Origin of the sequence: Aliidiomarina sp., from assembly GCF_022565475.1 — a bacterium.
Lineage (GTDB): Bacteria > Pseudomonadota > Gammaproteobacteria > Enterobacterales > Alteromonadaceae > Aliidiomarina.
The window spans coordinates 1-57,671 of sequence record NZ_JAIUMR010000014.1 but is presented as its reverse complement, the minus strand read 5'-3'; the positions used below and the strand labels follow the sequence as shown (position 1 = coordinate 57,671).

Genomic DNA, 57,671 nt, shown 5'->3' with positions numbered 1-57,671 from the left:
CAAAAATCATTAACATTATGTCAATGGTTGTGAACTTTAATTTTAATAACTCTAACGAATTGTTGTTCACACCGTTTAATTTTCTCCACCAATCACCAACGGTTTGATTATATTTTATACTATTATGGCGATTTGATGGCGCTTCTCCCTAGATGTCATTTTCAGACTTCCTAAATGTAGCATTAAACAACAACAATGCAACACGCACACTATATCCTTTACAATAAGGTTTTGTATAGCATTTGTTTACTCTTCAGCGATTTTTATTGTCGTTAAACCCTGAGAAATGGTATGGCGAATATGATCCCACTCATTCAGATCCTCGATAATTCGAGGCGTAATGAAGATCACAAGTTCAGTTTTCTCGCGTTGGCGACTTTCACCTTCGAATAAACGACCGAACAAAGGTACCCGCTGCACCCATGGAACCGACGACGTATTCTCGGAGTTATTCTCAGAAATAAGCCCCCCAAGGAGAATGGTTTGACCGCTGCGTGCAATCACTTCAGTTTGCACCGTGCGCTCAAAAATACTCGGTGAGCCTGCAAGCGTTGGACCACTCGACGACGTATTCGATATTTGTTGGTTGATCTGCATCACCACCAGACCTTGCGCGTTCACCGTCGGCGTCACGGTTAAGTTCACGCCGGTGCGACGATAGACGATATTCGTCGTCTGGCTTTCAAAGTTAGGGTTGGTTGTGGTCGATCCTACCGTCGGAATATCGTTACCCACGTTAATACTGGCGGAAACTCCATCACGTACGACTAAAGTAGGATTCGACAAGACGTTCACCAAGCTCGATGTTGCTGAAAGTCGCGCTAATAAATTAGAGATGCCGTCTGTCCAATTTAACCGCAAGCCCCCCATTTCAGAGACGCCTAAAGCATTGGTGGTACCACCTGTTAAACGACCACTACGAAATGCGAACTCAAAACCTTGAGCGAACTCGTCGGTCATAGTGACTTCAGCAATGGTCGCATCGAGCATAATTTGCTTCGGCATCACATCGAGCCGGCGGATAATGGGAAGTAACGACTGAAAGGTTTCGCCCTGAGTGTAAAAGAGAATACTATTGGAGCGCTCGTCGACGGTCATTCGTATTCCTTCCGCTTCACTACTAATGACTGCACTGCGCTGTTGCCCGCCTTGCGCACTTTGCGTGTCACGTGTGCTATCGCCACCCTGCTGACCAGCAAATGAGCTCCCTCCAATCAAGGGTGCAATCGACTGGCCAAGATCCTGGGCGCGGGCATAGCGTGGATGATAAATATAGTAGCGCATTTCCGCGCCGCGAGAAGGTCGGTCGATCTGCTGGGCCCAATATTCCGCGCGGTCAAGCACGAACTCGTCACCCGCAAAAATAGCAACCGCGCCAATCTGAGGAATCGGTACCATAATTAGTGCAGCGCCAGTTGCGCCGCGCGAACCAGACTGAATCCCTTCGGCCTCTAATAGCTCCTGCATCTTCGTCATATACTCTTCAGGGCTGATATAAACGAGTTCTTGCAGGCCAATAAATCGACCACGGGTTGACGGCACATCGAGGATGTTGACTAGGTCAATAACCCGCAAGATTTGCGTACGGGAGCCGCGCACAAAAATAACATTTTGTTGAATATCAAAGTTTAGCTCAGCAGTCGAAAGACTATTGAGCGTGCGCTCTAAGCTGATATTGATACCGTGCCGCAAGGGCACAACCTGCAGAACTTGCTGCACTGTGTCAGGCACATCGGCATACTGACGACCAATACCAATCGCGGTCATTTGTTCGCTTGCAGAGTCAACGCCATGGATATAAAAAGTACCTTCACGCTCCACTACTCCTAACCGCCGTTCGGCTAACAGACTTTCGGTCAAGCGAAAAAGACGTCGTGATGAGACCGGCTCGGAAATGTTCAGAGTCACCGGTGACACTTGCGGCAGATCATCAGCAAGGAGGTAATTCACTCCCAATTGTTCACCAAAGACCAACTGTACAAATTCAGGGATACTCAGGTTATTCGCGGCAACTTGTTGTCGATCAGAATCCGGAAAGCGTTGCGCTAACTGTTCACCATGTCGCAGTTCAGCGCGACTTCTTGAAAGCGGTGTCAAGCGCTGCATACGGAACTCTTCGACTCCGGAGACTTGCACATCGGCGTCATCCTCGGCGTACACTCGCTCATCAGTCATTAACCGATGCGGATTAACTTCGAGTTGCTTGGGTGACTGTGCACACCCGCTAATTACGAGTGTCATCACTACCACCGACGCTAGCTGCGCCACCGATTTTGTCGTCATGACTTTTGCCTTACTGTGATTAAAATTTAGATTCATCAAATTCACCTGGGTCTAACTGTCGCGGTTGTTGCCGGTTGGGCGCAAGTGCCTCCGGCTGCCATGCGAAGACAGAAATTTCATAAGAGTTCTCACTGTCGTCCGTAAGCCGAACACGCGCGGCTTCAACGTCAGTAACCACAAATTCATTCAGTGCATCACCGACCACCACTCGCTTCAAGCTCGGTTCAGCGTCACCGTCGACCAATACTTCAATCAATGCGACCCGGACTTGCCGTTCGGCACTCAAAAACGTGCCGCGCACCCGCACCTGCATGGCGCCAAGTCGCTCGGCACCATAGAGTTGAGGCATTTCCTGTTCGGCCGGATCCTCCTCGTTAACAACTTCATCACTGCGACGCTGAGCCTGTAGCCAAGCGTCAATAGTTGTCGTACCAACGGATCGCGGCACCGGGTCAAAAGCGGCCACCGAACTGTCGCGTAAATTCGTATCATGCTCGATAGAAATATACACACGTTGCCAGAAATCGACGAGACACCAAAGCACCGCAAGCGCACACGTCAGCGCAACGGCAGGATGCTTCAACATCATCAAATAACGCTTCACAATGCCTCCGCTATCAAAATGTTTGCTCGCAAGGCAAGGGTTAGTCGATAATTTTGCTGACCTGGCCGACCACCCGATGTCGTCTGCATCTCAAAATTCTCAATCGACACAAACAACAAACGTTCTTGCATGCTACGCTGAAACGCAGCGAGTTGTGATAATGAACCTTGAATCACGACGCGGGCATGTAACTCACTTAATTGACCGTCAACTAGATTTCGCTGCTGCGTCCAGTCAAAAAGGCTGATTTGAGTGCTATTTTCTCGTGCCAACCCTTCGATGGTTTGCTGCAATTGCACACGCGCAGTCGATCGGTCACGCATCACAGGCAAGAATGACCCCACTTCTTGATTAATGGCTTGTACCCGTTCCAGTTCAGCAGTCAAAGCGTCGGCGTTGTCGAGTAATACTTCCGCTCGCCCTAACTGATCCGAGACCATGCGTAACTGCACTTGTTTATCTGCTTGCCCTTCAAAGACAGGAATCAACACGAACCGAACGATCGCTAAAATCGCAATGAGAGCCAACAAGGTCGTTTTATTCTTCAGCATTGAATCGCTCTCCATCAAGCTGAATATCAAGAGTGAATCGCTCGGCCCGTTGTGGCGACTGCCTTACTGGCGCCGAGAATTCGGCTTGACGCACAAAAGGTAACGCTTGCAGCGCAACCAAAACTTGCGTCGCCGACTGTGCATCAGCAACGATGCTAACCCGCTGTTCACGCCCACGTAACGACTGTACTCGCGCACCCGCTTTTTCAAGCTCAATGACCAAAAGCCAATAGAACTGCGACTCACGTTGGTCTGGCACACTTGCGCGGATGGCATGATGTAACTCCACCTCACGGTCAAGCATCTGACGCACAGAGAGAACATGTTGGAGCTCGTTTGACTGCGTATTAAGTTGTGCTTGGCGACTCTTTGTCGCTGCGTCAAGGTACCAAGAACTGGTCAACGCATACACGGTAATCAACGCAATCAGCACACTCACCATCGGTAGCCAAGGAAGCGATTTACCACCTTCTGTTTGCACCGGTTTCCACGCCGCGACGACATCATTAAACGTCAATGATTGAACGGCAGCCAGCAATCGCGCTGGAAAAGTCGCCGAGTCAATTTCACGAGTCGCTGCAGCAACGGCACCGCCCATTGACAGCAACGCTATTTGCGCATCGCGGACAACAGCCGACCGACGAACACTAACCCACTCGCCTTGCGGACGAGGCAATAAATAATAGACACCATCAGGACTATGAATCACGTCCATTGTCGTTTCGTCACTCGCCGCACGGGCAAACAACAACGACTCAGGTACGACCCACCAAGCTTTGGCAATTAACGGATTGAGACTTGCTGCGATGCGAATGGTTAATACACGCCGATGCCCTTGATGAAAAGGACCAATGAAATGCAACTGTAACTGCTCACTCGGACGATTACGCAAGATCTTTTTCAAAGCCCGCTCGCTTTGAATTGGAAACTGCTCCCATTGTTCTTGATAACAGGATCGCGAAAGCACCAAAATCGGCATTCGACTCGGCGTTGTGTTTACTTCGCGCCACGTAAACCGCCCCTGTTCAGCTTGTTGCAACGACAAAACCTTGCCAGATTTTTGCACATAGCTCAGGCCGCGGCTCAGATAGCGCGAAAACCAAGCTGACGGTATTTTATTCTGCTGATGTTCATTCATACAACACGAACACCCTCTGTAGCTGTAGGCTGAATGCCTGCATTATTGTTCTAGTCATTCACGATTCTTCGCAGTGGTTGCCGATTATGTGGGCGAATCTCGACCAGCCGATGAAGATGCACATCGCCCTGCTCGAGGCTAATACTCTGAACTCGCCGTGGCACTTGATCAAGCGCAACTTGTCCGATGCCATCAATCGGCCCAGTCCGTTGCTGTTCTCGCCATGCTGCGACTATATCAGCTTGTGTCGCTGGTAACAAAGCATTCACAATGAGTTCGGGGGCATGCGCAACATTCATGTCCTGACCATGAAATGTGACAAAAGGACGTAAACGCAACATGTCATCCTCAGTCCAGCCCGGCACACTGGTTAATTCCGACCAGTGTGTGAGTTCAGCAAATGCACTTTGCCTCGCCTGTACACGCGAGCGATTAGCCGAGGTATAACGCAATTGCCACAGTTGCAAGGAACGATGTAAGGCGCTCACACGATCCTCTGCGATACCCGCTGCGACCGCAATTCGGCGGAAGTTATGTTCATCCGGGTTACGCAAGTCCAGTAAACTTCGTTGATTCTGTATGGTCACCCAAGCTTCGGAGTCGATCGCAGTGAACACTCGGCGTTCCGGCAGTGAAATCAGCTGCGGTTGCCCATGAAAATTGATTTGCCAACGCTGGGCCACTGAATTTTGGCCACTCCAAGGTTGGGTTGCGAGTTCAAATTCAATCAGATTCATCGCTGAATAAAGTCCCAACTGCTTATTCACCGAATTTTGCAGGTCATCGCTTTGCTGCGTTGCACGCAACGCATATTGCATGACGAGAATCATCAAAATACTAATGATACTGACCATAATGAGCACCTGAAAAAGCGCGAAGCCGTTTTCCCGCTGCTGCAACATTAGCGAAACTCCCAGCGCGCCCGTTGCGCACTAACTGAATCTTGCAAAGGCCACACAATGGTTTCCTCGTCCATGCGCAAGCGCAAGCGAAACGGATGTTCGCCGGATTCAAGGCCGTCAAATTGATTGAACCAACGTGGCATCCCCTCGCGCTGAGCAGACGAGTCAACGCTGATCAATTGACTACGCTGCCGCTGGCTAAAGCTAGGATAGGCGAAATAGTCAAACTCTATCTGCGCTAAACCTTGGCGCAAGACCCGCCGGAGGTTAAAGGGTAACTCAACGCTAGCATACGATAACCCAACGTTTGCCAACGGCGCTTCTTCGTAAACAAGTTGCCAAAGCTCCGGCTCGTCCGGATCGGGTTCTCGGAAAAGACGAAAAACTGAAGGTTGTTCTGGATCTTGCAAGCTCATATAAGAAACACCGGTAAATCCGTTGTCACGACCGAGAAAATAAAAGCCGTAAGGTGGCACTGATTGTGCGCCAAAATACTGAAACGGATCCTCGGCGTACACCATTCGCGGATAGGTATTGCGCACGACACGGCTCATTTGTCGCCAGTCCATGTGCGCATTGACTGCATTTTGATAGGCCGTTTGCTGACGCTGCCAATTCTGGTTCACATAATCGTAGACAAGGCCTGCCGTTAGGATCAACAACATCAACAAAGCCATTGCCAACAAGACTTCGATTAAGGTAAAGCCTAACTGCGAGCGCGATTTCGCCATACCAACTCCAAATACTCGAAATCTCGCTGGGCGCGATCTTGGGTGAGCGTTAATTCAATACGGTATAAGATAAACTCGCGCTGCGCATTGACCCGTTCAGACTCTAACGTGGCGGTAGCTTCGCTGGGATAGCGACGCGCATCGACAGTAGCCCGCCATTGATAATCTACCGCAAGGACACGCCCATCGCCGCTCAGTTCGTCAGCGGCGTTGTGCAGAACTTGCTCCTGCAATTCACCACGGATATGCGCAATAATATCGTCCACTGGCGTCAACAGTGTCACTGCGCGTGCAGCGCGCTCAGTACTGTGCATACTATTTTGAAACGCCAACATGCTCGTCGCTACCGCTGCGAACAATATGGTCATCGCAATAAGGATTTCGATCAAGGTAAAGCCGCGTTGTTGTGTGATCATCCACCAACCTCGCGACGATTTGCAGAAGAGGATTCAAGTTCGGCATCTGCAGCAACTGAACGAAGCCGTTGCGAACGCTCTTGATTGGCTTCTTGCCATAAAACGGTCTCATGACTCCAATAGCCATGGACGTTTACCGTGATCTGCTGTTCCGGGAAGCTTAAACGCTCAAACTCAATCGTGCGTTCGGGAGTTTGCCGTTGGCCGCGCCAAATGACGATTTCACGGTCGCGCAGCGCGAATGTAAGTGGCTGTTTCTTATTGAATGCATCAAAGCGCGCTGCTTCCAATAGGCGATAAAGTTGTTCACGTTCTTCAATCGCGCGGACACGCTCATACTGTTGAAAACCGACGGGGCCGACTAAACTCGCAAGCAGGCCGACGATGGCGAGGACCACTAAGAGTTCGATCAGAGTGAAGCCTCGCCCGCCGGTCATAGCGCAATGTCCGTACCTGCTGAAATGCTCAGCATCATGATGACAACAACACTACCGACGATACCACCCATGACCAGAATCAGCAGCGGCTCAAGTAGACTGGTAAATTTCGTCACCCATGCATAAAAAGTTCGTCGTGAACGCTCAGCCATTTCACCGAAGACCTGTGCCAATTCACCACTCTCTTCGCCAATAGCTAATAGCGCCGCGTAATAGTCCGGATATAATCGGGTTTCACTGAGGCTTAACGCTAATCCCTGACCTCGTTTGACGTTCTCGGTCGCCAACCTTACCTCATTGCGCAGCGACGCTGTGCGCAGCGTATTCAAAGCCAGTTTGAGTGCGCGATCGATCGCGATGCCCGATGCTAACATGGTGGCGAGTCCGGCATTAAAGCGAATGCGCTCAACGAGTAGGTTCGCCCTTTTAACAATCGGCAAGGACTCGCGCATCCAGCTAAAACTTTCAACAATGCTGGGATGATTACGTAACTGATAAATTGCAATCGCGCCAGCGACGATGCCGAAGAACAAATACCATTGCCATTGCAACATAAAGTGACTTACGCCCATCAACGCCCGTGTGTAGGCTGGTAAGTCGTCTTGACCGGCAAATAAATCAGCAAGATTGGGCACGACAAAATTAAAAATAAAAATCAATGCACCCAAGCATACGGTTAGAATAACGGCCGGGTACACTAAAGCTTGGCGGATCTTGTCACGTAAATCGAGTTGATATTTAATTTCACTTGAAAGACGACTAAACACGCCGGTTAAGTCACCCGTTTCTTCGCCAATTTTTACTAAGCCGATATACAGCTCACTAAACGCGGGATGTTCAGCCAACGCCGAGGAAAGTGTTTCCCCTTGCTTGAGCTGGTTAAGGACTTTTTGTAAAAACTCACGCAGTGCTGGCTTACTGACATTTTTAATTAAAATTGCCAAGCCTTTGTCGACTTTCAAACCTGCCGTCAGCAACAGGGCAAGTTCCGAGGTAATAAACTCAATATCACTTAAGTTTAACTGGCTGCTATTGAACAAACTGAGCGTCTGTCCCTCAACCGCGTCCGTCAATTCTTCTAATAATAAACCGTCATCAAGGAGCCGTTGCCGTGCCTGTTGTTCGCTTTCGGCCTCAAGCACACCGTCTTGACGCACACCACTTTGGTTATAGGCTTTGTAACGAAATCGAGCCATTAGCCAGCCACCCGCATCACTTCTGCAACTGACGTTTCACCACGCATGGCTTTGAGCATGCCATCTTCGAGCAAGGAGCGCGAGCCACGTTGGCGATTAAGTTTTGCTGCTGCCTGCAGGAAATCGGGTTTACCCAACAATGCCGTGAGTTCATCATCACATTTTAAATACTCAATAATCGCCACCCGGCCGAGATAGCCTGTGTGTCCGCAGTGCTCGCAGCCGACCGCTTTATGGTAGCTGGGCGACACATGAAAGGTGTCACAGAGCCACTGTAAATTAAGTTTTGCTGCAGTTTTTGCCGCGTCGGTGTCAGGTACTTTACAGTGCGGACATAATTTTCGTGCTAAGCGTTGAGCCAACACAACTTTGACCGCTGCACTCAACAGGAACTCTTCCACACCTAAGTCGAGCAAACGCGTGTAAGCGCTTGCCGCATCATTGGTATGAAGTGTGCTAAAAACTAAATGACCGGTCAGTGCGGACTGTAACGCAATACTTGCCGTTTCTTGGTCACGAATTTCACCGACCATGATGATGTCAGGATCTTGACGAACAACGGTTCGCAACGCTTTCGCAAACGTATAGCCAATATCAGCTTGCACCTGCACCTGATTAATACCATCGAGTTGATATTCCACCGGATCTTCAATAGTAATAATCTTGACACCGGGTTCATTGCGGCGGGTTAAAAACGAATACAAACTCGTTGTTTTACCCGAGCCAGTAGGACCCGTCATCAGCACCACACCGGATGTTGACTGAATATCATCCATTAATTTGGCTTCAATGTCCGGCTCAATCCCCAGCGCGCCAACATCATAGGACAATGAATCTTGCAACAGAAAACGCATAACGACGCTTTCGCCTTCACCAACTGGCATCGCTGATACTCGAATATCCACGTTACGGCCATCAACACGAATATCAATTTTGCCATCTTGCGGTCGGCGCTTTTCCGCAATATCCATATTGGCGAGCAATTTTAACCGGGTCACTACGGGTAACAGCATCCGCGCTGGAATTAAGTCCGCATCATGCAAAACCCCATCCACGCGGTAGCGCACTCGGCCCTTCCCCTTCCAGGGCTCGAGGTGCATATCCGAAGCCCGTCGACGCAACCCTTTGGCAATCAGATTGTTGAGCAAATTAACGGTCGGTGCTTCACTTGCAAGCTCCCGTAAACGGTCTTCTTCAAGCAAGCTTAAATCAACACCCGAGTCGTGATTGACTTCCGATTTACTCGCTTGCTCGACCAGCGCCATCTGCTCTTCCGTACAGATCCGCAATTCAACCGTCCGTTCGTCGTAGCTGGCGAGGACATCCATTGCAGCGATATCTGTCGGATTTAGGCAAGCCAAGATCAGGTTGGCATCGGCGGACGCCCGGAGTTGATGCGGATTAATCGGATACAAGCCAACGCGCTGCCATGATTGCCGCAGGTGTTCAGGCACGGCTTCCTGCAAGACTTGGACAAAGTCATCGCGTTCGGTCACGACCGCCAGTTCGTCTGCACTAATCAGTGGCACCGAGAATACTTGGGTGTAATATTGCGGCAGTAATTCGGAAGACAAAGCACCCATGCGCACTAATATTTGCTCAAGGCGACCGCCATGGCGCTGTTGATACAACGACGCTTTTTGCACTTCTTCAGGTGACACATGTAATTCTTGTGTCAGTAACGTCTCAACATCGACCATGAATGCGTATTCCTGCTTCCGTCTTACAAATGAATTAAATTCGAACTAGTTCAACACAATTTCTGCGTCAATCCCTTCGCCACCAGGCTGCCCGTTGCGACCTAACGACTTTAAAATATAAGGTTTTCCGTCCGGCCCCGGACGCTCATAAACATAAGAATTGCCCCACGGATCTAATGGAATTTCCTGCGGAAAATAGGGCCCATCCCAACCGCGCCGATCACTTTGGCGTAGCTCTTGAAGATTCTGTGGAAAGTCACCTACGTCAAGGCGGAAGGTATTTATCGAAGTCTGCAACATGCGCATTTGCGCTTCTGCGGTACGCACTTGCGACGAATCGACTTTGCCGAACATTTGCGGACCAATAATCGATGCCAATAGACCAACAATGACAATGACAATAAGTAGCTCAACTAACGTAAAACCGCGGACAGCGTGACGCTTCATTAGCCGAAATTGACGCTGTGAGCGTTGCACTTTTGAAATACCTTGCATGTTGTTTTCCTACTTCGTTAGTAACTCGTTGATATTATCAGTCCGCCGAATCCGACACAACACAGTTTCAGAACCGTTTTAACCGCTGCACGTAGCGTCGGATCTGAGTCTGTAGCGACTGCCGCCATCGCTGAGTCGTGCTGCGTTGTTGCCACGCCTGCCGCGCATCAACTAACTCCAGCAAAACCTGTTCCACCGTCGTAAAATAACCGGTTCGACGACTAAGATAAGTCGGATAGAGTAATAAAGTGCCAGCCACTAATTCGGCCAGTGTCAATCGCCGCTGCCTTCGCGTCGGCGGAATCATATCCGTCGTCAAACCCCAGCCTGCATAAAACGGCTGACCATAACAAACCACACTAACCCCGCGCAGTAACGCCTCGAATCCACTCAGTGAGGTCAAGGTATGCACGGCATCGACCTGCTCCAAAAGGTGGGCAATATCCTGATCAACGACGACTTCATCAACATACTCGAGTGCGCGTTGCTCAGCGCTGCCCTGTACCCGTAAACCAGCTCTCACATCGGGGTGGGGTTTATACAGCAAATATGCATCCGGGTGCGCCTGACGAACCTGCTGAATTAACGCTAAATTTGTTTTGTACGTAGGCGAGCCTAACTGTATTGAGGCATCCGACTCAACTTGTCCTGGTATTAAAATGACCGGCTGTTGTGTCTGCGGTCGTCGCCAACTGGCTTCACCGACATTGTATTTACTCACCCTCGTCGCGACTAATTGCGCTTGTACCTGCGTTGCTCGCTGGATTTCTTCTTGACTAAATGTGTGGGTCAAGAGCAAACGTTCCAAATCCGATGGGCGCGTGGCATCGTAATACATGCCAAGACAATCAAACACCCAAGACTGCGGTGCAATCAAATCAGCGCCAAGCCCAACGGAACGAATAAAGCCGTCTTCAACGCGGATATCCGTCGTTGCTGACGCACTCCATCCAACACTCGGTAACCGCTCTTGATTGACAGCACCGTCGGCTGCAAAGCACAACTCACTACCGCGCATAAAACGTTCGAGAATCGGCTTCTTCCAGCGCGGCCAGCGGCCTGCCCACAGTCGCGGCGGAAAGCGTTCTTGTTGTTGTCGTTGCAAGGCAAACCAAGGTAAAAGTTCTTCAATCTGACACCCTTGTTGACGGTCAGGGTGAACATAACACGGATATTCAATCAGCGCAGCGTACACCAGCTTAGCCAACGTTGGTTTTCCCTGTCGACGTGCCGGCGCACTCAGTGCATCGTCAGTCAGCCCCCAACCTGCATAAAATGGCATACCAAAGGTATAAACCGGCTTACCCCACAACAGTGCTTCAAAGCCCATTTGCGAGGTGACACAAAACACCGCATCAGCGCGTTCAAGCAACGCCGGTGGGTGAATATTATCCGCTAAGAAATCGCAGTCAGGGTGACGATCTGGGGAAAAATGGGCGCGTTTACTGCCAGCCAATACGTCAGGATGAGTCTTGACGACAACTCGATGATGCGGAAATTGCGTTTGGGCCGCAAGCAGCATCTGCTGAAATCGTTCCGCATCGGCCAATCCATAGGTAATCGACGCATCGCCATAAGTTTGATCGACCACTAAAACAAAGGGCGACTCCGTCAACCAATCCGGCAGGCATTCTCGTGCTGAATTGTATTTCGATACTCGAGCTTGACGCCAATGTTGAATCAAGGTTTGCGCACGTGCTTCATTTTCCGTGGCTTCAGCAGAATCCCATGGGGTTGTGATCAACTGTTCCAGTCGCGACGGCTGGCGAGCATCATAATAAATACCGAGATCGTCGATAACGACACTCAAAGGTGCCGACAGATGGCCGAGCTCAACGGAACGCAAAAAACCATCTTCACAGCGCCAAAGCTTAAGAGCATGCGTGCGGGCAAAGTGCTCGGCGGCTTCCGCGGTCGCTTTTCGTCCCCACGCGATAACAACCAGTTCGTTATACTGGGCTTGTAACTGGCGCAAACGCCGAGACGTGCGGCAAAATTCAACCGGTGCACCAAGCAAACGCGGTAAGTCGGTGATCGCAGCAATACCTTTCGAGGTGGTTAGAAAACAATCGGGACGTGCGAGTGGTTGCAACTTGTTCTTTCCTTTCGTTAAAGATCCCTTACAATGAGACGTAGATTCCGACCCAATATGCAGCTAAGAATAACAAGGAGCATCGGTTGAGCTTTCGCATCGCATTCGTTGCCCATACCAATCACCCAGAAAAATTCTTGCAGGACCCCGCATTTATCTATCGTTGTGAGAATCCCGCACTTGCGTTACGAGAACTGGGGCATCAGGTTGATTTGCTGCACTATACACAATTCCCGAGTATTTTTCATAATCAACGAGCACGGCAAAAACGCTATGACTTCGTTGTTTTTCACCGCCCTCGCTGGCGCTTCGGCTTTAACTGGCTTATCAAAGGCTTACAACGTCAAGGCTGTATTTGCGTGGCTGATTTTGATGATCTCGTTTTCGATACCGATTATGCCCAATTTAGCCCCGGCGTCGTCAATCAACTCGTGACGCTGAAACAAACGACGAAAAACTTCTTGCGTCATCAACGCGCGCTATTGTGTTTTCAAACCAATGGTTGTGCCGTTTCCGTATCAACCGAGCCTTTACTTGCTAAGGTTTCAGCGCTATTTCGTAAACATCAACGCCAAACTCCGCCACTCCACCTAATCTATAACAGTGTTCACCGGTATTGGCATCAAACAGCTATTACGAGTAAACCACAGCCACCACGCTTAACCTATTTCCCCGGCACTCGAAGCCACGACCGAGACTTCAGTCTGATACTACCGGCGATAGCCCAAATTCTTGCCGATTTTCCAGATTGGCAATTGCATATTACTGGTGTCCTCCATCCGGACACCACCGCCGAACTACTGCGTCAGTTGCACCAATTTGGTGCAAACACCGAGCAACTGCAAACCTCAAATAAAGTCCCCTTCCAGCAGTATCGTAAACACGTAGCCGCCAGTTCAGTGAATCTAGCACCATTGGAAGATCAGCCATTTAACCATCATAAATCAGCATTAAAAGCGATTGAAGCTGCACATTTTGGCGCCATCACAGTCGCCACAGCGATTCCTGATATGCAACGGCTTGAAGGCGCGACACTCAAGCTGATCCCTTTGCACCAAAATGAATCGGTAACCATTTGGTATGACACAATAAAAGCTGCTATTCTAGAATCATTGCAAGGAACAAAAACAGCAAAGCATCAAGCTGCGTTTCAAGTCGAGCAGCATGCAGAACAATTACTGACGATTGCAACTCAAGGACATCGTGCATGAAGTCATTTCGACGCGAACTTAAATTAGCCATGCGCGCAGGTGATTATCGGCCTGAGCTGCTGCGTGACTGGCGTCGACTCTATGCTCACAGTAAACTGCCGTTAGATTATCTGCACACCGTGAGTTTCCAGCGCGCCTTGGGTATTCCACCATCCTCGCGTCAACAGCAGAAGCTTGCAAAATTACGCCAACTGCCCTTCTTATATCGCACCTGTATTGGTTTGCACCGTTATCAAGTGCGCCAAATCGATAATTTACTCGAGCACCGGCAGAGCCACACAGAGCCAGCGGTTGAGCCGCAATATCGCAATCAAATCCGCCAATGGCGAAACCACCAATCCGACTGGTTTCAGGCATTCATCGAGCAAATCGAACGAGCGCAAAGCATCGCTGTCGTCGGCAATAGCCCCGACCTCAGAGCGAGTAAGTTGGGGGCATCGATCGACGCCGCTGACATTGTTATCCGGTTTAATCACTTCGCCAGCGAGCATACACGTCGAGAAGACATAGGCCAAAAGACCAATGTTTGGGTGGTTGCTCCCGGTTATGATGGTCCATTCCCAGAATATTTTGACAGTATCCTGCTCAGTGGTCCCGATATGCTCTGGTGGCAACAGAATTGGGCACATCTCGGACATTTACTGTTAGACGAATCGAACCGTCATGTTGAGCCCCAACAGCAAACGCCCGTTATCAGCATCCCGTTACACTACTGGCAATCCTTGGTTCGCAGCTTATCGGCGCCTCCGAGCGCAGGTTTATTAGTACTGGAGTTAATCCGACAACTTCTTAGTCAGGACGACAACGTAAATAATTTAAAAAAACTGAAAATTTACGGATTCAACTTTGCTTCTCAGCACGGCAATCAGTATCATCACGCGGACCCACAACACCGTGCAGTGAGTCGGCATAATTGGGCAGCAGAATCTCAATATTTAAGGACACACTTTTCCCCCTATGCTTAAAAGCATGATTCGAATTAATCTGAAAGGTTGGCGCTGGCGACAAGAGTACACGCAACCCGAGCGGATAAAATTAAGCGCCAAAGCACCGGCCTCGCCCGGCTGGTACTGCGTGAAACTGCGGGCGAAAAATGCCGCGGCCATAGAGTTTATTCGTCGCAAACAAATCGTCCGCATCACCCAAAATAGTAACCACCATGGCGCCGACTTATTAATCGAAAATGATCGTACCTTGTCCTTGGTTTTTTTCCGCCATACTCCGCTACGCCACGTCAGTTTGCATTTTACCAACGGTAGCAATAAGCAACTTGAGTTTTCGGTGTCGCTTGGTTCGATCAGCGCACCGCGTGCATGGCAAAAAATGTTAGCAACCGTCTCCCGTCGTGACCGTGCGAACCAACAGCCTTGGGATTATATTTATCGGTTAACCCGAGCTCGTTATAAACGTGCAGGCCGAGAAACTGCGCTGGCAAAATTGATTGCCACCTATCAGCCGCTGTTAAGTTATCAAACAGTAAGCAGCGACCCTTATGAATATTGGTGCGATCAGCAAGAACAGGTCATTTTCAGCAAACAGCTAAGTCCCAGCACAGTCCCTCAAGCTGCGACTCTTCGTGTGGTGATCAAGGACAGCAAGGTAACCAACGGGCAAAGTCGAACAGAGCGAAGCATCAAACAGCTCAAACAAAGCTATCCCGACGTTGAATTTATGCCATGGCAACGTTTTATTGAAAGCGACGCTAATGTCGATTCGCAGCATTGGTATCTGTTTGTTGAAGCGGGGGACATTTTGTCAGCCCGTGCCGGAGAGTTGCTCGCGCAAACCATACAACAGAATCCTAAAGCCCGTGCGATCTACAGCGACCACGACAAAATTGCCGACGGCAAATTCCGCATTGCACCAAAATTCAAGCCGCAATGGAACACAGACTTTCTCTTTAATCAAAACTATTTCGGTCGGGCACTCTGGTTGCACGGCAGTGTCGTCAACGAACTCAAAAACAATAAGTTGCTGCACCAGCTTGACCACGTCCGCAACTTGAATGCAATCAGTTCATTACTCGCGGACTTCCGGCTGCGTTCGCAAGCACCGGCGCACGAGCTTGACTCCATCGTGCATATTCCTTTGATTTTGCTGCATCAGCACGATCAATCTAAAATTCGCTACAGCGAGAGTGAAAAATGCGTCATTGAAGCCGCAGTACAACGCTATGCCGAACAGACTGATGATCAGGTAGACACGATTCAATGGCGCTCAAGCAAACTACTGAAAGTTAATTTTAAGCTGCCAGAAGAGCCGCCACTCGTCAGTTTAATTATTCCAACGCGCGATGCGTTAGCGATCACGAAGCTGTGCGTGAATAGCATTCTCGAGCGTACCAGTTATCCAAACTACGAAATCATCATTGTCGACAACCAGAGTCGACAGCCAGAAACATTGGCATGGTTTAAAGTACTCTCGCATAACCCACGAATTCGTGTCGTAACGTACGACGAGCCGTTTAATTACTCCTCCATCAATAATTTCGCCGTCACCCAAGCACGTGGTGAAATCATCGGCCTAGTTAACAACGACACAGAAGTGATTAATCGCGACTGGCTGACTGAAATGGTGCGACATAGTGTGCGCAAAGATGTGGGTTGTGTTGGCGCTAAGCTCTATTATTTCGATAACACAGTGCAACATGCCGGTGTAATTCTCGGCATTTGGGGTTTAGCAGGACATAGTCATAAGCACTATCATCGCAACGAACCGGGTCACCAGCAGCGTCTACGAACCGTGCAAAACCTAAGCGCAGTCACCGCCGCTTGTCTACTTGTACGTAAATCAATTTATCAAGAAGTCGGTGGGCTTGAAGAAGACCTCCAAGTTGCCTTCAACGATGTCGATTTTTGCTTGAAAGTTTTGCAACGCGGCTATCGCAATGTCTTCACCCCTGACGCTGAACTGTATCATTACGAGTCGAAGTCACGCGGCAAAGAAGACACGCCAAGCAAAAAAGCGCGCGAGCAACGTGAAATTCAATATATGCGACAAAAGTGGCCCGCAATTATCGCCCAAGATCCATGTTACAACCCAAATTTGAGTCGGTTACGTGAAGACTTCAGTTTGGATATTGACGAAGCGCTGCCTTAAACATCAGCGCCTCGCTGGATGTGATAGTTATTGAGATACCAACGCCGCTAGGTACGCGGCGACAGAGTCGGCCGCGGCATATTCATCAATCAACGTTCGGCGTTCTGCTTGCTCAGTGATGGACAACTCCCCCCACTTTATCGCCACATCATTCGCCAAATCATAGTCACAACGCGGTGCCACGACGGTAAAGCGACCATTCGTTTGCGCCACACAGACATCCGGCGCTAAGGCTTTCAAGATCTGCGGGTCAATGTTTCCCGCGCTATGGATAAGTGTCACCCGAGCGAAAACTCGACCAATATAATCGAGCATGGTATAGGCTGACGACGAGCCAAAAATCAGTATGTGCTGGTGAACGATGGCGTCCATATTCACCAGCGTAAGGCAACGCCCGAAGTTTTGCAGACCATTATCAAAACGAAGCCATTCCTGATATCGCCGACCGACTAAAAACAACTCGCGATGCTTTTCCACCGGATAGAGTTTATTCCCAAGATCACCGCCTACTTCACGTTCACGATATTCATCTTTAGCAAATGTCTCTGTAGCCGGTGCTACGGCTACATTCAATTGACGGAGCAGCGCCAAGGTGGCGAGCATCGCACCATACTGAGTCCAATGCGTATCTTTTCGGCGAAAGGTGGGATATTCAGCTGATTGCGCAAGCTCTGCGGTTGGATAGACCAGCGGGAATTGTTCTGGTGCTAACGACTGCAATTGCTCCACAATGGTAATTGGGCTGCGCGGCAAAGGATGATACTGTGCGTAGACCGCCTCTTTAGCCGGGGCAACTAACAAACTAAACTCACACTCTTGCGCTTGCGCCAATGTAGCAAAATCAACAAAGTAATGTTGCCACTGTGCCTGTTGCTCTTCAGCCATGAGCAGGTCACCAGTATGTTGTGCGACACTTTTATTAGTATCATTGTCGAGGAATAACCAGCCGTCTTCACCCCGCAAAATCGCAAAGGGACCTTTCACATGATAGCGGGTTAAATCGAAAATTCGGCCGTCAAGCGCCACTCCAACCACAAAACTTTCGTGTGCAATAGGCACGGTGTGGCGAAAGCCACAGCGCAAAAAGCCTTCATCCAATGTAAATGTCTTCACCACGTCCGGTCGGCGAATATTTAATGGCAAGCGCTGTCGCTGCTCTCCTTGCTGAACGACAATCTCCACACGCGACATGGCGTCTAGGTCGGCAAGGAGAACCCATCCATGCAGGCTGATACCTTGTTCAAGCTCAACTGCCGAAATGGTCTTTTCGTCCTCTGGAAAATCCACACACCAACGGTGAATGATCTCGGCGCAAACCGGATCCTGACGAAAATTGATATTATTTTTATGCAGGGTATAAGACGACACTTAAAATTATCCAATCCAACTGGTAATACTACGTTGTAAGTTCGTTTGCAGATGTTCGTAACGATAGGCTTGTGCACGTGTCCGCGCTTGAATAGCTTTCTGAGTATAAGACGCCGAATCGAGACAGCTGAGCACCGCTGTACGCAATTGCTCACAAACTCGGTACGGTACAAGAACACCGCAGCTTTCATCGACCAAATCCGCCAAGGCACCAAAATTGTAACACACGACCGGGCGGCCCGCGGCCATCGCTTCGAGCACGCTTCGACCAAAGCTCTCGGCGAAATGAGAGAGATTCACCACCAAATCAAGCTGCCCCATAACAGCCCAGGTGCGCTCGACATACCCAGTCAATTTCAAGTTGCTTGGAAGTTCGCCATAACGTCGCTGCCACGCCTCGATTGCAGCCATTAAATCACTCGACTTCGGGCCAACTAACCAACAATCAACCTCATCAGCAGTAAGTTCTGCGGCCATTTCAATAAAGTCGGCAACTCCCTTTTTCGCTAAGTTACTACTGAACATACCGATACGACGACGGCGTTTAGCGCGGCCAACTTCGTTCATATTTGCATAGGGGATTTGGAACCATGATGCATCAACACTGTTCGGTAATAACGTGGTGCGAGCAGGTACATCAATATAACGAGCGACCATCGGCGAGTTGGCAACAAAGTAATCGGTCGCAGTGATAATATGTTCACGAATCCCTGCCGGCGTTGCACCTAATGCAGCGCACAATCCATCGTCTTCTGCGGGAAGCTCGCGCACATGCATGGCGCTTGGAATCCCCCTCGAGCGTGCAGCCAAAAGCGGTTGCCACAATGTCAGTGTATTGACATAAACAAGTTGTGGCTTTACCACCTCAAATAACTGACTAAATGCTTGTACGCCTTTACGCACAACCTCGTCGCTTAAACGTTGTGCGCCGTGCCACCACTGATAAGGAAAAACCACTACGTGCGTAGCAAGCTGCTGAACTTTAACAAGATAATCGGGATGAGCAGGACTTGGCAGGACAACGAGGACTCGCCAGTTTGGCATCATCATTTTGAGTACATCAAGCAAGCTGCGTTCGGCACCAAACAGCTCAGCGCTCGCAGCATGACCAACGAGGACTATGTCGCAAGCAGGAAGTTCGCTATGTATCGCATAACTCAATCGCTGGTGACTCACTACCCCAGTGCGAACGGCTAGTTCACCCGCTCGCGAAAACATAGGACCCGGTTCGCGCCCTTCATGACGACCATGATCGTAATAGTGCTGCGCTGCGTTAACGCCGCTGCTGGCAACATCGGGATAGCGTGCAAAATACCAGTCAGAATCAAACCAACCACTTGCCAGCAATTCGTCAATACCTTGCTGCCGCGCTAACTCTTCATGACCACGAATCATCAATGTGGGTGCTTTGAACATTCGTTCAGTTGGCTGCGCAGGCATGTAAAGACGGTCAGTCGTGGCGTGCCACGCCCGTGCTGCGTCCATATAATCTCGACGCACACCAACAAACTGTGTACGCAAATGCGTTGCTTGAGTTTGAGTCAGCGACTCCACACGCTCGCGACCAAGTGCCAACACGACACCAGGCTGCACATCGATGATCGCGTCTTTGCCATAAGCACGTTCTAGCCGATACATATATTCCGTATCGGCATTACAGTTCACCAAGTCCCAATAGCCAATTTGCTCGACCACGCCACGACGACACATCAGCGAGGAAATATTGCGATAGATCCATGACGCCTCCACACGCCAGCGCGAGAACTCCAGTTGATCGGATGTCCGCACCCAATGCGAAAGACTCGCTTGTGCCTTCGGTGCCGCAAGTAAAGCCCGAAGTTGCCGTTCAATTTTTTCCGGATGTGACCAATCGTCGGCGTCGTGGCAGGTGAAAAAAGCGCCTCGAGCGACCTGCAAGCCGCGATTACGTGCAGCATACGCACCACGATTGACTGGCGACGTGAATAAGCGAATTCGCTTATCTCGTTTTTGCCAGTGTTTAACCACAGCTACCGTTTGATCGGTCGATGCATCGTCCACCACAATCACTTCGAGCGCCGCCCATGTTTGTGTTAATAAGCTGCGTAACGCCGTGGCTATCGTCGCTTCGGCATTAAAGCAAGGAACAATAACCGAGACCAAATTGCGCTTATTAAAACGAGCACGCAGACGAGTTGGCAATAGCTTAGATAACATTGAGCGGGGAACATCTGCGTGTAAGCGGTCAAGTTTAAAGGCTGCCTGCTGCGGCGATAACGCATGGCGCAAACTCAATGAAGTGTCAGCAGGCATAGCTCCCACTGGGAGGCCTTTACTCAGCATTGCGTGAGCAAGCTCGCGATCATTCTCGAACGCTTTCTGACTGTCTGTCGCCAACTGCTGCCAAACGACGTCCTGATACAAAGCCTCCGCTTGATCCTTGCGCTGCAACTGCCCACAACGGACAAGCTGCCACAAGGCACTAAATCGGAGTAACCAAGCTCCAGGATGACGAAGTAAATTCGCAAACAACTGTCGAAACGAGACCTCACGCCGAGCAAGAAAGTCGGTATAAAAAATAACCTGTTCAGCATATTCAGCCAAACCAAAACTTGCGTACCAGCGTCCTAATACCCAACCCGCACACGCAGCATTAAGTTGCTCAGCGAGATGCGTCGAACTTGATTGATATTGACTTTCCAACGCGTGCAAGGTGTCTTGCAAACGCGTTTGCAGCGAATCCGCTAAAACCCCAGCAGTAACGGGACGGACAACGCCATCACTGAGTTCGGGCGCACGTGCTGGAATCTCCCATAACGCAGTCTCTAAACGTAAAGCAGGCAACGAGCAAGGCCAGCGCTGTTCCGTGTAGCCATGATGAATAAAGTGATGCCAAGGATCCACCTTGGCATCAGCAACATCCGGGTATTCCCGTAAATACCATACGGGATCAAAAATCTGTTGGAGGGCGTGGCGTTGGTTTTCACCCATGAATAAACACGTTCCTTAGCGCTGTCGCCTGTTGATCTGCCTCGGAGCTCAGCAATGACTTAACCTGACCGACACGTTCAAAATTAGGCAGTGCATCAAGCGGCGCGCGGACATGGGCTTTATTGATAACCAAAATTTGTTCCACCGCGACCGGATCACCAAAGACAACGGGAACAACCTCTTCATGATAGACCGCAGCACAATACTCATCGCGTGGCTCAGCACTTTCCGCACCAAACGTGGGCCAGTGGAACACCCCAACACGTTCCCCTTGTGCTGACAGCACTTTTGCTTTCGCTAATAAAATACGCGTATGTTTGGCGTCAGCAAAGTCACCAACTAACAGGGTGTCGAGCGTTAGCGTCGCTCCAGAACGATCGACCATACTTACCGGTGCCGCAAATGGTCGCTCATCGGCAACGTGCAATTGTTCGTGCGTACGATGCCACCACCGACCGACAGCGCGATAAATATGCCGAAGGCCAAAATAAACGGTACGCACGTGTGTCGCTTTGGTTCGTGTTAAGGAGCCTTCATCATCAAGGGCAAAGGCAAATGGAATTTCCGGATGCAACTTGGCAACCGCATCTTTACCATAACGCGCTTCAACGCGCCAAATGAACTCAGTGTCACCACCAATCCGTACTTCATCCCACTGGCCAATATCCTTCACGACCTGCTTCCGGAACATAAACGAGGACTGGCTCCAGTGAATGAGCTCTTTATTCGGACGCCAATTCTGCGTGAAAATCATCTGCTCGGTCGCGCGCACCCAGTGTAGCGCAACGCCCATCAACTCCGGATTCGCTTGCAAGGCCAACACTTGCGTTTCGAGCTTTTGCGGATGCGACCAATCATCACTGTCATGTGTGGTGATGTAATCCCCGGTCGCCACCTGCAACCCTCGGTTGCGAGCTCGATAGGCACCACCGTTTTGTTCTTGTGCAACAGGGACAACACGGGGATCTCGCTCTGCAACAGTTCGCACAATCTCAAGCGTGCGATCGTCGGAGCAATCATCCACGACAATAATTTCAATATTTCGCCATGTCTGATTCAGCAGCGAATTCAATACCACTTCAATGCGACTTTCCGCATTAAAAGCAGGAATGATAATACTCACTTTTTCTACTTGGAATGGAATCTCTGCAATGGACTGTTCACCATGAAGATTATGCAGAGTCAACGGCGCATCGTGAGTCCATTTACTCAAAGTGTGCAAATCATAATGACGATACAAATCATTAATCAGCTGTAATCGTTCACTATCGGTTGACGCCGTGTTGGCGCGCACTAATTGAATATCAGGATCAAATCCGTAACTCGCGGAATAATCGTCAATCAAGGGGACTCCAGCTTCGACCTGACCAAGAAGCTGATAGCAACATGCAACCAGTAACACTCGCTCTTTGCGCAGGCGCCGCGACGGATCAACAGCATCCATCTGTAACGCTAACTCAAGTGCTGCCTGATGATCACCGTCAAAAAACGCCCAGCGGGCCAAGTGCCACAACGCATTCCAGCGCTCACCTGGGCTGTAAATACGCTCAGCGTTCACCATTTTTTGTAAATGCTCAATTGCAGTCTTCGAATGGCCTTGCCATAACGCTTCAATCCACGACTGAAAACCGTTTGGCCGCGCATCGCGCCCTTCATTTTGACCATAGAGAACCCAGTGCACCAATGGGTTAAGACCACTTTTGGCGACATCTGGGTAAGCTTTCAAATAATGGCTAGTCGAAAATCGTTTACAAGGATCTCGCCCCAAACGAGCGCCAATCCGTAAATAGTGTTCTATCGGATCCATGCCTAACAAGGCGACATCAGGATATTGTTCAAGGTACCACTTACCATTGACCCATTTTGATTCTTTTAAGATGCCATAGTCGTCCATTATCTATCCTTAGATCTAAAAAACTAAATGCTGCGTTCACGCGCAGAAAACAAAAGCCGCACACTGGCTAGGACAAGTTCTTGATCGTGAGGCTGCAGATCGAGTACCGCACAATCACCGAGCTGATGGACTTGAGGGAGTCCATCAGGAATCAATTTAAGTAATTGATGTTCTGCGATCACAACATCCGCCTTGGCAAGTTTAAGCCCAACATGGGCGAAGGACAAATGGTGATTCTGCATAAACGCGAACACATCATCGGCAATGGGTTCTAACGCCGCTTCTGGCGTTAAAGGCCAATGCAATAACGCTGGTCGGCGACCAAGGTTCAAATACTTTGCCTTCAGTAACTGTAACTGTGCTTTCAGCCGCGGGTTTTGCGCGGTCGCGTCAAAAGCAAAAATCGACTCCGGTTCGTCATCGACTGATTTTAAAACCCCCAGAGGCGCAGGGAAAGCGCGTTGTCCTTGCCCTACCTGTACGGCCATGCCCTGTTCCACTTGTCGATGCCACCAGTCCGAGGCTTCGCGGTATAGGCGGCGCGCACCAAAATAAATGGTCCGAACGTGAGTGGCCCCCTGTTGCGTTAACGATTCTTGGTGCACCAACGAAAACGAAAGCGGAACATCGACGTCAATATGTTGCACTGCGGCTTCGCCAAAATGACGCTGCAAACGCCACAAGAACTCGGAGTCGGCTGACACGCGCACTTCATCCCAAAGCCCGACATCTGGCAACACTGAACGCCGAATCAACGCGGAGGAGTGATTGCGCTCAACAAAACGTCCACCCACCATCCATAAACCTAAAAAGTTAACCGTCGGGCTAACTCGAACCCAGCTACTCACGGTGGCTGCGAGATTCGTGTCGGCTAAGAGCACCTGTATCTGGCGTTCGATTTTTTGCGGATGCGACCAATCATCGGCGTCATGCACAGTGACAAAGTCCCCAGAGGCATGCGCCATGCCCAAGTTGCGTGTTGGATACGCCCCTTGATTGCGCTCACTGCATACCACAGTTACACACGGATGCACTTTTGCTAGCTCATGGGCGACCGCCACCGTCGCATCTTGGCTAGCATCATCAACGAGCAGAATCTCGACATTTGGCCACGTTTGCTGCACTAAACTGCGTACCACCGGTGGCAAATAGCTTTCGACGTTGAAACAAGGGACAATCACCGAAACAAGAGGTAAATCTGGACGGTTGATTAAATCGCGTGGCTGATCCGCCGAAGTTACTTCTTTACCTTCCAAGTTCTGCAAAGACAACGGCTGCTCTGAATCACGCAGCTTAACCTCCATCAGGTCAAACTCACGAAACATGGTGTTAATAATCCGCAATCGCTCGTCTTTTTGACGTTCATCATCGCCAAAACTATTGGCCTTCAGCATCGCTAGCTCATGTCGCGGTAGGGTCGCAAAACGGTTGTTGGCAAGGAGGGAATGAATCACTTGCGGACGCCCCAACGCTTGCTCACAAAGGGCGATAGCAACTAAAACTTTCGCTTCTGGATAGCGTTCAATTCGAGTGATTTCATAAAAGAAATCGAGCGCTAATTGAAATTGGCCTTGGCTCGCATACCAACGGCCCAGTACCCAGTTCGCGCGGCGACGAATGTTATCAATCGACGACAAGCGCAGTTGCAGTAAAACCGCAATCGCTTGCTCCGACAAGCCTCTCCACAGCGCGTCATGCCAAAGGTTAATGGCGTCAGTTTGCACGCCTTCCGGCGCTTGATGCAATTCTCTAGCCATGACTTACTCCACCAACCTGTACCCATGCACCAAGTTCAAGAGGTTCACCTAACTCGACCGCTCGTCCTTCCCGCACGGAGCCACTATATAAGTCGAGCTCGCGAATCGCACCATACAATGCGGACGAGCCATCTTCACGCGCAAACACAGTGATAGGTGCCGTTGTCATCGCCGGCTCGAATTGACGTTTAAACTCACCTTCGGCAATGATTGTGCCGTCGGCATAAATATGTGATCGTCCGTCCATACGGCGAATAAAAATCAACTCATGCCAGTGGCCGAGCGTCAAATACTCACCCGGGTTCCATTTGATCGCATTAAACTCACCCGAGCCATCGCCATACCCCCAGCGCCCCTCATCACTGCCCTTAATTCGAACCAAAAATTCATGCGACAAATGCGACTGAAATTTCGCACAAAGATAAGCCCAATCATCAGGCCAAGCGTCAATCCTAACGTTCATTCGAATCGCCATATCCCCGTTCAACCAAAAACGGGGCTGCGAAGGGAGCAACAAAAAGCCAGGCGATTGCGCTGAGAATTCAACATACTCAGCCATGTTCCTGCTCCTGCTCTGGCTTCGGCAAACAACCTTGTTTTTCGCCATCTAACAGATAATGAATGAGCGGATTCGCACCGGAACGTTTAACATCCGGATATTGCAATAAATACCAACCCGAGTCGAAATGTGGACTCGGTTGTCGACTTTCAAAGCCACCATGACGCAAATAATGCTCGGCAGGATCGACACCCGCTTTCGCGACATCCGGATACGTTTGCTTATACCATTGGGCATCAAATAGTGAACTCTGCTGCAGTAGCTTTAGATCTTCTTTTAACTTTAACGAGCCATTCGCTGGCCGCTCTTTTGACCCCGCCAGACTCGCCCCAGCAAGACGCTGCTCTGCAGATAACAACCAACGCGTTAATTTAGCAATCTCAACGGCTTGTTGATCACGTTGCTCGCGTATTTGACTTTGTTCTTGCAGTGCACTCGATTGACTATCCCGTAAACGTTGCAAATGTTCTTCAAATTGCTGTTTCTCGGCAAGCAATTGCTCACGTTCTTGAATGACCTGTTCGACCATTCGTGTTAAACCTTCAGCTTGCTCTCGTTTCGTTAATGAATCGCTGGTTACTTCTGCAAGTTCAACTTTTAATGCGCTAAACTCCTCGCTTCGTTGCTTAAATTCACGTAGTAGCGTGTCATGCTCGTGCGTCAGTAAACGAAAGGCTTCACTCGAACGCGCGTACGACTCTTGCAATTGGCTGAGCTCACGCAATAGTTCGTCACTGTACTCAGCTTTCTGCGCCGCCTTTTCACTACGTAACCGCGCTTCATTGAGCTCCTTGCTGAGTTGTTCTGACGCTCGCTGAATGCTTTCCAGCTCTTCGCGCTGACGCATCGTTAATTCAATTTGACGCGCAAGTTGTTGTACAAGAGCTTCGTTGGATTCTGCCGTTGTTTTCATAGTCATCAATAGTTACCTAATCTCATCCGGAGCCACAGAATGATAAGTTTCGTGTAATCCGCGCCAGGCCTTCCTCAGCTCTTCGAAAATTTTTGATTCCAGTTCAGATTTGGCATTTTTTTTGTAATAAAAGTAACGCTTAGCCATCCGATCATAGCCATTTGCACCATTATTTGCAGCAACGTCAGCGTAACGACGATAAATCCGATCAGAGATCATTGGCAACGCCTGTACCTGCTCAAGCGACATATCCCATAACAATGTTTGCAAGGGATAGTGCTTTAAATCAGCCGGTAACGCGTCGGCATTTCCACTCGCTAAACGCTGCTCAGCGTTCAAGAAAAGCTGATCCATCGCCGATACAAAAGGACGTTTAAGCCGAAACATCCGTTTGTGCATATCGCCCGGAGAAAACGTGTACTCTCCAAACGCGGGACCTTTGTCGGTATCATACATGTCAATGCGGACAAAAGGCGCGTCCGTCTTCAACGACAACGCGCGTGCCCACCACAGATGTTCAAGAATATGCTTCGGTAAAATATGATTACCTTGTTGCACATTTGGGCTTGGACATAGGTAATCTTGATCAACCATGAAGGGCTGCAAATTACCATCATAGATGGCAATACGCGGTGGCGACGCGTTCCTATCCACGGAAATAATAAACCCGATAATGCCTTGGAACGTATAAATTTTATAGTCGTAAGGAATTTCTGCGTTGGACAACGCACCGCGATGAAATTCCTCAATCAACCAATATGGATTCTCATGTTTATAATACTTAAGCACTTGTTCTTGGGCTTTACGAAGCCCATCGAGCGTAAAGACTTGCAGGCTTTTTTGGTCAAGATAGCGGCCCTTACCAACCCGCTCGAGTAAATACACGCCTTTAGCCGACCAACCCTTTCCATATTTAAACGCACTGCGTTCACCGAGGAGCTCTTCGCTTAACTCATTTAAATCGCGGATTAAATGCTTCCGGCGCGCACTGCGTAATCCCCAGCCGGAGACTAAGGCGGGAGCATTTGCTTTATCCGACATCAGACGTCGAAGCTCACTGCCACGCTTATAGAATTCCTCAGAAACAAAATTCAAAAAGGGGGATTCAGCATTGTCTTTATCAAATTCCATGGTGCTTCCAAGTTCTTACGGCATGCGTCTCAATTCAGTGATTAATATAACAAGTTCACCCTCAGTATGTCACTGTGACATGCAAGAAAACAAACCCTTCACTAAAAAAAGCGGGAGCTCGACAGCTCCCGCTTTTGACCAACCATGTTGGTTCAATTACTGATTTTGTTCATCATTGGCAATGATCATGATAATCAATGAACGACGGCGATTACCGTCATTAAACGTCACCCGCAGTGAACAGTCTTCCAGCAATGGACCGGTCGTGTACGTACCGTTGGACCATTCCCCTGCAGGACACGTACCACCAACAAACGAGCCGAGTTTAGCACCCGCATCTGGTGTTGCGCTAAAGCTGACGCGCTGCCCCCACGCAACTACTTGAGTTTGTGGCGTGTCGATGCTGCCATTGCCTACGATATTGATCGTGACCGTTACATCAGTGTTTAGATCCGGGTCAACCAAATCGAATTGTGCAGTCGCAACCATGTCTTCGGTGACATTGTTAATGTCGCGGTCCCAACCGGTGAACTCGTATGCTGGGTTCACTAAGAACGACGGCGGTACAGCGGCTTCGCCACGTGTAACGCGCTGCTGCAACTCACCACTTTGATAAACGGCCAAGTTCGTCAAATTAAAGGTGACGTCAAATGACTCCAAACGGAATCCAGCAATCACGTTACAACTACCCGTTAGCGGCGCAGTCGTATAAACATTACCAGCCAAAGAGCCACCACAACCGGTCACATTACCAACTTCCCAACCAGAGCTTGGCGTTAAAGTGAAGCTCACTTGCTCGCCATGCAGCGCTTGCTGAGTTTCCGGGTTGACCGAACCACCCTCAGTGACTAACGCATTGACCGTGTACGTGTTTAAGTCAAACGTAGCACTGACGGTACAAGCGCTGGTGATTTCACCAGTGGTATACACATTGCCCGCCAACTCACCTTCACAACCATCAATGGCGGTCAAGTGATAGCCTGTTTCCGCGCTCACTTCAAACGAAGCGGTGGAGCCATGGGCGACATCTTTAAATTCAGGTGAGAAACTGCCGCCAACGGACGCAACCGTGTCCACACGATAGGTGTTAATCGCAAATACCGCGGTAACTTGCGTCAATTCATCAACCGTCACCACACAGCTACCGGTACCAGAACATGCACCCTGCCATTCAGCTAAATGCCAATTGTCCGCGGCTTGCGCAACAAGCTCAACCACTTGACCTTGTGTAAATGAAGCCTTACACACTGCATCTGGACAATCAATCGCTGCCGGTGAGCTAGTGACTGCACCCTCACCCGTCACAGTAACTTCCAGACCACGGCGGGGTGAACCCGTCCATTGCACATCATCTAACCATGCGGTGCCTTGGACACCGTTCAGTGAACGGAAGTAGCGCCAAGTCAGCACATGCTCACCTTCACCAACTTCATAGCTTGAAGAATCAATGGTGCGACCTGTAGACCAGATCCGGCGCTCATCACCGATGCGGAATTCAAAGTAACCCGCTAAATCTTCAGTGATAATTTCCCAGTCAAAGCTGATTACACCCGGGCCGACTACCGTCGTCGAAATCCATGAGTCTTGCCCCTGACCAACCGTGCCGGCGCGAGCCGCTGACCCATTCACTGCTCCCGAACGTAAACGTCCCGTCCAGTCATCGATGCCACCGGTGGTAAAATACAAATCAGCGTTATCAAGCGCTTCAGAGAAACCAATCACAGCAGTTGTTGTGACCACGACCGCGTCAGAGTAATCACTATTGAGCTCAACCTTCGAGCCTTTTGCCGCAACCCGAGCAAAGTACTCAGTGTCCACATTCAAACCAGTGACCAGTAATGCGGTTTCACCTTCAACGGTCTTATCTGCATAACCGGAAACTAACTGAGTAAACGCTTCGTCACGAGCAACTTGGACGATGTAGTCATCAGCGCCAGCGACCGCTGACCAGCTTAGCTTAAAGCTAGCACCACCGACGTCACTCGCTTGCACACCCGCTGGAGTGGGTAACATTGAGTTTTCAATCAGTAAGTCAACCGCTGCCGCACAGTCTAAACGAGGCTTGACTACGCCATTACGCGGGTCGGTAACTTCCACGCCAGAATTCCGTAGCGCAGACTCAATGAGAGAAACTGGCGCCGAGGGCACCACTTCACGCATAATCGCAACACACGCAGATACATGTGGAGCAGCCATCGACGTACCATTAACGGTCACAGTCGTGTTATTCGGCCCAAAGGTTGAAATGGCATGACCAGGTGCCCACATGTCGAGGAACGATGCTGAGTTTGAGAAACAGCTGACAGAGTCAGTTGTATCACCGTTACCACAACTGCCATTGTTGGTATCTTTGGCGAGGGTACTACCAACACTAAAGACCGAGCTAATACATGCTGGTGCCGCTAGTGCATCGGTGTAACCATCATTACCTGCGGCAGCAATCGTCATAACGCCTTGACCGCGCAGTGTATCAATAGCGGTTTTACGGGCATTAAAGGTGGTATCACAAGCAGAAACCGTCGGGTTGTAACCCCCACCAAGACTCAAGTTCACCGCAGTTGTTTTTAAGCTACTTTGATTTTCAATCAGATACTCAAACGCGCGCAGTTGGTCACTGGTAAACGAGCGTAAACAGGTCTCCGCACCACCACAAATGGTACTGTCTTCGATACGGACAAAGACTTGAATCGAAGTAATATTCACGTCCGGTGCTACACCTGACCGGTTATCGTTCCAGCCACCAATAATCCCGGCGACATAGGTGCCATGACCACAATCTGGACCAGAACAGTAGCCACTTGCTCCAGCACCAGTTGCCGAACCAGCATTATCTTCACACAAGGAGAAAATCCCGCTTGCAGGATCGTGTGTTGAGAAACACGCTTCGGCATTGACACGACCGCCAAAAAAGGACTCATTCGCATTCAAACCAGAATCGATTACGGCAACAGATTGTCCTTGACCCGTGTAGCCGGAATCCCAGAGTGAATCAGCACCAATCAATTGTGTGCTATCGGCTAACAGAGGCTCACTCAGATAGTCTAACTCAATCGATGCGACCAACGGGTGCGCTGCTAACTCGCCTAACTCGCGCGCATCCACTTTCGTTGCCACAAACGGTAAAACCGCATAACTATATGCAGCTTGCGCCCGCAGCGGACTCAATATAGATAACACTTCAGATTGTGCTTGGACTAACTCAACACCAGCTCGCTGACCACCCTCCATAACGGATTGCGTCGGCCCCGTATGAAGACCAATCACGACACGTATTTCGCCTTCAGCCTTCGCTAAAGACTCGAGTTGCGCAATCGACGTCACAGGCTCGGTAACTAAACCAGATTGCGGATTGAAGCTTTGCACTGCTGCGGCATGGCCCGCCAATAACAATGCACCTGCAGTCGCCAAACTTAAGAACGTTTTCTTAAAGGGCAACTGCGCCGTATTTTTCCCCACGACAGGCTCGCTAACTTTTATCGTATTCACAATGGGAGTCTCCTTGACCCAAGCACCTGAAAAACTTTTTTAGACTTCAAATGAATTTTACAGTTGATTCAAATTGTATTATGCCTAATCTCAGTCAGTCTAATATATTTTGTTAACAACTTCGATGGAAAATAACAAATTATTGACGATTTCCTAAGCAGTCGTGCGCTTTACCCGAAAAATACATCGTCAGTCCTTGACTTGATTGGGCTGAGCAGCAAAGATCACTCGGTCAATCAACGAGGGAATTCATCGAACGATATGGAAAAATTGTTTTTTATTCACATTCCTAAAACCGCAGGAACCAGCCTCCGTGTTTCTCTACAAAATGCCCTCGGTGATGCTGCGATTCATGCAGACTATGGCCTCGACGCTCCACAAACGAGCGAAGCAGTGAAAACTTGGCTCTTGGGCGAGCAAGCCGATCCCTATCGCTTTTTACACGTGCCGAATCTGAAGGTATTGACCGGTCACGTCAGTGCGCGCAAATACGCATCCATGTTTGCAATCAGCAACATTTTTACTTTGGTGCGGGAACCTATAGAACGAGTCATCTCCGAATATCATCATTTTCAGCGCCACCATGACTTTCAAGGTTCGTTACTGGATTTTGCGCATCAGTCACACAAACAAAACACCTTACAGCGCTACCTTCGTGGCGTGCCTTGGCAAGCCATGGGGTATGTCGGCACGTCGACAAACTTTCAGCAAGTAACCGATGACTTAGCGCACATCTACAACCTCGCGCTCGAACCGCAAGTGTTGAATGCAAAGCCGCAGGAGCAAAACGAATCCGTGCCAGACGACGTCATCAGTGAACTCATTCAATTGAACGAAAATGACATTGAACTGTACAAGCGGATCGATGAGGCCATGCAGTGGCGACAGCACTGTAAAGAACGTCATCTAGAATATGTGCATGGGCGCACACGCTTTAATCGTGAGAAAAAAATCCTTTCTGGTTTTGCTTTTTATCATCCTTGTGAAAACGTTCAGTCCGCAGTTCAACTGAGCGTGCAGCTACTCGATAGCGAAGGTTCGATCGTCGATACCATCGACGTCAATGCCTGCCTATTCGAGCAACCGTTAGCGCCATTCCACCCGCCGCGCAATGGCTACGTCGGTTTTCAAATTGACTTACGCCAATATGCAGCGGTCAAAACAAGTGAGCGTGTTGAAGTCGTTGCGGTTAGTAGCGGGCAAAAAATCGGCAGCCATCGACTTTAATGACTTGAGAGTCTCGCCACAGTCCGCTGTGGCGAGTCCTTAGGCTAATACCCGTCGGGGTTCTTTGACTGCCAACGCCACGTATCGGCACACATGGCATCCACGTCACGCTGCGCACGCCAACCCAACTTCTCATACGCCAATTGCGGATCCGCGTAACAAGCGGCTACATCACCCGGGCGGCGATCAACCAGTTCATAGGGGATTGGCTGACCACTAACGCGGGCAAAGCTCGCGACCATTTCGAGCACAGAAACGCCTCGCCCTGTTCCTAAGTTCACCGCAAGTAACTCAGCGTCTTCACGTGCCAGTAAATAATGCAATGCCGATAAATGACCTTCGGCCAAATCCATCACGTGAATGTAGTCGCGAACACCGGTGCCATCGACCGTATTATAGTCACTTCCAAACACACTGAGGCAGTTACGGCGGCCAACTGCGACTTGGCTAATAAATGGCATTAAATTATTCGGGATACCGTTTGGATCTTCACCAATGAGGCCACTTTCATGTGCCCCCACCGGATTAAAATAGCGCAAGCTGACGATTTTCCATGGCGCTGACTTCGCCGCTGCCAAGTCTTCCAACATCTGTTCAATAACCAATTTGGTGCGACCATACGGGTTTGTTGTAAAACGCTTGCTGCTTTCGACAATCGGTAACTGTTCCGGATCGCCATAAACGGTTGCCGAAGACGAAAAAACAAATGCGTAGACACCAAACTCAGCCATCACCTCCAGTAAATTGGCAGTTCCGGCAACATTATTTTGGTAATATCGCAGCGGCTCAGCAACTGACTCCCCCACTGCTTTGAGTCCAGCAAAGTGAATGACCGCGTGAATATCACGCCCTGCAAACACTGCCCGCAGAGCAGAGGAGTCACAGAGATCACCTTGAATAAACTCAATGGTTTTACCGGTTATCTTTTCCACTCGAACTAACGCTTCGCGGTGGCTGTTGCTCAGGTTATCGAACACGGTTAACTCAAACCCCGCGTTCAATAAAACGACACACGTATGAGAGCCAATATAACCAGCACCCCCAGTGACTAATATTCTCACATTACACTCCGTTTATTCGTATTCGTTTCTGGAATCGTGCGGTCGATACTCGACCAAAAGCTGTTGTAATAGTGCATCAAACACCGGGACTTGCGCTGGCTCCTCCTGCATACACTCAAGCCAGTTTTGCACCTCGCCAGCGTAGACTTCCGCTGCCAAATGATGCTGAAAGTAGTCCAAACCGAGCTGCCGCTGATGCTCGCGATGCTGCTCTGCATCCGCTGCGGTTAAATACCTCGCTAACGTATCGACAAGGCTCGCTTCGCTAACCGGCACGATGGCTTTGGCCGCAAAAAAATCCGCCAAGGCTGGTGTTTCCGTTGCCAAAACAATTAAGCCGGAAGCTAACGCATCAGTCAGTTTAGCGGGCACTTGATAATGCGCCACGGGCGATTCGGTGTCCTGCAGATTAATGGCTATATCACCGAGGGCAACCACTTGTGGAATCTGCGCAAATGGCTGATTGCCAAAAAACTTAACCGCAACGCCGCTCGTCTGTGCAAGCAGCTCCAGCTCGGCCTTAAATTCCGGCTCAGGGAAATTGCCGACGATCACATACACAACTCGTGGATCATTCAGTTGCGCTAGTGCCGCAACAGTCTCGCGCAGACCTTTGTGCGCGCGAGGGGTGCCAAAAAACAAAACCACTTTAGCCGCTTCCGAGACACCAAAGTGAACACGCGCTTCGCGACGTAGGTTGTCCATGTCGGCAAAATCACTCGCGCGACGCACATGAGGAATAACTCGGCCGCCATAGCGTTGCTGTAAGGCCGGGTTTGACACCGTCACCGACGGGAACTGACGAACCAAGCCAACACTAAAATAGGTCCATTGTTTGCGCGTCAATCCGGCTAGGTGTGGTAATCGAACGTGCTGCTCTAGCCATGCAGCGACACCATCATCTAGCTCGTCAATGCGCCGCCGTTGATTAAAAAAGGCCAATTCTTCATCATCGACATCTTGAATGACTTGCGCTTGCCATATCCACCGGTACAGCAAGGCAAACACTAGGTTAGGCCCACGCGGCTTTATTAAATGAACAAGATCAAACGGATGTTGCAGAACAAATGCAACCGCCTGCGGCCAAAAGTCGGAAGCACACGACTCCCAACTTGCTTCGTCCCAATTCTCTTCAATGGACAACAAATGGCAAGGCAAATCGATGTCCGCCAGTGGCGCCCACAGCGACTTGCCCCAGCGTGGAAAAAGACAGCCGACCAGATGGGTTTCGGCAGCTGGACGATAGAGCTCGGCAATCGCCACCGCTCGACCTGCAGGATTATGGGACATTTCCCAACAGATCACAGCCACTCTTGGTCGTTCTGCTCGATGGCGTGCTTGCTTAAATCGCCGTTGAGCTAAGCGCAAACCAAATTGAAACACATGACGAATTTCTGGGAACCGTAACATTAAACGAACATGCGCAATGATCGCGTCTTGCCAACGCTCGTCGGCGAGAAGCTGATTGGCGTTCTGAATTTGTTCCTGACGACTTAAGGCATCCATGCTGTTCCCCCACTAACCTATTTTCTACCGAAAAACTAACGGATGAATATACTATATCTTTGCAAAACAGAATACCGGCATCGCCTTGAGGGCAAAATAAAACCCGCCGAAGCGGGTTTTATCATCCAGACGAGCTAGAATTTTAGAACTCTTGTGGCTGGCTGCTGCGACGTTTACGCAGAATCATCAAGAGTGTACCCATATCCACATCCTGCTCTACAGAAGCAACAGCGGCAATCGCTGCACCACAGTCAATCCGTGGCTTAGTAATGTCATTGCGAGGGTCGGTTATCATCGTGCCGGTTTCTTTCAGCACAGACAATACTTCATCGACCGAAGCATTGGGTAATGCTTGGCGTAATACCGCGAAGCAACCTGCTACATGTGGAGCCGCCATCGACGTCCCTGCTTTGTAGCTGTAAGAGTTATTCAAATCAGGAGCGAAAATAAAATGGCCTGGTGCGAGTAAATCCAAAAACTCTGCTGAGTTAGAGAAACAGCTTACCGCATCAACATCGTTACCATTACCGCAAGTATTCGACTGGCCCGGCGTTGACATGGTGCTACCGACACTGACGCCGGAAGAGATACATGCCGGCCCACCTAAAGAGTCAGAGTAGCCTGAGTTACCCGAAGCAATAGCCGTGGCTATTCCAACACTGCGTAACAAGTCGATCGCCGACTTAACGCCTGCATTGTTACTGTCACAAGACGCTTGGTCGTAATAACGGCCACCGCCCAAACTCATGTTAACTGACGCGATATTCAACTCATTACGCAACGAGTAGACATACTCAAGACCAGCAATTTGGTCACTACCATAAGAGCGAACACAAGGTTGATTTGAATCACACTGATGTGACGGGAATTGACTAAAGACTTGAATACCAATTAAATTCGCGCCTTTGGCCACACCTTGGACAACCGTACCAGACGGGTCAAGCGAGCTCGCTGATGTCGTCGCACTCTCGCCCAATACGGTACCAGATACATGCGTTCCGTGCCCACAACCTGACGCACCCGTGCAGTCTTCAGCGGCACCTGGTCCAGTCTGGCCGCGTTGCCCACTTGGACACATGGTCGTCGACTGCCCCGATGTGGTGGAGTAACACGCTTCCGCGACAATACGCCCTTCAAAGTGCGGATGTTGCGTTGCCACGCCGGTATCCAGTACAGCAACTGACCAACCTGTACCGTCATAACCTGCGGCCCATGCGCTTGGCGCGTTAATGATCTCATTACTGCGCGGCATCTGCGGTTCGCTCAAACGGTCAGGTTCGATGCTACTGATACGATTTGAATTAAGCAGCGCATCGAGTTCTGACTCGCTGACTTCAATGGCCATAAAGGGTACATATTGATACTGGTGGCCAGCACGCAATGACTCTTCGCTAATCATGCTCGCAACCTCTGCTTGTGCAGCACGCAGCAGAGATTGAAATTGCGGCATAGTTTCTTCGTTTAACTCACCAGCGGGAAGGCTCGGTATCGGCATGCCGACAATCACACGCACACGATCCTGCTCAGTAAACATTGAACGAATTTCACTGACCGAGTGCAACTGATGGTCCGTTGCTGTATTTAAAAAACCACTGGTTTGCGCCTGAGCTGCACCCACGGAAGCCAGTGCAAGCGCGCAAGCTAACGGCAATGCCTTACGAAAAAATGAGGTAGGTGTCTTAAGTTTCATTCATATCTCCCTGTACTTGCATCGCTACATCTCGAGACCGCTATTCAAGTGTTCACTCGTACGCCTGCAGATGAAGTACACAATGTTAATCGATTTCAGGATCTTTACGTTCACCGATTTCTCGTGGTTCATAGCGTGAACGTGCCTGACGTGCAACCCAGGCCTCTGGGTCGGGAATATTTTCACCGATATTAATCGGGGTCGAGTTTCGCGCTTGTGTTGTATACTGTAACGGGTCCCGAATAGTTTCACCGAGGTTTACCGGCTCGCTATTGCGCGGCTCCGAAACGTAATTATCGGGATCAATATACTCGCCAATTGAACGCGGTTCACCGCGAGACTCCGAGATGTAAGTGTCGGGATCGATATATTCGCCTATCTCTCCAGAATACCCCTCAGCAGCCATCAATGTCCCTGACGACCCCATACGCGCTGAAAGCTGCTCGATAAAGTCAGTCGAATTTGAATTTGGCTCTGCTTCCGAAACGTCTGCAGATGTCATACTAGGTTGCGTGTTCACTGTGGTTGCACCCGTATAATCAGACTCGCCAGCTATCAAGAAATAGCCGACTGCAATTAACACTGCCACGAACAAACCAGCCACAACTTTCATCCAAACCACCTCAAACTAACCGTTAAAACGAATAAAGCCCTGCACAGGCAGGGCTTTTGAATTCAACGCTACCGAACAAAAAGAACCTTAACGGTAATCGAAACGAACTGCCATGCAGTGACCGTTGTGCTTACGCGTTGTATCGACGTCAACACGAATCTCGCGGCCAGTTAGGTAGGCGATTTGAGCAGATTCAAACATGCGCAGTGCAGTATCTTCGTCATTCAGCTCACCCGTGCAAGAAAAAGAAATCCAGTTAGAACACGCGCCACCAGATTTACTTTCTAAGCTGTTGCCAGCCATCATTGCCAAGCAGCCACCAAAATTCGACTCATGAATAAGTAGACGCTCAACTTTCGCCCAATCCGATTGAACGACATCGGCAGATGCAGCAGCAGATGTGAGTAATGCAGCCCCTGCGATTGTTGCGAGCAGTTTAAATTTTGCTCTCATATTTTATTCTCCTTGATTACATTCTAAGCCGCTGGGCAACCCGATAATCGCCAAGCAAATTCATGTGAGACTGTTAGTTTGCGAATCACAAAATTGATTGTAAGACATGATTTTCAGTTTTACAACATTAAATTAACAGAGCGTAAAAATTTGTTAACCCAATCGCAAAGGTACTTTCTCTGCGGCCAATTTACGCTGATTCAGATATTCATCGCGGATAGACGCCAATTGTTCCGTATCAACCAGTTTCGGATACACGTGAGCGAATCGCTGTTGGAATAACTTCTTATCCCTCAGTGAAAAATTCGCCGCTTCACTTTCATCCTGCTTAAAATCTTTGCGCCGATCATCTTCGAGCAAAACCGACTTGGCCGTATAAGCAAACTGGTTACTTGCTCGAGCTAAAACGGTCACTTCGTTATCCGCACGATGCGATTTGTACTCGTCGAACAATACCTGATCTGCATAGAAGTTAGCGACCCAGTCTTTACGCACCATACCAAACGCCGCCACTCGGCCGTGCCATTTCCCGCAATTAAATGCTAGCAATGACTTTTTCTTCGACTCGAGGGTTTCAAACGCGATTTGCAACCAAGCTTCTCCAGGGAACGCATCTTCGGCTAAATACACGACATACTGGCCACTACTGCATTGTGCAGCCTGATTTAAGGTTTTAATAAAGCCTTGCCGGCGCGTATCGTTAACCACGACGAAATCGGCTGATATACCGGCACGTTGCTGTAAGAATTGTGCGGAGCGCAGGCCCTTTTCCACATCGATACAGGGCATGACAACACAAATATTCTGGTGAAACTGAATCTGACCTGCGTTTAAATTCTGCACATCGACTAGGAATATACTCGATTGATCAACAGGCTTTGTATTCACCAAACTCGGATTCATGTTCGCCACTAGTAAACGAGCTTTCATTGTCACTCGCTTATAGCGCCGTAACCGCTTACCGAGCTGCTGCCACCAATTATCAGCACCATTGTTGGGCTCAAGTTTCGCAGCAACAGCAGCGAGCTCTTGCTGTAAAAACTCTGTTTCCGCAAACACATACTCGGCGACATCAGCGGCTATTTTTGGGTCAAATTGCTGACCGGTATTGGCAAAGATAAAGGGATTCGCATCGGCTTTCAGCCCCTCATGACCGAACTCCAGCCAATTTCGACATGGAAATGACCACTCATCAGCGAGCAGGACGTACTTGCCACGCAACTGTGTCACCGTTTGCTCCATGTCTTCGGCGACGCGTTCACCCGCCAAAACAATGAAACAAGCAATCGGATGATCCGCACGCTTAACAAATAAGCGCGCCGCATCAAGTGCGCGTTGTGGCTGAGTTCCTTGAAGCACCACGGCAACCGTTTCATCACCGAATCGCTGCAGCAATCGCGACTGATGCGGCTCAACAAAGTAGATATGTTGATCGACATCAAAACGACCAAAGTCCTCGGTTTGCAGCGCCCTGTCACTGTGCACCAGATCAAAGTTAGCGGTGCGTTCAACCGGCAAAAAAGCCGTTGGCGCTGCCGTTAATGTTTGGTAAAAGCGATCGAACCACTGCCGAAATCGCTCCGCGACGGGGTAAACCGTTTGTTTCTGTTGACTGGCCCGATACGCAGCCAGCAAGAAGTTCGCGCGCGCTGCACGATAGCCAAACTGACGCTCATACAAACGCCGTCCGGCGGCTGCCATTGCGCTCGTTTCATCAGGGTTGGCAAATAGCTCGTGCACACACTCGGTCATCTGTTGCCAATCCCCAAATGGCACTAGACGCAAGTAACCTTGCCGCCCGAGATCGCCCAAATCAGAAATATCATTCGCGATCACTGGTGTATTCATTGCAAATGCATCGGTCGCTTTATACGGAAATTGATAATGACTCGCTGCGACATTTGGATTCAGCCACAAAATGACCAAGTCGGCTGCCAAATTAATCCGTGCCATACCTTCGCGATCTTGCGGTGGTAAAAACACGATTCGGTCGCCGAAGCGATCGGCAAGCGCTTTCTGGTCTGGCGTTAAACGTGAACCGACAAAAAGTAACTTATAGCGCGGATCGTTAAGGCGCTCGACCAATTCCACCAATTCGTAGATGCCTTTATGCCGGCGAATGAGGCCGCCGAAAAGAATCACGCGATCCTCGGCAGAAAACCCAAGCTCGTGTCTCACCGCAGCGCGATCATAGTTCGCGGGGTTATAGACCCGCTCATCCTTCAAATTACGCATATATAAGGTGCTCGAACCATAATGACGATCAAGCCCTTGGTTATGAGTCACGATAATCGGACTGGCTTGCGCCAATGGGTCGAATAATTGTGACCAGCGTTCAGAATAGGGGTTGCGCAATTCCGGCTCGTCCAGTCGTACGTCACGAAGATCAACATCCGCATGCAGATCTTTTGTTGTTGGCGAGCCAACGACCGTTTCTAAATCATTAATTTCCAATACATAAGGAATCGCCCGCGTGGCATTAACCAACATGGCGATCCCGAGGCTCGGTAAACGTGGCTTCACCACATACATGATGTCGCCGGTGACGGCTTCAGCAGCCGCTTTCATTGCCGCAAAGAAATCTGGGAACTCAGAGCCTTTAAAATATTTCGTGGTGAAGTTTGGCTTAACATCCTTTAACGGAGCAAAAACGCCCTCGTCAAAGAAATCAAAGGCAATTAACTCAACCTCATAGGTTTCCGACAATGCCTCGGCCACAGCAAACGGCTTGGAAAAGTGGTTTCGGCAGTGGTCCCAAACAATAATCGACACTTTTTGCACCGGCACCGCCCCCACCGCAGGTAACCCTTCGGCAAAATAGCGCTTTATTTTTTGATTAATCAAATCAACCGGAGTGCGATCGCGGCCGTGGAGACGAGTAATTTGCTCCAAAGCATCGTTACGTTGGTAAAGTGCGGCACTGATGGGGACATGAACGGGGTCACGCAGCCATGTATATTTTAGAATTAAATCATAATCTTGACGTCGAATTAAGGCCTGATCAAAGCCACCAAAAAGGTCATACAGCTCACGTCGATGAGCAAAAGTGTTTAAATCAATAAACGGGCGCTCAATCAATTGTTCGTGGTTAAAGGCTGGGCGCTCAGTGGAACGAATACTTAAAGAACCGTCCCTGCGTAGATGAAAGTCAATAAAGTCAAAGTAAATAGTCGAGCGGCCAGGCATCTGTGTGAACGCAGCGACAACTAATTCGAGATACGCAGGATGCCAATAATTATCAGAATCTAAATACGCGATAATATCGCCTTTCGCCCGTCGCAGCGCCGTATTCCGAGCCGCTGCTGCACCTTGATTGTCCTGGCGAACATAAGTCACTCGCGGATCTTCAATCGCCGCAATCAGCGCTTCGGTCTCATCTTCACTACCATCGTCACAAATAATCAATTCAAAATACGCATAACTTTGCGAAAGCGCGCTGTCGATACTTTCCCGCACAATCTCGGCACGGTTGTAGGTTGGCATGATGATTGAAATGAGAGGCCTAGACGCATCATCGAGGCCTTCAAAATCATGCAAAAACTCGAGGATCCGTTGTTCATTTCGGTCGTGAAATCGCTCCAACGCACCATTGTCGTTGCGTTTATCCAACAAACTTGTCAGTTTTTGGCCATAACGACTCTCACGATACGTCTCAAAGCCTTTGTACACCGGTCCAAAACCATAAAACCGGCGCAAACGTTTACGTAGCACAGGATCCGTCGTTGCTTCGAACGCGCGCTCGCGCAGCGCATCGAAGTCGATACTCGGATCACGGGCTTGAATTAAGTCAAAGTTAAAACGAACATGCGCCTCAAGTTCTGGGTTATGAAGATACGCTTTTAAGAAGGCAACTGCGGCTCTACGATACTCTTCAGCCAAAAATGCCTGCCGTCCAATGCCCATCTGATTCAATGAAGTTTGCGCACTCATGATGCAACCCTATTTTCTTTTACTATCGTTTTAGACCGCTCGAATAAAATCATTTTTTTGGTAACTTTGCGTGAATAAACTGCAAGCACAGGCGCTTGTAAGCCATCTCATCGGACGCTGAATAATCAACGACGTCGCGCACATCATTGTAATCACCGTGCAACTCCACCGGCTCATCACTGATCGACCAACGAACATGATACTGTTCAGCCAGTACTGACATTTGCTGACGATGGCGATAACGAATATATTGCGCCACAGTCGAACATAACTGTGGACGCGCCTGTAAACCAATCGCAGCCTCGAGTTTAGGCAAACGTTTTAACAAAGCAACCGTTGCCGGATCGAATACATTGTCGTGATCCGCATAAAACTGCCGACGGAAATCTTGCAACAAAGCCATCGACGCCGCCGAAAGCGATTCATTCGAAGCTCGACGATGTCGCGCCGGAACCGTCAATTGAGTTCCAATAACCTGTTCGACGAATGCTAAAAAGTCATCGACAATATCGCCACCAACGAGCCGACGGCGATCAAATTCACGCACCGACAAACTTGCCGTTAACCCTTCCCATTGCTGAAGAATTCGTAAATAACCAAACTGAAAGGTTCGCGGGTCACTGAACGTCGACGACGCTTTCAAACGTTGTTGAATTTGCGACAAATACAATGAAACCGGTTCCCGAAAATACACTAATGTATGAATTTCAGTAAAACCTAACTGCCGTAAAATATTGACAAACTCTTGTGCTTCTTGAGCATTAAAACCACAAAAATATTCGCCCGAAAGCAATACGGTATCGTGTTCAGCCATTTCGCTGACAAACGCAGTGCGTACCGAGGCCACATAATTCTGGTAGTCCTGATTATCCTCGGGAAAACGTGAGCGTATATCGCGGCGGATCCGCTCATGAGGCATGACCAACGTACAAAGCTCGTTGTGATGATGCTTACCCAACAGGCGCGGATAACACGCTGGTCCAAGCGCATTATTTTTATGAGCAAAATACAGTCCCTCTTGCAATGCAGTCGAGCCTGTTTTCCCTGTACCAATGTGCAGTATTACCTTTTTCAACCCTGCGTCCTCAAGTTCGAATTATGGTGTTGATTGTAGTTTTGCAGGTCGGCCATTTTGCAACACAAACTGCTTCACTTCACCCTTGTCATTCAAGGTCAATACCATAGCTTTACCAGAGTCATATTGTCGATGCTCAACGGACTCAATACGTAAACCTTTTTCCTCGGGCAATAAAACGACCCAGAACAATCCGGATTTTGCCGTCACCGGAAAACGCAAACGTCGATGATTGATCACATACTGGTCGTCATAAGCTTTTGGATTCTCGCGAACCTCGCCATGCGCCTTGCGCGGCCGACGCGTAAAGAAATGCAAACTCAAAACCGGCGTTTGCTGCGCAACATCGTTTAAAACGAAGCGACTACGAAGCCAATCCGACTGAATGAGCTGTGCATTTTGCTGGGCTAAATCAAGCGCCATCGGCGTGTGCAATAGCCACTCAAAGTCATGCTTTCGATCGTCACCTAAGGACATAAAGTCACGAATAACCACCACTGGAGTACTCGTCTTCAACACCCAAATACTGCGAGACGCCGATTTCACCGGATTATAATCTTCGGCGTTGTATGCTTTACGCGCATCGCCACGCATAAAAACGGAAACGTCGTTTTCGGCGTATGCTTTGAAAACCCCAGAAGTCGAAGCACTACCGCCACATAAGGCCATGCCTTTACCGTCAACCAAAATACTTTGGTGCGCACCACTTTGTGAAAATGAATCGGCCAACTTTTTATTGCAAGGCCCAGTATCAATAATCACTGGTCGCCCGTCTAACGCGAGCGTAAATGAATTATGATCCGACTGCTGATGAATGCGTTGCACGCCCATGCCACACGAGAACGTGAATGCAAACGCATTCGGCTGCCAAGAATCTCGATACACAACGTAGCCTTTCTCGGCAAAGTATCGCGAATTTGGCAGTGCTAAATCGGCCATCGTGGTGTCGGTGCGCGCACCAAATAACACCGATTCGAACAAACTGCTGCGCCATTGCTTCGGGTCCGCCCCATAAGACTGATTACCGAGGTCACCGAGTAGTTGCCGCCACACCGGCATGGCAATCGCTTGTTGTCCCGATAATTCGGCCGCCAGCCAATAGCCATTCAGTGCCAACAACGGGTTCATGTAAGAGTCATTGTAATTCCAAAGCGTCGCGCCTTCCGGCACCACCTCAAAAGCGACATATTCGGTATAACGGTGTAATCGCTCTAGCAAGGTTCGATCCAGCTCACCGTTAGCCAGTGCTTCTTGATATACACACGGCATCACTGCCTTTAACGTCATGCCTGCGTACGACAGACCTTCCCGATTTACACCACACTCAGTTAGCCCATACAGTATGAACGCCTGCGTCTTTTCCCGACCAACCTGATACCAGTGTTGTGCTTGTGCAAGTTCATTCGGTGTCAAATCAAGTTGGCTTTGCAAGCGACTAAAGCCACCAAAATAAAGAGCCGCGTAGCCAACAATGGAATGGTTCCACATGAGTCGCGCAGGCTTCTTATCACCCCAAGCAGACGCGCGGCGGTCCTCATCGATGCGTAAACAATAGGATTGCATCAACCGATAACACAGCGCAGTATCATCCTCTCTCAGTTCGTCACCAAAGGCTTGTAAAACAATACCTAAGGCAACCACCAGTAACCCAGGGCCATGTGGCGGATATTTGCTAAATAGGTGGTAACCGAGATCGTCAAACTGTGTTAACGCATGAAGATCAGCAAAAGCTTTTTGGTAATAGCGCGGATCGCCCGTTAACGCAGACGCCAAGCACATCTCCAACGGATAGTTGTGCCAAATAAAAATTCGTGGCCATGCCCCAACCTTACACAGCTGTTCAAAGCTCTGATCTAAATAAACCTTAGCTGACTTCAGCAGTGCCTCGCGCATTACTGGATCAGCATGATGCTGTGCCGTGAGCACACGCTCGCGCCAAGGTGACACAGATAAGGAGACGGGTATGCCGCTAAACTCTCGAATAAATGACATTACTTCTTCAACAAGCCCAGTAAATATTCACCATACTGCGTCTTCTGCAGCGACTCGCCATGAGCAAGCAGCTGTGCATCATCAATCCAGCCATTCTTCCAGCTGATCTCTTCTAAACAAGCGACTTTCAACCCTTGCCGATGTTCTATCGTTTGCACGTACGCACTGGCCTCGAGCAATGAATCGTGAGTACCCGTGTCAAGCCAAGCAAAGCCACGTCCAAGGCGCTCAACATTCAAATCACCACGCTCTAGATAGGCATTGTTGACACTCGTAATTTCCAACTCGCCACGCGCAGAAGGCTTTACTTGTTTGGCAATTTTCACCACATCATTGTCATAAAAATAAAGACCAGTGACCGCGTAACTCGACCGTGGTTTCGCCGGTTTTTCTTCAATCGACAACGCTCGATAGTTGTCATCAAACTCGACCACACCAAAGCGCTCAGGATCTTTCACCATATAACCAAACACGGTCGCACCCGATTGTCGCGAAGCGGCACGCTTCAGCTGATCAGAGAAATGTTGACCATGGAAGATGTTGTCACCTAAAACCAAACACACTGGCGAGTCGCCAATAAATGACTCACCAATTAAAAATGCTTGGGCCAGCCCGTCGGGACTCGGTTGGACAGCATACTCAAACTTCAGGCCTAGTTCCGAACCATCCCCTAACAACTTCTCGTATTGCGGCAAATCGTCCGGCGTAGAAATGATTAAAATCTCGCGAATTCCCGCCAACATCAGCACAGAAATCGGATAATAAATCATCGGCTTGTCGTAAATGGGCAACAGCTGCTTCGACACCCCACGGGTAATGGGATGTAAACGCGTACCGGATCCACCTGCTAAAATAATACCTTTATATGCCATACACTGCCTTTTTGTTGCGACAAAATCTGTCGCAGCTATTGCTTGTCCAAATATTCTGCCAATGTTAACGCCAGCTCGCTTTGCCACGATGGCATGTCAATCATCACAGCGCTTTCGAGCGCGCTTACGTCTAATCGAGAGTTCAGTGGGCGCTGTGCTGGAGTCGGATAATCTTCACTGGCAATGCCGAACACGTTGTCCGGCGTAATCGCCAACGGCACCCCAGCGGCAAGCGCTTGTCGGAAAATCTCTTGGGCAAAGCCCTGCCAAGACGTTTCGCCCCGCGGAGCAACATGATAAACGCCACTGTCGGCCATATTCTCCGTTAATAAAAGTGCCGACAACGCGAGTAAACGCGCCGGCGTCGGAGCACCAATCTGATCATTTACGACGTTTAATTCATGTTTCGAGGCACCAAGCCTTAGCATGGTTTTCATAAAATTATTACCGCGCGCGCTATACACCCAGCTCGTTCGCAAAATGTACCACATATTGTCGCGTGACGCTTTGGCCACGGCTTGGTCACCGGCCAACTTCGAACGACCGTAGAAGTTGATCGGCTGCGTACTTTCGTGCTCATGGCGAAAATGCTCGCCAGCGCCCGAATACACATAGTCTGACGAGAAATGAATGAATGCCGAGTCAGTATTACGACAATAGGTCGCCAACAACTCCGGCAGTTTCACATTCAACTGCCAGCATACCGTTTGGTCGGTTTCGGCTCGATCGACCGCCGTGTAAGCCGCCGCATTTAAAACCAGTGAAGGCTGCACTTCATCCAAATAAGCCTGAACCGCGGTCAGGTCGCTTAAATCAAGTTCAGCGCGCGTTGGTGCATAGACATCACCAATCAAATTAAAATGCCGAGCCAATTCAAAGCCAACCTGACCCTTGCCGCCGGTAAGGAAAATCTTTATGCGTTCCATACCTTCCGTAGCTTCGGCTCGTGTTCCGTTAATAATATCCATGCTTCGACAGGTCCCGCTCCAGCAATTGCGCTAATCTCAGATTCGAATCACGACAGTTTTCGAGTATTCTCAACTTCAGTACGTCGTCCAATCGAATCGTTCGTCCCTCGTGCTTTTTCATGTGCAAAAAAGCTGCCACTGTTCGGATGTGGATGCTCATCGTTCATCCATGGCCCCTTCTTCATCCCGACCTTCAACCTGACGGTAAGAGCCATCGAGAACGCGTTGCCACCACGTCGTATTGTGCAAATACCATTGCACGGTTTTGCGTAGTCCAGTTTCAAAACTCTCTTGTGGTGTCCAGCCTAACTCGGCTGCAATCTTGCTCGCATCAATTGCGTAACGCACGTCATGGCCTGGACGATCGGTGACATAGGTAATCAAATCCTCATAACGCGCCACACCTTCAGGTTTATTCGGTGCCAGTTCTTCCAATAACGCGCAAATGGTGCGGACCACCTCTATGTTTTGCTTTTCGTTATGACCACCAATATTGTAGGTTTCCCCAACTGCACCCGTGTTTGCTACATGAATCAGTGCCCGCGCATGATCTTCCACGTAGAGCCAATCACGAATCTGTTGACCGTTACCATACACCGGAAGCGGTTTTCCGTTTAAGGCATTTAAGATCATTAATGGAATGAGCTTTTCTGGAAAATGGAATGGGCCATAGTTATTTGAGCAATTGGTCACAATGGTGGGTAAGCCATAAGTGCGCTGCCATGCTCGTACTAAGTGATCTGAACTTGCTTTACTCGCTGAATAAGGCGAGCTCGGTGCATACGGTGTAGTTTCAGTAAATAGGTCATCCGTGCCGTGCAGGTCACCATACACTTCATCAGTGGAAATATGATGGAAACGGAATCGTTCTCTCTTTTCTGCCGACAGTTGTTGCCAGTAGGCTCGGGCGGCTTCGAGTAATGTATAAGTGCCAACAATATTGGTTTGAATAAACTCCGCTGGACCATCAATGGAGCGATCCACATGACTCTCAGCTGCGAGGTGCATCACAACATCGGGTTGATAATCAGCAAACACCTTGGCCATCGAAACCGCATCGCAAATGTCCGCTTGGACAAACTGATAACGAGATGAGTCAGCAACCGTTTTCAATGAATCCAAGTTACCCGCATAGGTCAATTTATCAACGTTAATTACGCGATGCTTCGAATTGTCTATCAGCTCTCGTACAACTGCAGAGCCGATAAATCCGGCACCGCCGGTGACTATATAAGTCCGCATTTATAAATTTCCAAAATGTTCAAACGTGTAAATAAGAAGATCGTGTAGCTTACGTAATACGCTCAAGCCACTCAATGGCTGCATGTTTACTTAAACGCGCTTCTGCTGCGAGGTAATGTTCGCCAAGATAGCGATCAAACGCGTCTGAAAAGCTATTAAATTGACCTGGTCGTGGTGTGAATTCACCGAACACAAATCGGTCTTTTGTGGCCAAGAAGTCAATTCGAATAAATGGCACCGGAATCGTTAAACTAAACGCTTCCGCTTGAAGCAGTTGCTCCTTAGTGAACCCTTGACCAATAAATGAGCGCCCTTTGTAACGCTCTGTGTCGGCGAGAGTTCCATCTGGAAGCCATTCACAATAACGACTGCCCGCTGTGCGGTCAACTTCAAGAATCATCGCGACTTTTCCATAGAAACAATAAAATTTCAGGTCTCTAGCAGGTTGAAATGTTTCATTGTGAAAGTCTCCAATTAACTCCTCGTTAATCCATGAATCAGCTTTAAGCTTACCATTTCTAACGAAGTCTTGAAGCACTTCGCTTAGCGCTTTGAATCCGACTAATTTGGCTCCCGATTTTACTTCGTATATTTCCTTTTCGGACCGAATTAGAAAAATTCCAATAGCGGACTTTCCTCTCAACGGTTTGATGACTGACATAGGCCGAAATTGTATATCTGATAAAGGTACACCTTGCTGATAAACATGCGGTATATCAACCAATTTTTGCTGAGCGTACTTTTGGGCTGATCTCTTGTTGTTCAAAAACCACTCAACTTTGTGACCTGATAGACGTCGTCTTTTGGTAGCTATCGACATAAGTAATCTAAATGAAGATAGGCGTTCAATTTGGACCTTATGCGTCACCGCTTTATCAATTAAAAGTTTAGAATACTTATCCGGAGGAGTAAGCGCACATATACGCTGTAAAAACTCAGCTTTCCGACTGCTCGATTCGTCACATCTGGCAATCTTTCTCTGCAATGAATTGAGTTGACTATAAAAAGTAGTCATCTGCTTTTCAAGTTCAATCAGTTCTTCGTCCAACCACTGTTCCGAAAATTCCATTTTGCACGCCATAATTTCCATTCCCTCAACAACAATGTAAGAAGACTAAACTAAAATTGAGCCTTAACAGGCTTGCCAGTATACTGATATATCTAGTCGATTAACGGCAAGACCTTATCAATCCCATGCGATAACGCATACAAATTAATTATATTTCCGTACGCCATCAAGCGTTTACCTTGTTCTATTTCAGCTTTGGCTTTAGCGATAACCGAGTCGTTGAAACCAATTTCTAATGCAAAAGACTCCAACTCTGGGAAAAGTGAGCGCAAATATTTTTCTTGCTCTCGTGATCCTCCCGGCTTGCTCGGAAACGCTATTGATAAATCAGTGGACTTAGGTTCAATTTCGTCGACATCAAAGAAAAGCTCAAGATCATCTTTAGGAGCTAACGACGGATAAGCGGACGTGCGTTCTGGGCTTTGGATTTTACCTGGAGCATCGTATTCAACAGCACCTAAGCTTGGGGCTAGCATATGGATAATGTCTCGTGGTACCCCATTACCCATAATGTACTCTTTTGACACAAGTTCTGGCAGTTCTAATAATACAGAGTCCATGCAGGGATGAACTTCAATGGTCTGTGACGCAGTTCTCCAAGCTGCTCCATAATGAATACGACTTCTAAAGTTAGCGTAATGGTGGAACATGGCAAATGGATCATCAACTTCTAACCCCAATCCCTTAATACCAGCAGCAATTTCTTCAGCCACATGTATACCTTGCGCACCATATCTAAGTTCAATGGCTTCCAACCGCTTGCGAGTATCAAAACTCATAGTGACCGGTCCAATCAAACTGCCGCCCACAAAATTGATACGACGGTGAAGATTGAAGCTTCGCACCGGTGCGAAACGATTGTAAACTCCCGCTGAAGCATACAAACCTAAACGTATGCTGTCTTTTAAAGCGAACTTGTGGCTCTTTTTATTCACTCTTGGCTGAAGCTCACTTCGATTTGACGTCAGTAATGCGCCACTCTCGAAACACAATTGCTTCGCAACTTTCAAATCATCTGGAGAGTCTGCATGAGAATAGCATTGATAATCAACATTTGAAGCGTGCAATAGCGCTTTACTCACTCGACTATCAACGCCACCAGACAATGAAATCGATAGACTTCTTTGTACAGCCGCAAAAGCTTTTACTCGTTGCAACCACGACTCTCCAAAACTCTTCAAAAAGTGTTCATAACTTTCGCTACGTTTAGGTTTTTGAAGAACTTGCACCGTAAGTGTTGGAGTCTTATTCTCGTAATTTAATTCAACATATTGGTTTGGCGATAATAAGCGACAATGCTCTATGGCTGTTTTATTACTGACTATTTGACCACCGAGTATTCCACCTCCGCCAACAAAAAAAGCATCAAGACTTTCCGGTGCAAATTCAGTTTTCACGCCATGGAGGTGAAGCGTTTGAGTGAGCAATAACAAGCTATTGCTGATCCCCCAATGTTTACCGTCATCGAACACGAACAACGTATCTTGACCACTAGGATCTGTTCTAATAAACACTTTCCTACCATCATGCTCGATCAAAGAAAACCGTCCGAAAACAACGTCCTTATATAGGTTCTGGTATTTCTGCTTGTACTTTATCAAACCGGCGTTCTCTAAAATAAACGCAGAGTTGGTAAACGCATACCCACTCAACATTTGAGCCGGGAGTTTTTTATCAAAGATAGTGTGGACAAAAAGGCCAATTGCCTGATAGCTCATAATAAAAAATGCCTTAGTTATGCAAGTCCAGTTACGCTAAATTAAGTTCAAAGCAAAAGCTACATGCAGGCAAAATACCGTTGCTCTGAAATTGTGAGCCAATGATTTCTTTGCAGCGAGCTCTTTGTTTGCTCGTTCAAGCAGTGACTGATCAAACCATTCACAGCTTTGCAGTTCGACCTTAATTGAATCAAAATCACTCTTTAGCTGATCAATGAAGTCTATTCGAGTTACTCTTTTTTTGGACGTTACAAGTTTCTGTGTTTTCAATTCTGACTCATCAACGTGAACTCTTTTTTGTCTCAAGTTAAAATTGGGAGACTCAGGGAAGAGGCTCGCTTTAACATCATCAAGTGAGATGTTCTTATCGTCATCACTGAAAGGAAATAGAGCGAGCCTATGGTTTAGTCCAATAAGAATATTGCTTTTAAACGCATCCATAGTAAGTCCTTCCTCAATCGCCTTGATTGCAGCCATGACGATATGTTTATTCATAATTGGCGCGTGAACAAAGCCGAGATGATTCAATTGTCGAGACCAACGTCTACCTGAATGAAAGCGAGAACGAAAACAGAAATAGAGAAGCGCTTTTGCCTCATCCTCGCTAAAACCATCAAGAATTAATGATTTCTTAAATTCACCCAACTCTTTCTCCATTTCTTTGCGAATCACTCTATTCGTCAGGCTTGATTTTACCCGCTTAACATATGAGTCATAGGTTTTCGCATAAAAAGAGTCTGAAATCGAAATTGGAATGTCCCCTTTAATCTGAATTCCAAAGTTCGATGCGGCGAAATGAGACGCATAAATCGGAGTATATGTACCCAGAGATGCGCGTTTCCAATTTTCATAAACGTCTTCGCTTCTCGCATAAGGACGTTTATCTAAAGAAAATTGATTAACTCGATAACCAAATGCTTCAGCTATTTCCTCAGCAACGACAAGCTCATCTCTACTTTGCTTATTTGATTGAATGCTGAAACGAACGTTTTCTATCGGTATTTTGGTTAGCATTCCAAAGCTCGCACGAGAATCTCGACCACCACTTAGTTGACAAATCAAATGAAAATTTGGTGACACTCTTGAGAAGGAATACAAAGAATTGATAGAGTCTTCAATGCCAAGTTCAAGCAACTCTTTACATGATAACTCAGGCTTGGAACGTAAGACTGCACTCAATGGCGTGGTAAAAACCTCCATCTGGGCTGTCGTCTTCAATATTTTTACCCACTGGTTCGACCGCAGCAACTTAATTTCTTTGAATGAAGTTCTGTGAATAGACGGCTGGGCATTCCATGCTTTTGTTCCTAAAGAATGCAAGCCAACTAAATCCGTGGTAAGCGACCATCCTGACTGTCTTACAAAGTTTCTCAAATCGTACAAAGAATTTGAGGCGCCCCACCCGTCCTTACTTTCGTATAAATAAAGAAGTTCTTGACCCGTAAGATCAGTTCGAATGTGCCAATATTCTCCAGCATCAAAGCAACCAATATATGCTCCATTATCCCATGAGGTAACATCGAGAGTTTGAACACCCATTTGGTCGGCTCGATATTTTTTTAACCCCTGATCTTGAATAATTAAATCTTCCGGCAGTTCGACGTAACCGATTAGTTGTTCCGATATGACATCAGCTGTTCGAGATGAAACCAATAATGTGTTAATATCCATTTAAAACCTGTAGTTAAAGAATCGAAATGCTACGCAGGCTAGGTTACACAAATCTAGTACAACAAAAGTTGTGAAGAAATAGTACTAACGCGAATAATACTCAATAACCTGATTAATAAATTTAACCAAATTCGCAACTGGCAAGGCATTCACCCCTGCTGCACCTGCGCGCCCACCACCCGTTGGAAATGATGCACAAATATCGCCAGCACCCTGTAAATTATTCTTTGGTGCGCGCAAACTAATCGTCAAGGTTGCGGGCTCTCCGCCTTTTGCGACATTTTGTGTCGCAATGACAATCGCTTTATTCGGATTACCAGTTGCCAGCAAGTTACCAAAGGTACCACTGATTCGCCGTGACCATGGCGCATCGGCGAGTTGAATCGCAATCAGCGTATCATTTTCGATCAATACGTCACTCTGCTCAGCCAAAGCAAGATCACTATCGTAGCCAGCTTTTAACCTGCTGTATGGCGAATTTGCGTCTGCGACCACAGCAAACGGTGAGTCGTATCGTTGCAGGCGCTGATATAAGTCATCCGGGGCAAAGTGCAAATCGGTGACGTGCGCACCATAACCATTGTAATTCACCAAAATACCAAGTTCGCGCAGTTGAGCTCTTTGTGATGCCGACAAATCGAGTGTATCGGCTTGCGCATCGGCGACCTTGTCTAAACCATCGCCGTACGCGGCGGTTATCGCCCACAACGACAAATTATGTCGCATCTCTTCCGTCAGTACGGCGTTATCAACTAAATAATCGCGTAATAATAAGCCCGTACATTTGTCCGCAGCATAGTCTAAACGACATGTGAGCTTAGGATGCTCAAACAACGTCTTCGCTTGGTGATGGTCCACATATAACACCGACTCAGCCCGCTCGAGCACACGCGCAAGTTCATCCGTATTCTTATCAAATGAAATGTCTAAAATAGAAAGATGTGCACCATCCGCTTCTTGCGACGTGATTTGTCGCACCAAGGCATTGTCGCGTTTCACGCCGGTGACCAAGCGGCTCTCTTGCGGCCATACTTTACGCAACTGAATTAAAGAAAAAATGCCATCGGCATCACCGTTGAATACATCAATATACTTCATTATTCTTATCCGTTCCTTGTGCAGCACACATTGCAAAACGTTAAGCGGTAACAATACCACGTGAACGCAAATAAGCGACCACTTGGTCAGCAGCGCCTTCAACACTCATTTCGGCGGTTCGTAAATGAATCTCAGGGTTTTCCGGGGCTTCGTACGGTGAAGATATGCCGGTAAAATGAGGAATGTCACCCGCTCGTGCTTTCTTGTATAGCCCTTTGGGATCCCGTTGTTCACAGGTCTCGAGTGGCGTATCAACAAACACTTCAATAAAGCGCTGACCGGCAAGGGAACGCGCTTGTGCCCGATCCGCCAAGAACGGGGAAATAAAGGCAGTGCCGACAATTAATCCCGCATCGAGGAATAAATTGGCAACTTCAGTGATACGGCGAATATTTTCGACTCTCGACGTGTCGTCAAAACCGAGATCTTTATTCAAGCCATGGCGGACGTTATCGCCATCCAAAACATAGGTATGACAGCCTAATTCAAAGAGCTTGCGATCAACCGCATTCGCTATCGTTGATTTCCCCGAGCCACTGAGCCCGGTGTACCACAACAACGCCGGTTGATGCTGCTTTTGGGCATTGCGCTCAGCGTGCGACACTGATGCTTGATGCCAGACAATATTGTCGTTCATAGTTCATCCACTCGTTTGCCCGAAAAAAAACTCACGGGCTAATTCCATTAACCCGTGAGTTTATCGCTTGAACCACCAGAATTCTAGAGATCGTTTTCGGCCTGCCTAACTGCTTCAATAATAAGTATCAATGACCGCCCACGTTTTGTAGGTCTCGGTATTGCTTCAAACTCTAAAATGATCTCGCAGTCGTCAATGATGTTGCCGGTACGATAGATATTGTTTTCGTCAACCGCACCATCACACCCTACCGCACTAACAAGCCGAGCCCTCGGCTCTGGCTGAACGGCGAACTCCACCTGTTCGCCATACACCACACTGATCGGGCTTGGCACTGCTAGGCCTGGACCAATCACTTCAACAGTGACGGTATAGGTGTTGATGTCGTACTGCGCGGTCACATCTAAATCAGACGTAATTGTCGCAAAGCCAACATCCCAACCGCTAAAGGTATAACCCTCACGCTCTGGATCTGCTGGTGCAGTTGCCGCTTCGTTCCAATTCACGGTTTCAGTTGTGAGGACGCTGTCATCCCAATCGAGGAACCGCACGGTGTAGGTGTTGATGTCGTACTGCGCAATTGCATCTAATGGTGAGGTGACTGAGTCAAGGTCGACACTCCAGCCCGCAAACGTATAACCATCGCGAGCAGGTGCAGTCGGCACTGGTGCACTGCTCCCATGTTCAACATAAACGGTTACAATCAGATTATTTTCATGATCATAGAAATTGACCGGATAAGTCTTGATCAGCAAAATAGCATTTACCGTTAAGTCGCTCGTAACATCGCTAAAATCAACATCCCAATCGATGAAATCATAGCCCGTCACCGTCGGTACACCGGGGTCAACCGCACCGCTGCCATGTTGTACAGTCTGCTGATCAAACGGCACACCATTGACGAGGAAAATAACTGTGTATTCATTTAACGCAAAGTTGGCGGTCACGGACAAATCAGAAAACACGTCCGTATCCTGACGAGTCGCACTGGTCACCCCATCACTCCAATCAACGAACGAATAACCCGTATCCGCAACTGCAGTGACCGCTGTTCCGCTGTCACCCTCAATCACGGTCTGCGCGGCGTCACCGTCAATAGAACCGCCAGTACCCGCCACGTAAGTCAAAGTGTAATGCACCACATCCGGTACCCATTGCGCGTACAAATTGATATCGGTAGATCCGGTAGTGACTGAGTCTCCAGGTCCATAACGCACTCCGGAGCCATCTTGTGCTGTGTTCCAACCATCAAATGCTTGATTCGTAAACACTAACGACCCCGCGCCACTCACCGTGAACGATTTGCCAGTCGACAAACTATGGCCAAGTTCCGGAACACTGCCACTGCCGCCATTGGCGAAATAAGTCACATACACAGGAAGCGTGCCATCATATTGAAAAGCACCAATATCAGGATTGCCTGACCGGCTAAAGCCACGCTGATCTAAATCGGGAATACCATCCATGACAACGCCCGCACCAATCGCTGGACTACCGGACAAAAGCTGGAAGCCGATGGCATTGCCGCCATAATTACCCAAAGTATCAAGCTGTGGGTCAATATTCTCACTATTTATAATATTTATATGGACAAGATTCGCATCAGGCACAGCGCCAATAATCGAGTGGCGAATATATACCGGAATAAACACCGAGGTCGTAAAAATATCCGCATCGTTGGATGAAGCGTCCGAGGTATTGTCAATGACAATATTATTCACGAGCTCGATACCGTCAGTGCTCGTAATATTATCAAGCGAAATTCCGCCTCCTTGCCCCTCATTCGTATTATTAACGATAGTTGAATTTAAAATACTAACCTGCTCGTCATTAAAAACTTGCCGAATAGAAATTCCACCACCGCGCAACGTTTGAGCTCTGTTTGCAACAGTTGAAGATAGGTGGTTATCAGTAATCGTTGTATTAACAATGGTTGTCTGACGTGAACTGCTATAAATACCACCACCAGCACTTTGTCGATCTTCTATTGAAATATAGTGATTGCGAGCAATTAAACAATTTTCGATAATGAGTCCGGAATTTGCGGAAATACCACCACCGGTGCCACCTCCTGCTTCAACAGTATTATCGACCACCTCGCAGTTACGGAGCGTGATTGGACTTCTCGCTTCCACACCACCGCCGCTAGCGATTGTCCCCATCACGACACCATGCCGAATTGTCAGATCCTGAAGTAGCATGTCGGTCAAACCCGTGCCAACAGCAAACACACGCCCGGTTGCAGAATTCGGTGCAGCTGCCGCTTGAACAATCGTTTCTCCGGCGCCCGCGCCAATAATCGACAAATTTTTGCTAATTGTGATTTCTTGTTCTGTATAAGTTCCCGCTGCAACACGAATAATATCGTCGGGATTGGCTCCAGCCACAGCAGCCGAAATAGTCGAGTAATCGCCGGCAGGACCAACAAAAAGTTCATCGCGAAAGCGTAATAACAAATCACTCGTCATCGAATCCCGTGTCCCATCAGCGGTACCATTCTCAAAGGCACCATCCTGAAAGGACAAACTAACCTCAACACTATCGGCATGACTTGACGCCGTTGCTTGCCCCTCGAAAAATAGCTCGAGTCCGAGGTCATGTTCTTTAATCAATTTGGCAGTAAGCCCCTCGGGTAAATTGCCAATGATGGCATATCCAAGAGCAATGAAATCGTCCCCTGTGGTGCCTGTGAAGGTTTGTCCCGCAGAATTGTCGATTGTAATTTGGGCGGTTTGTTCAAATGACCCATCGTTCTCGAACGACTCTAACCACTCTTTATTTGAATAGGAAATACGAGGTTCAGGGCGAACTACACGAATTTCGCCTCCCCCACCACCTAACCATCCGGTTGCCGGCGGTGTCCATGCACTGCTTGGATTATAAATATCAGAAAAGCCGCCTAAGACATTACCAATCGACCAACCTTCTGGGCCGTAGTAAAGATAAGCTGCACCACTCCAACTTTGCGATGTATCCATACGATAATATGGACGACTGCTGTGCGTGCCGCCCCGTGAGTAAATACCATTAAAGTATTCTGGGTTGTTTACACCAGACACCTCATACTCATCCGCTTGAGCATAGGCATGCATGGAAAAGAAAAGAATAATTAAACTAAAGATAGCGCGCGCATTCATGTGCAACGTCCTTGTAATTGATGCACATGCAAACGACTGCTTAAATGAATTGCTGTGCGGAATAAGAATAGGGGTTTGCTAATGTTAACGTACTTTCAACATAAATTACAAAAAACCAACAAATTAACTCTGAGGGATTCGCCGAAAAAGAAAAACTCATGGGCCAGATAACGCTCCCATGAGTCCTTAATCATAATCAAATTCGTTCTTTATTGAATTTCCGCTTGGTTGATCGCCTCAAGGATCAAAAGCAATGACCTTCTTCGCTTTAATTCTTTCGGTATCGCTTCAAATTCCAGAATAATTTCACAGTCATTGATAATACTTGCGGTGCGATACATATTGTCATCATCCACAGCACCGTCACACCCGAGGGCACTGACAAGTTGCGCCTGCGGTTGAGGCTCTACCAAAAATTCAATCTGTTCACCATGTGCCACCATAAACGGACTTGGAATAGGTAACCCCGGACCAATCACGTTGACTGTAACGGTGTAATAGTTTATTTCATACTCTGCGATCACATCCAAGTCCGCAGTAATCACATCAAACACCACGTTCCAACCGGTGAAGGTATAACCGTCACGTTCAGGATCCGCAGGTGCAGTTGCTCCTTCGTTCCAATTTACGGTTTCGGTTGCGATGACGCTGTCATCCCAGTCCAAAAACCGGACGGTGAAGGTGTTAATATCGTACTGCGCGGTGACATCGAGGTTTGCCGTAATCACATCAAACGCAACGCTCCAACCGGTGAAGGTATAACCCTCACGCTCTGGATC

At 48.6% G+C, this 57,671-nt stretch carries 42 protein-coding genes; 4 read left to right on the top strand and 38 right to left on the bottom strand.

Annotated features, from left to right (window positions below):
* Window positions 1-246: 246 nt before the first annotated feature.
* The 12 genes from LAT77_RS11280 to LAT77_RS11225 all read right to left on the bottom strand — a co-directional run bounded on the left by LAT77_RS11280 (window position 247) and on the right by LAT77_RS11225 (window position 12,545).
* The gene (locus LAT77_RS11280) at window positions 247-2,283 is read right to left on the bottom strand and encodes a secretin N-terminal domain-containing protein (protein WP_290564669.1); all 2,037 of its coding nucleotides are present in this window, start codon (window positions 2,281-2,283) and stop codon (window positions 247-249) included.
* A gap of 19 nt (window positions 2,284-2,302) precedes the next feature.
* Window positions 2,303-2,887 carry a hypothetical protein gene (locus tag LAT77_RS11275; protein ID WP_290564668.1) on the bottom strand — a complete coding sequence of 195 codons (585 nt, stop codon included), beginning with the start codon at window positions 2,885-2,887 and terminating at the stop codon, window positions 2,303-2,305.
* Window positions 2,884-3,438 carry a hypothetical protein gene (locus LAT77_RS11270; protein WP_290564667.1) on the bottom strand — a complete coding sequence of 185 codons (555 nt, stop codon included), beginning with the start codon at window positions 3,436-3,438 and terminating at the stop codon, window positions 2,884-2,886. The genes LAT77_RS11275 and LAT77_RS11270 overlap by 4 nt, the downstream gene beginning before the upstream one ends.
* Window positions 3,425-4,576: a hypothetical protein gene (locus tag LAT77_RS11265; protein ID WP_290564666.1), complete on the bottom strand. Its 1,152-nt coding sequence runs from the start codon at window positions 4,574-4,576 to the stop codon at window positions 3,425-3,427. The genes LAT77_RS11270 and LAT77_RS11265 overlap by 14 nt, the downstream gene beginning before the upstream one ends.
* Before the next feature lie 50 nt (window positions 4,577-4,626).
* Entirely contained in the window at window positions 4,627-5,478 is an 852-nt protein-coding gene (locus tag LAT77_RS11260; RefSeq protein WP_290564665.1) for a type II secretion system protein GspK, read from the bottom strand.
* On the bottom strand, window positions 5,478-6,209 hold the full coding sequence (locus tag LAT77_RS11255) for a prepilin-type N-terminal cleavage/methylation domain-containing protein (RefSeq protein ID WP_290564664.1): 732 nt from the start codon (window positions 6,207-6,209) through the stop codon (window positions 5,478-5,480). Before LAT77_RS11255 ends, LAT77_RS11260 begins: the two co-directional genes overlap by 1 nt.
* A complete protein-coding gene (locus LAT77_RS11250) occupies window positions 6,185-6,625 on the bottom strand; it encodes a type II secretion system protein (protein WP_290564663.1) in 441 nt (146 codons plus the stop codon). Before LAT77_RS11250 ends, LAT77_RS11255 begins: the two co-directional genes overlap by 25 nt.
* Window positions 6,622-7,062 (bottom strand): type II secretion system protein, encoded by a 441-nt coding sequence (locus tag LAT77_RS11245; RefSeq protein WP_290564662.1) that lies wholly within the window; start codon window positions 7,060-7,062, stop codon window positions 6,622-6,624. Before LAT77_RS11245 ends, LAT77_RS11250 begins: the two co-directional genes overlap by 4 nt.
* Window positions 7,059-8,258, bottom strand: a complete 1,200-nt coding sequence (locus LAT77_RS11240) for a type II secretion system F family protein (RefSeq protein WP_290564661.1) — start codon at window positions 8,256-8,258, stop codon at window positions 7,059-7,061. The genes LAT77_RS11245 and LAT77_RS11240 overlap by 4 nt, the downstream gene beginning before the upstream one ends.
* Window positions 8,258-9,958 (bottom strand): GspE/PulE family protein, encoded by a 1,701-nt coding sequence (locus tag LAT77_RS11235; RefSeq protein ID WP_290564660.1) that lies wholly within the window; start codon window positions 9,956-9,958, stop codon window positions 8,258-8,260. The genes LAT77_RS11240 and LAT77_RS11235 overlap by 1 nt, the downstream gene beginning before the upstream one ends.
* Before the next feature lie 45 nt (window positions 9,959-10,003).
* Window positions 10,004-10,453, bottom strand: coding sequence for a type II secretion system major pseudopilin GspG (gspG, locus tag LAT77_RS11230; protein WP_290564659.1), 450 nt, complete (start codon window positions 10,451-10,453; stop codon window positions 10,004-10,006).
* Between the two features lie 67 nt (window positions 10,454-10,520).
* On the bottom strand, window positions 10,521-12,545 hold the full coding sequence (locus LAT77_RS11225; protein WP_290564658.1) for a capsular polysaccharide biosynthesis protein: 2,025 nt from the start codon (window positions 12,543-12,545) through the stop codon (window positions 10,521-10,523).
* Window positions 12,546-12,631: 86 nt separating this feature from the next.
* Between LAT77_RS11225 and LAT77_RS11220 the strand changes: the two genes are divergently transcribed.
* Genes LAT77_RS11220 through LAT77_RS11210 form a run of 3 tightly spaced genes read left to right on the top strand, consistent with a single transcriptional unit; the run spans window position 12,632 to window position 16,855 of the window.
* Complete coding sequence (locus LAT77_RS11220; RefSeq protein ID WP_290564657.1) at window positions 12,632-13,756, top strand: hypothetical protein; 1,125 nt, start codon at window positions 12,632-12,634, stop codon at window positions 13,754-13,756.
* Window positions 13,753-14,721 carry a glycosyltransferase family 29 protein gene (locus LAT77_RS11215; protein ID WP_290564656.1) on the top strand — a complete coding sequence of 323 codons (969 nt, stop codon included), beginning with the start codon at window positions 13,753-13,755 and terminating at the stop codon, window positions 14,719-14,721. The genes LAT77_RS11220 and LAT77_RS11215 overlap by 4 nt, the downstream gene beginning before the upstream one ends.
* Window positions 14,714-16,855: a glycosyltransferase family 2 protein gene (locus LAT77_RS11210; RefSeq protein WP_290564655.1), complete on the top strand. Its 2,142-nt coding sequence runs from the start codon at window positions 14,714-14,716 to the stop codon at window positions 16,853-16,855. The genes LAT77_RS11215 and LAT77_RS11210 overlap by 8 nt, the downstream gene beginning before the upstream one ends.
* Before the next feature lie 27 nt (window positions 16,856-16,882).
* On the opposite strand, the gene LAT77_RS11205 is transcribed toward LAT77_RS11210, so the two are convergent.
* From LAT77_RS11205 to LAT77_RS11170, 8 genes are all read right to left on the bottom strand, one after another.
* Window positions 16,883-18,223 (bottom strand): hypothetical protein, encoded by a 1,341-nt coding sequence (locus LAT77_RS11205; protein ID WP_290564654.1) that lies wholly within the window; start codon window positions 18,221-18,223, stop codon window positions 16,883-16,885.
* A 6-nt stretch (window positions 18,224-18,229) separates the two neighbouring features.
* Complete coding sequence (locus LAT77_RS11200; RefSeq protein WP_290564653.1) at window positions 18,230-21,193, bottom strand: glycosyltransferase; 2,964 nt, start codon at window positions 21,191-21,193, stop codon at window positions 18,230-18,232.
* Window positions 21,186-23,087: a glycosyltransferase family A protein gene (locus LAT77_RS11195; protein ID WP_290564652.1), complete on the bottom strand. Its 1,902-nt coding sequence runs from the start codon at window positions 23,085-23,087 to the stop codon at window positions 21,186-21,188. The genes LAT77_RS11200 and LAT77_RS11195 overlap by 8 nt, the downstream gene beginning before the upstream one ends.
* A gap of 23 nt (window positions 23,088-23,110) precedes the next feature.
* A complete protein-coding gene (locus LAT77_RS11190; RefSeq protein WP_290564651.1) occupies window positions 23,111-24,844 on the bottom strand; it encodes a glycosyltransferase family A protein in 1,734 nt (577 codons plus the stop codon).
* Window positions 24,837-25,403 (bottom strand): LamG-like jellyroll fold domain-containing protein, encoded by a 567-nt coding sequence (locus LAT77_RS11185; RefSeq protein ID WP_290564650.1) that lies wholly within the window; start codon window positions 25,401-25,403, stop codon window positions 24,837-24,839. Before LAT77_RS11185 ends, LAT77_RS11190 begins: the two co-directional genes overlap by 8 nt.
* On the bottom strand, window positions 25,396-26,322 hold the full coding sequence (locus tag LAT77_RS11180; protein ID WP_290564649.1) for a hypothetical protein: 927 nt from the start codon (window positions 26,320-26,322) through the stop codon (window positions 25,396-25,398). Before LAT77_RS11180 ends, LAT77_RS11185 begins: the two co-directional genes overlap by 8 nt.
* Before the next feature lie 6 nt (window positions 26,323-26,328).
* Window positions 26,329-27,447 carry an ATP-grasp fold amidoligase family protein gene (locus LAT77_RS11175; RefSeq protein ID WP_290564648.1) on the bottom strand — a complete coding sequence of 373 codons (1,119 nt, stop codon included), beginning with the start codon at window positions 27,445-27,447 and terminating at the stop codon, window positions 26,329-26,331.
* 156 nt (window positions 27,448-27,603) lie between these two features.
* The gene (locus LAT77_RS11170) at window positions 27,604-30,933 is read right to left on the bottom strand and encodes a S8 family serine peptidase (RefSeq protein ID WP_290564647.1); all 3,330 of its coding nucleotides are present in this window, start codon (window positions 30,931-30,933) and stop codon (window positions 27,604-27,606) included.
* Window positions 30,934-31,194: 261 nt separating this feature from the next.
* On the opposite strand from LAT77_RS11170, the gene LAT77_RS11165 reads away from it, so the two are divergent.
* Window positions 31,195-32,160, top strand: a complete 966-nt coding sequence (locus LAT77_RS11165; RefSeq protein WP_290564646.1) for a sulfotransferase family 2 domain-containing protein — start codon at window positions 31,195-31,197, stop codon at window positions 32,158-32,160.
* Window positions 32,161-32,204: 44 nt separating this feature from the next.
* Here the strand turns inward: LAT77_RS11165 and galE are convergent, their stop codons facing one another.
* From galE to LAT77_RS11075, 18 genes are all read right to left on the bottom strand, one after another.
* Window positions 32,205-33,221, bottom strand: a complete 1,017-nt coding sequence (galE, locus tag LAT77_RS11160; protein ID WP_290564645.1) for a UDP-glucose 4-epimerase GalE — start codon at window positions 33,219-33,221, stop codon at window positions 32,205-32,207.
* Between the two features lie 12 nt (window positions 33,222-33,233).
* Window positions 33,234-34,727: a glycosyltransferase gene (locus tag LAT77_RS11155; RefSeq protein ID WP_290564644.1), complete on the bottom strand. Its 1,494-nt coding sequence runs from the start codon at window positions 34,725-34,727 to the stop codon at window positions 33,234-33,236.
* A gap of 142 nt (window positions 34,728-34,869) precedes the next feature.
* Window positions 34,870-36,417, bottom strand: a complete 1,548-nt coding sequence (locus tag LAT77_RS11150; RefSeq protein WP_290564643.1) for a S8 family serine peptidase — start codon at window positions 36,415-36,417, stop codon at window positions 34,870-34,872.
* 85 nt (window positions 36,418-36,502) lie between these two features.
* Entirely contained in the window at window positions 36,503-37,030 is a 528-nt protein-coding gene (locus LAT77_RS11145; RefSeq protein ID WP_290564642.1) for a hypothetical protein, read from the bottom strand.
* Window positions 37,031-37,117: 87 nt separating this feature from the next.
* On the bottom strand, window positions 37,118-37,483 hold the full coding sequence (locus LAT77_RS11140; protein ID WP_290564641.1) for a hypothetical protein: 366 nt from the start codon (window positions 37,481-37,483) through the stop codon (window positions 37,118-37,120).
* Between the two features lie 153 nt (window positions 37,484-37,636).
* Window positions 37,637-41,413: a glycosyltransferase gene (locus LAT77_RS11135; RefSeq protein WP_290564640.1), complete on the bottom strand. Its 3,777-nt coding sequence runs from the start codon at window positions 41,411-41,413 to the stop codon at window positions 37,637-37,639.
* Between the two features lie 49 nt (window positions 41,414-41,462).
* The gene (locus tag LAT77_RS11130; RefSeq protein ID WP_290564639.1) at window positions 41,463-42,488 is read right to left on the bottom strand and encodes a hypothetical protein; all 1,026 of its coding nucleotides are present in this window, start codon (window positions 42,486-42,488) and stop codon (window positions 41,463-41,465) included.
* Between the two features lie 21 nt (window positions 42,489-42,509).
* Entirely contained in the window at window positions 42,510-44,480 is a 1,971-nt protein-coding gene (locus LAT77_RS11125) for a heparinase II/III family protein (RefSeq protein WP_290564638.1), read from the bottom strand.
* A complete protein-coding gene (gene rfbA / locus LAT77_RS11120; RefSeq protein ID WP_290564637.1) occupies window positions 44,480-45,352 on the bottom strand; it encodes a glucose-1-phosphate thymidylyltransferase RfbA in 873 nt (290 codons plus the stop codon). Before rfbA ends, LAT77_RS11125 begins: the two co-directional genes overlap by 1 nt.
* A 35-nt stretch (window positions 45,353-45,387) precedes the next feature.
* On the bottom strand, window positions 45,388-46,320 hold the full coding sequence (gene rfbD, locus LAT77_RS11115; protein ID WP_290564636.1) for a dTDP-4-dehydrorhamnose reductase: 933 nt from the start codon (window positions 46,318-46,320) through the stop codon (window positions 45,388-45,390).
* 156 nt (window positions 46,321-46,476) lie between these two features.
* Window positions 46,477-47,562 carry a dTDP-glucose 4,6-dehydratase gene (gene rfbB, locus LAT77_RS11110; RefSeq protein ID WP_290564635.1) on the bottom strand — a complete coding sequence of 362 codons (1,086 nt, stop codon included), beginning with the start codon at window positions 47,560-47,562 and terminating at the stop codon, window positions 46,477-46,479.
* Between the two features lie 49 nt (window positions 47,563-47,611).
* Window positions 47,612-48,631, bottom strand: a complete 1,020-nt coding sequence (locus LAT77_RS11105) for an ATP-grasp fold amidoligase family protein (protein ID WP_290564634.1) — start codon at window positions 48,629-48,631, stop codon at window positions 47,612-47,614.
* A 92-nt stretch (window positions 48,632-48,723) separates the two neighbouring features.
* Window positions 48,724-50,349 (bottom strand): hypothetical protein, encoded by a 1,626-nt coding sequence (locus LAT77_RS11100; protein ID WP_290564633.1) that lies wholly within the window; start codon window positions 50,347-50,349, stop codon window positions 48,724-48,726.
* Window positions 50,350-50,385: 36 nt separating this feature from the next.
* On the bottom strand, window positions 50,386-52,020 hold the full coding sequence (locus tag LAT77_RS11095) for a hypothetical protein (RefSeq protein ID WP_290564632.1): 1,635 nt from the start codon (window positions 52,018-52,020) through the stop codon (window positions 50,386-50,388).
* An 84-nt stretch (window positions 52,021-52,104) separates the two neighbouring features.
* Complete coding sequence (locus LAT77_RS11090; RefSeq protein ID WP_290564631.1) at window positions 52,105-53,118, bottom strand: DHH family phosphoesterase; 1,014 nt, start codon at window positions 53,116-53,118, stop codon at window positions 52,105-52,107.
* A gap of 40 nt (window positions 53,119-53,158) precedes the next feature.
* The gene (cysC, locus tag LAT77_RS11085) at window positions 53,159-53,755 is read right to left on the bottom strand and encodes an adenylyl-sulfate kinase (protein ID WP_290564630.1); all 597 of its coding nucleotides are present in this window, start codon (window positions 53,753-53,755) and stop codon (window positions 53,159-53,161) included.
* Window positions 53,756-53,838: 83 nt separating this feature from the next.
* Window positions 53,839-56,892: an InlB B-repeat-containing protein gene (locus tag LAT77_RS11080; RefSeq protein WP_290564629.1), complete on the bottom strand. Its 3,054-nt coding sequence runs from the start codon at window positions 56,890-56,892 to the stop codon at window positions 53,839-53,841.
* Between the two features lie 209 nt (window positions 56,893-57,101).
* On the bottom strand, window positions 57,102-57,671 hold a 570-nt coding region (locus LAT77_RS11075; RefSeq protein ID WP_290564628.1), incomplete at its 5' end, for an InlB B-repeat-containing protein.

Coding starts and splice junctions, on each gene's coding strand:
- rfbD (WP_290564636.1), bottom strand. CDS start 46,320: ATGGATATTATTAACGGAACACGAGCCGAAGCTACGGAAGGTATGGAA.
- gspG (WP_290564659.1), bottom strand. CDS start 10,453: ATGCAAGGTATTTCAAAAGTGCAACGCTCACAGCGTCAATTTCGGCTA.
- LAT77_RS11090 (WP_290564631.1), bottom strand. CDS start 53,118: ATGAAGTATATTGATGTATTCAACGGTGATGCCGATGGCATTTTTTCT.
- LAT77_RS11250 (WP_290564663.1), bottom strand. CDS start 6,625: ATGATCACACAACAACGCGGCTTTACCTTGATCGAAATCCTTATTGCG.
- LAT77_RS11240 (WP_290564661.1), bottom strand. CDS start 8,258: ATGGCTCGATTTCGTTACAAAGCCTATAACCAAAGTGGTGTGCGTCAA.
- LAT77_RS11095 (WP_290564632.1), bottom strand. CDS start 52,020: ATGGATATTAACACATTATTGGTTTCATCTCGAACAGCTGATGTCATA.
- LAT77_RS11280 (WP_290564669.1), bottom strand. CDS start 2,283: ATGACGACAAAATCGGTGGCGCAGCTAGCGTCGGTGGTAGTGATGACA.
- LAT77_RS11270 (WP_290564667.1), bottom strand. CDS start 3,438: ATGCTGAAGAATAAAACGACCTTGTTGGCTCTCATTGCGATTTTAGCG.
- LAT77_RS11145 (WP_290564642.1), bottom strand. CDS start 37,030: ATGAAAGTTGTGGCTGGTTTGTTCGTGGCAGTGTTAATTGCAGTCGGC.
- LAT77_RS11190 (WP_290564651.1), bottom strand. CDS start 24,844: ATGGCTAGAGAATTGCATCAAGCGCCGGAAGGCGTGCAAACTGACGCC.
- LAT77_RS11150 (WP_290564643.1), bottom strand. CDS start 36,417: ATGAAACTTAAGACACCTACCTCATTTTTTCGTAAGGCATTGCCGTTA.
- LAT77_RS11200 (WP_290564653.1), bottom strand. CDS start 21,193: ATGGGTGAAAACCAACGCCACGCCCTCCAACAGATTTTTGATCCCGTA.
- LAT77_RS11080 (WP_290564629.1), bottom strand. CDS start 56,892: ATGAATGCGCGCGCTATCTTTAGTTTAATTATTCTTTTCTTTTCCATG.
- LAT77_RS11235 (WP_290564660.1), bottom strand. CDS start 9,958: ATGGTCGATGTTGAGACGTTACTGACACAAGAATTACATGTGTCACCT.
- LAT77_RS11100 (WP_290564633.1), bottom strand. CDS start 50,349: ATGAGCTATCAGGCAATTGGCCTTTTTGTCCACACTATCTTTGATAAA.
- LAT77_RS11140 (WP_290564641.1), bottom strand. CDS start 37,483: ATGAGAGCAAAATTTAAACTGCTCGCAACAATCGCAGGGGCTGCATTA.
- LAT77_RS11255 (WP_290564664.1), bottom strand. CDS start 6,209: ATGGCGAAATCGCGCTCGCAGTTAGGCTTTACCTTAATCGAAGTCTTG.
- LAT77_RS11105 (WP_290564634.1), bottom strand. CDS start 48,631: ATGGAATTTTCGGAACAGTGGTTGGACGAAGAACTGATTGAACTTGAA.
- LAT77_RS11215 (WP_290564656.1), top strand. CDS start 13,753: ATGAAGTCATTTCGACGCGAACTTAAATTAGCCATGCGCGCAGGTGAT.
- LAT77_RS11210 (WP_290564655.1), top strand. CDS start 14,714: ATGCTTAAAAGCATGATTCGAATTAATCTGAAAGGTTGGCGCTGGCGA.
- cysC (WP_290564630.1), bottom strand. CDS start 53,755: ATGAACGACAATATTGTCTGGCATCAAGCATCAGTGTCGCACGCTGAG.
- LAT77_RS11265 (WP_290564666.1), bottom strand. CDS start 4,576: ATGAATGAACATCAGCAGAATAAAATACCGTCAGCTTGGTTTTCGCGC.
- LAT77_RS11185 (WP_290564650.1), bottom strand. CDS start 25,403: ATGGCTGAGTATGTTGAATTCTCAGCGCAATCGCCTGGCTTTTTGTTG.
- LAT77_RS11135 (WP_290564640.1), bottom strand. CDS start 41,413: ATGAGTGCGCAAACTTCATTGAATCAGATGGGCATTGGACGGCAGGCA.
- LAT77_RS11180 (WP_290564649.1), bottom strand. CDS start 26,322: ATGACTATGAAAACAACGGCAGAATCCAACGAAGCTCTTGTACAACAA.
- LAT77_RS11195 (WP_290564652.1), bottom strand. CDS start 23,087: ATGGACGACTATGGCATCTTAAAAGAATCAAAATGGGTCAATGGTAAG.
- LAT77_RS11260 (WP_290564665.1), bottom strand. CDS start 5,478: ATGTTGCAGCAGCGGGAAAACGGCTTCGCGCTTTTTCAGGTGCTCATT.
- LAT77_RS11125 (WP_290564638.1), bottom strand. CDS start 44,480: ATGTCATTTATTCGAGAGTTTAGCGGCATACCCGTCTCCTTATCTGTG.
- rfbB (WP_290564635.1), bottom strand. CDS start 47,562: ATGCGGACTTATATAGTCACCGGCGGTGCCGGATTTATCGGCTCTGCA.
- LAT77_RS11245 (WP_290564662.1), bottom strand. CDS start 7,062: ATGACCGGCGGGCGAGGCTTCACTCTGATCGAACTCTTAGTGGTCCTC.
- rfbA (WP_290564637.1), bottom strand. CDS start 45,352: ATGGCATATAAAGGTATTATTTTAGCAGGTGGATCCGGTACGCGTTTA.
- LAT77_RS11165 (WP_290564646.1), top strand. CDS start 31,195: ATGGAAAAATTGTTTTTTATTCACATTCCTAAAACCGCAGGAACCAGC.
- LAT77_RS11155 (WP_290564644.1), bottom strand. CDS start 34,727: ATGGATGCCTTAAGTCGTCAGGAACAAATTCAGAACGCCAATCAGCTT.
- LAT77_RS11175 (WP_290564648.1), bottom strand. CDS start 27,447: ATGGAATTTGATAAAGACAATGCTGAATCCCCCTTTTTGAATTTTGTT.